Origin of the sequence: Bacteroides sp. NSJ-39 (genome assembly GCF_014287315.1) — a bacterium.
GTDB lineage: Bacteria > Bacteroidota > Bacteroidia > Bacteroidales > Bacteroidaceae > Bacteroides > Bacteroides finegoldii.
On record NZ_JACOOB010000005.1, the window covers coordinates 115,344 to 173,014 of the forward strand.

Annotated in this window: 49 protein-coding genes and 4 pseudogenes (2 of these 53 cut by a window edge); 29 read left to right on the forward strand and 24 right to left on the reverse strand. The window is 46.6% G+C overall.

Annotated features, from left to right (window positions below; all coding sequences use genetic code 11):
- The 4 genes and pseudogenes from H8S63_RS07735 to H8S63_RS20025 all read right to left on the reverse strand — a co-directional run.
- A protein-coding gene (locus H8S63_RS07735; protein ID WP_224202417.1) for a hypothetical protein crosses the window boundary here: on the reverse strand, positions 1–196 show its 5' portion. It extends 11 nt beyond the left edge of the window; 196 of the gene's 207 nt are visible here — the first part of the coding sequence; its start codon is at positions 194–196; the stop codon falls past the left edge of the window.
- Positions 197–292: 96 nt separating this feature from the next.
- Complete coding sequence (locus H8S63_RS07740; RefSeq protein WP_004308143.1) at positions 293–1,498, reverse strand: hypothetical protein; 1,206 nt, start codon at positions 1,496–1,498, stop codon at positions 293–295.
- 346 nt (positions 1,499–1,844) lie between these two features.
- Entirely contained in the window at positions 1,845–2,969 is a 1,125-nt protein-coding gene (locus H8S63_RS07745; RefSeq protein WP_004318663.1) for a helix-turn-helix transcriptional regulator, read from the reverse strand.
- 207 nt (positions 2,970–3,176) lie between these two features.
- A pseudogene (locus H8S63_RS20025) lies at positions 3,177–3,626 on the reverse strand (DNA methylase); the annotation flags it as partial.
- Position 3,627: 1 nt separating this feature from the next.
- On the opposite strand from H8S63_RS20025, the gene H8S63_RS07755 reads away from it, so the two are divergent.
- Positions 3,628–3,798, forward strand: a complete 171-nt coding sequence (locus H8S63_RS07755; RefSeq protein ID WP_004308139.1) for a hypothetical protein — start codon at positions 3,628–3,630, stop codon at positions 3,796–3,798.
- Positions 3,799–4,072: 274 nt separating this feature from the next.
- On the opposite strand, the pseudogene H8S63_RS20315 reads toward H8S63_RS07755, so the two are convergent.
- From H8S63_RS20315 to H8S63_RS07770, 3 genes and pseudogenes are all read right to left on the reverse strand, one after another.
- Positions 4,073–5,659, reverse strand: a pseudogene (locus H8S63_RS20315) (IS66 family transposase).
- Positions 5,660–5,741: 82 nt separating this feature from the next.
- Positions 5,742–6,086, reverse strand: coding sequence for an IS66 family insertion sequence element accessory protein TnpB (gene tnpB, locus H8S63_RS07765; RefSeq protein WP_074759520.1), 345 nt, complete (start codon positions 6,084–6,086; stop codon positions 5,742–5,744).
- A 4-nt stretch (positions 6,087–6,090) separates the two neighbouring features.
- The gene (locus H8S63_RS07770) at positions 6,091–6,525 is read right to left on the reverse strand and encodes a hypothetical protein (protein WP_004308135.1); all 435 of its coding nucleotides are present in this window, start codon (positions 6,523–6,525) and stop codon (positions 6,091–6,093) included.
- 536 nt (positions 6,526–7,061) lie between these two features.
- Between H8S63_RS07770 and H8S63_RS07775 the strand changes: the two genes are divergently transcribed.
- The gene (locus H8S63_RS07775) at positions 7,062–7,232 is read left to right on the forward strand and encodes a hypothetical protein (RefSeq protein ID WP_008643590.1); all 171 of its coding nucleotides are present in this window, start codon (positions 7,062–7,064) and stop codon (positions 7,230–7,232) included.
- A gap of 195 nt (positions 7,233–7,427) precedes the next feature.
- Positions 7,428–11,393, forward strand: a complete 3,966-nt coding sequence (locus tag H8S63_RS07780) for an ATP-binding protein (protein ID WP_004308134.1) — start codon at positions 7,428–7,430, stop codon at positions 11,391–11,393.
- Positions 11,394–11,490: 97 nt separating this feature from the next.
- Here H8S63_RS07780 and H8S63_RS07785 read toward each other — a convergent pair whose 3' ends face one another.
- From H8S63_RS07785 to H8S63_RS07840, 12 genes are all read right to left on the reverse strand, one after another.
- A complete protein-coding gene (locus tag H8S63_RS07785; protein ID WP_004312651.1) occupies positions 11,491–11,877 on the reverse strand; it encodes a fimbrillin family protein in 387 nt (128 codons plus the stop codon).
- 85 nt (positions 11,878–11,962) lie between these two features.
- On the reverse strand, positions 11,963–12,454 hold the full coding sequence (locus H8S63_RS07790) for a hypothetical protein (RefSeq protein ID WP_004318655.1): 492 nt from the start codon (positions 12,452–12,454) through the stop codon (positions 11,963–11,965).
- Positions 12,455–12,456: 2 nt separating this feature from the next.
- Entirely contained in the window at positions 12,457–12,909 is a 453-nt protein-coding gene (locus H8S63_RS07795; RefSeq protein WP_004312652.1) for a hypothetical protein, read from the reverse strand.
- 81 nt (positions 12,910–12,990) lie between these two features.
- The gene (locus H8S63_RS07800; RefSeq protein ID WP_004308132.1) at positions 12,991–14,271 is read right to left on the reverse strand and encodes a fimbrillin family protein; all 1,281 of its coding nucleotides are present in this window, start codon (positions 14,269–14,271) and stop codon (positions 12,991–12,993) included.
- Between the two features lie 336 nt (positions 14,272–14,607).
- Complete coding sequence (locus H8S63_RS07805) at positions 14,608–14,898, reverse strand: helix-turn-helix domain-containing protein (protein WP_008771115.1); 291 nt, start codon at positions 14,896–14,898, stop codon at positions 14,608–14,610.
- Between the two features lie 120 nt (positions 14,899–15,018).
- Positions 15,019–15,216, reverse strand: coding sequence for a reverse transcriptase domain-containing protein (locus tag H8S63_RS07810; protein WP_008775183.1), 198 nt, complete (start codon positions 15,214–15,216; stop codon positions 15,019–15,021).
- On the reverse strand, positions 15,194–15,544 hold the full coding sequence (locus H8S63_RS07815) for a reverse transcriptase N-terminal domain-containing protein (RefSeq protein WP_004308130.1): 351 nt from the start codon (positions 15,542–15,544) through the stop codon (positions 15,194–15,196). Before H8S63_RS07815 ends, H8S63_RS07810 begins: the two co-directional genes overlap by 23 nt.
- A gap of 971 nt (positions 15,545–16,515) precedes the next feature.
- The gene (locus tag H8S63_RS07820; protein WP_004308129.1) at positions 16,516–17,277 is read right to left on the reverse strand and encodes a glycerophosphodiester phosphodiesterase family protein; all 762 of its coding nucleotides are present in this window, start codon (positions 17,275–17,277) and stop codon (positions 16,516–16,518) included.
- Between the two features lie 43 nt (positions 17,278–17,320).
- On the reverse strand, positions 17,321–19,213 hold the full coding sequence (locus H8S63_RS07825; RefSeq protein ID WP_004318653.1) for a RagB/SusD family nutrient uptake outer membrane protein: 1,893 nt from the start codon (positions 19,211–19,213) through the stop codon (positions 17,321–17,323).
- 18 nt (positions 19,214–19,231) lie between these two features.
- A complete protein-coding gene (locus tag H8S63_RS07830; protein WP_004318652.1) occupies positions 19,232–22,390 on the reverse strand; it encodes a TonB-dependent receptor in 3,159 nt (1,052 codons plus the stop codon).
- A 391-nt stretch (positions 22,391–22,781) separates the two neighbouring features.
- Positions 22,782–26,750 (reverse strand): two-component regulator propeller domain-containing protein, encoded by a 3,969-nt coding sequence (locus H8S63_RS07835; protein ID WP_004318650.1) that lies wholly within the window; start codon positions 26,748–26,750, stop codon positions 22,782–22,784.
- Between the two features lie 72 nt (positions 26,751–26,822).
- Complete coding sequence (locus H8S63_RS07840; protein WP_004318649.1) at positions 26,823–28,871, reverse strand: hypothetical protein; 2,049 nt, start codon at positions 28,869–28,871, stop codon at positions 26,823–26,825.
- A 230-nt stretch (positions 28,872–29,101) separates the two neighbouring features.
- Between H8S63_RS07840 and H8S63_RS07845 the strand changes: the two genes are divergently transcribed.
- Complete coding sequence (locus H8S63_RS07845) at positions 29,102–29,344, forward strand: transposase (protein WP_004318648.1); 243 nt, start codon at positions 29,102–29,104, stop codon at positions 29,342–29,344.
- Positions 29,345–29,500: 156 nt separating this feature from the next.
- Here H8S63_RS07845 and H8S63_RS07850 read toward each other — a convergent pair whose 3' ends face one another.
- Positions 29,501–30,628 carry an AraC family transcriptional regulator gene (locus H8S63_RS07850; protein WP_004312658.1) on the reverse strand — a complete coding sequence of 376 codons (1,128 nt, stop codon included), beginning with the start codon at positions 30,626–30,628 and terminating at the stop codon, positions 29,501–29,503.
- Positions 30,629–30,805: 177 nt separating this feature from the next.
- Between H8S63_RS07850 and H8S63_RS07855 the strand changes: the two genes are divergently transcribed.
- The 23 genes and pseudogenes from H8S63_RS07855 to H8S63_RS07975 all read left to right on the forward strand — a co-directional run bounded on the left by H8S63_RS07855 (position 30,806) and on the right by H8S63_RS07975 (position 54,182).
- On the forward strand, positions 30,806–32,092 hold the full coding sequence (locus H8S63_RS07855; RefSeq protein WP_004318647.1) for an IS1380-like element ISBfi1 family transposase: 1,287 nt from the start codon (positions 30,806–30,808) through the stop codon (positions 32,090–32,092).
- A 770-nt stretch (positions 32,093–32,862) separates the two neighbouring features.
- Positions 32,863–33,042 (forward strand): hypothetical protein, encoded by a 180-nt coding sequence (locus H8S63_RS07860; RefSeq protein ID WP_007750775.1) that lies wholly within the window; start codon positions 32,863–32,865, stop codon positions 33,040–33,042.
- Positions 33,043–33,223: 181 nt separating this feature from the next.
- Positions 33,224–33,679: a ferritin-like domain-containing protein gene (locus H8S63_RS07865; RefSeq protein ID WP_004318646.1), complete on the forward strand. Its 456-nt coding sequence runs from the start codon at positions 33,224–33,226 to the stop codon at positions 33,677–33,679.
- Positions 33,680–33,759: 80 nt separating this feature from the next.
- A complete protein-coding gene (locus H8S63_RS07870; protein WP_004308119.1) occupies positions 33,760–34,407 on the forward strand; it encodes a MarC family protein in 648 nt (215 codons plus the stop codon).
- Positions 34,408–34,453: 46 nt separating this feature from the next.
- Entirely contained in the window at positions 34,454–34,936 is a 483-nt protein-coding gene (locus H8S63_RS07875) for a ferritin (RefSeq protein ID WP_004308118.1), read from the forward strand.
- 23 nt (positions 34,937–34,959) lie between these two features.
- The gene (locus tag H8S63_RS07880; RefSeq protein ID WP_004308117.1) at positions 34,960–36,012 is read left to right on the forward strand and encodes a class I fructose-bisphosphate aldolase; all 1,053 of its coding nucleotides are present in this window, start codon (positions 34,960–34,962) and stop codon (positions 36,010–36,012) included.
- A gap of 12 nt (positions 36,013–36,024) precedes the next feature.
- Entirely contained in the window at positions 36,025–36,774 is a 750-nt protein-coding gene (gene gpmA, locus H8S63_RS07885) for a 2,3-diphosphoglycerate-dependent phosphoglycerate mutase (RefSeq protein ID WP_004308116.1), read from the forward strand.
- Between the two features lie 76 nt (positions 36,775–36,850).
- The gene (locus tag H8S63_RS07890) at positions 36,851–37,279 is read left to right on the forward strand and encodes an Hsp20/alpha crystallin family protein (protein WP_004308115.1); all 429 of its coding nucleotides are present in this window, start codon (positions 36,851–36,853) and stop codon (positions 37,277–37,279) included.
- Positions 37,280–37,379: 100 nt separating this feature from the next.
- On the forward strand, positions 37,380–37,877 hold the full coding sequence (locus tag H8S63_RS07895; protein WP_004308114.1) for an RNA polymerase sigma factor: 498 nt from the start codon (positions 37,380–37,382) through the stop codon (positions 37,875–37,877).
- A 22-nt stretch (positions 37,878–37,899) separates the two neighbouring features.
- The gene (pfkA, locus tag H8S63_RS07900; RefSeq protein ID WP_004308113.1) at positions 37,900–38,886 is read left to right on the forward strand and encodes a 6-phosphofructokinase; all 987 of its coding nucleotides are present in this window, start codon (positions 37,900–37,902) and stop codon (positions 38,884–38,886) included.
- Positions 38,887–38,898: 12 nt separating this feature from the next.
- Positions 38,899–40,674, forward strand: a complete 1,776-nt coding sequence (locus H8S63_RS07905) for a cation:proton antiporter (RefSeq protein ID WP_004308112.1) — start codon at positions 38,899–38,901, stop codon at positions 40,672–40,674.
- A 6-nt stretch (positions 40,675–40,680) separates the two neighbouring features.
- Complete coding sequence (glgP, locus tag H8S63_RS07910; RefSeq protein WP_004313433.1) at positions 40,681–43,239, forward strand: alpha-glucan family phosphorylase; 2,559 nt, start codon at positions 40,681–40,683, stop codon at positions 43,237–43,239.
- Between the two features lie 6 nt (positions 43,240–43,245).
- On the forward strand, positions 43,246–44,064 hold the full coding sequence (locus tag H8S63_RS07915) for an arginase family protein (RefSeq protein WP_004308109.1): 819 nt from the start codon (positions 43,246–43,248) through the stop codon (positions 44,062–44,064).
- A 54-nt stretch (positions 44,065–44,118) separates the two neighbouring features.
- Positions 44,119–44,655 carry a methylglyoxal synthase gene (locus tag H8S63_RS07920; RefSeq protein ID WP_008775197.1) on the forward strand — a complete coding sequence of 179 codons (537 nt, stop codon included), beginning with the start codon at positions 44,119–44,121 and terminating at the stop codon, positions 44,653–44,655.
- A 234-nt stretch (positions 44,656–44,889) separates the two neighbouring features.
- Positions 44,890–47,295: an ATP-binding protein gene (locus tag H8S63_RS07925; protein WP_032839385.1), complete on the forward strand. Its 2,406-nt coding sequence runs from the start codon at positions 44,890–44,892 to the stop codon at positions 47,293–47,295.
- Positions 47,273–48,559: a sigma-54 dependent transcriptional regulator gene (locus tag H8S63_RS07930; protein WP_004308106.1), complete on the forward strand. Its 1,287-nt coding sequence runs from the start codon at positions 47,273–47,275 to the stop codon at positions 48,557–48,559. Before H8S63_RS07925 ends, H8S63_RS07930 begins: the two co-directional genes overlap by 23 nt.
- 214 nt (positions 48,560–48,773) lie before the next feature.
- Entirely contained in the window at positions 48,774–49,391 is a 618-nt protein-coding gene (locus H8S63_RS07935; protein WP_004308105.1) for an RteC domain-containing protein, read from the forward strand.
- Between the two features lie 242 nt (positions 49,392–49,633).
- Entirely contained in the window at positions 49,634–49,978 is a 345-nt protein-coding gene (mobA, locus tag H8S63_RS07940; RefSeq protein ID WP_224202605.1) for a conjugal transfer protein MobA, read from the forward strand.
- 89 nt (positions 49,979–50,067) lie between these two features.
- Positions 50,068–50,754, forward strand: a complete 687-nt coding sequence (locus H8S63_RS07945) for a relaxase/mobilization nuclease domain-containing protein (RefSeq protein WP_004308102.1) — start codon at positions 50,068–50,070, stop codon at positions 50,752–50,754.
- A 138-nt stretch (positions 50,755–50,892) separates the two neighbouring features.
- The gene (locus H8S63_RS07950) at positions 50,893–51,192 is read left to right on the forward strand and encodes a hypothetical protein (RefSeq protein WP_004308101.1); all 300 of its coding nucleotides are present in this window, start codon (positions 50,893–50,895) and stop codon (positions 51,190–51,192) included.
- A gap of 33 nt (positions 51,193–51,225) precedes the next feature.
- Positions 51,226–53,238: pseudogene (mobC, locus tag H8S63_RS07960) on the forward strand (conjugal transfer protein MobC).
- 38 nt (positions 53,239–53,276) lie between these two features.
- Positions 53,277–54,020: pseudogene (locus H8S63_RS07970) on the forward strand (DNA adenine methylase).
- A complete protein-coding gene (locus H8S63_RS07975) occupies positions 54,021–54,182 on the forward strand; it encodes a hypothetical protein (protein WP_004308096.1) in 162 nt (53 codons plus the stop codon).
- 126 nt (positions 54,183–54,308) lie between these two features.
- Here H8S63_RS07975 and H8S63_RS07980 read toward each other — a convergent pair whose 3' ends face one another.
- Genes H8S63_RS07980 through H8S63_RS20045 form a run of 4 tightly spaced genes read right to left on the reverse strand, consistent with a single transcriptional unit; the run spans position 54,309 to position 55,884 of the window.
- The gene (locus H8S63_RS07980; protein WP_004318633.1) at positions 54,309–55,055 is read right to left on the reverse strand and encodes a toprim domain-containing protein; all 747 of its coding nucleotides are present in this window, start codon (positions 55,053–55,055) and stop codon (positions 54,309–54,311) included.
- 45 nt (positions 55,056–55,100) lie between these two features.
- On the reverse strand, positions 55,101–55,259 hold the full coding sequence (locus H8S63_RS07985) for a hypothetical protein (protein ID WP_004311895.1): 159 nt from the start codon (positions 55,257–55,259) through the stop codon (positions 55,101–55,103).
- A 16-nt stretch (positions 55,260–55,275) separates the two neighbouring features.
- Positions 55,276–55,728 (reverse strand): M23 family metallopeptidase, encoded by a 453-nt coding sequence (locus tag H8S63_RS07990; RefSeq protein ID WP_008771124.1) that lies wholly within the window; start codon positions 55,726–55,728, stop codon positions 55,276–55,278.
- A gap of 24 nt (positions 55,729–55,752) precedes the next feature.
- Positions 55,753–55,884: a hypothetical protein gene (locus H8S63_RS20045; RefSeq protein ID WP_004311894.1), complete on the reverse strand. Its 132-nt coding sequence runs from the start codon at positions 55,882–55,884 to the stop codon at positions 55,753–55,755.
- Positions 55,885–55,958: 74 nt separating this feature from the next.
- Between H8S63_RS20045 and H8S63_RS07995 the strand changes: the two genes are divergently transcribed.
- Positions 55,959–57,098: a DUF4099 domain-containing protein gene (locus tag H8S63_RS07995; RefSeq protein ID WP_004318630.1), complete on the forward strand. Its 1,140-nt coding sequence runs from the start codon at positions 55,959–55,961 to the stop codon at positions 57,096–57,098.
- A 5-nt stretch (positions 57,099–57,103) separates the two neighbouring features.
- Positions 57,104–57,671: the beginning of a DUF6047 family protein gene (locus tag H8S63_RS08000; RefSeq protein ID WP_004311892.1), read on the forward strand. 857 nt of this gene lie beyond the right edge of the window; only the first 568 of its 1,425 coding nucleotides appear in the window; its start codon is at positions 57,104–57,106; the stop codon falls past the right edge of the window.

Below are 57,671 nucleotides of genomic sequence, written 5' to 3' on the forward strand. Positions count from 1 at the left end.
TCAGATCGACAGTCGGCAAGTTAAAAACTTTTTCGATGCCAATCCAGCTTTCTGCCGCATCATCAAATAGCGTTTCATATTGATCATGGAATCCAAAAAGGTCACTAAAGAAATATGTTTTCAGTGTTGGATACATGCTTACTTTCCATTCGTTGTCAGCTCCATCAGGTACAGAAATAATAAAATCTGTGGACAAGCTACAAGTGGTTATCCCGGCCTTAGCACCTCCATTGACAGCACTCGACGCGTAACAAAACATATTAAAATGTGAAGAAGGTTCGCGTAAATTAAACTACCACCTAAGCTGTGGGCTTCCTTGGGCCGGATTGGTTCTATTGATAACTTCAATATCATTTATTGTTTCCGTATGGCTATTGGAAATGCTTATTCCTCCTGAAATCTCTGGTCCAGTGACACTGACACTTCCTCCTAACTCGAAAGAGACACTGCTGGTATAAGAGCTCTGGCGTTCCGTAGTTTGCGGGGAATGTGCATGAATAATGGCACCATTCGGGTGAACCGGAGCGAATTCCAAATTTACGTCAGTCAGGCAAAAGCCATACCCTTTCATTTTCAGAGTACTGACCTTGGTATGCCATTCTCCATAAAAAGAAGGTTCTACATAGGCTATAAAACCCAGATTTACCAAATAAAAATGTTCTTTCCGGTCTTTGCTATAAGCGGTCCATATCTTAGCTTCTACTTGAAAATTATCGGTTGTCCCTTTACCTTCATGTCCATGAACAGGAGGTGCGGTATAGCTATTTTGACCGATAACGATATAGGCAGATATCAAGTTTTTCAAATCCGACGAACCGTTTGACGGAGCTTTCGGTTCCAGGGCTCTTTGTAAACTTTGACTTGTCATGTCGCAATGAAATCCCTGCCCGTATTCATTAATCGTCTGTACAGATTCTTTGCCATCAGCTCCGGTAGCAGTACTGAGCGCATTGAGCTTGGAATAGAATCCGCTCGCCGACGGAAGCGGTCCAGAAAATACCCACAGCGGCAGTTCGTCCGAATAAGACTCATCTTCCTTCGCATAAGGATTATAGCAATCCAGCAACGTGCAGACGGTATTAAAATCCTCGTTCGTTCCTCCCTCCATCATCATCACGATGCTCCGCTTATGGAACATATCCTTGATGTCAGCCAGCAAATCGGTATCCGACTGAATCCGGTCAATGTCCTGCCGGGTAAAGAAGAACGCGTCGCCAACCTCCATCTTCTTTCCCGGAGCATAAGGAACCGCCTCCTTGTAACGGTTTATCATGTTCTCGGATATCATATGGTCTTCTTTGCTCCAGAACGAAAGGTAATAAAGCGTGTTGTTGTGTGTTACGCCTAACTGGTCGGTAGTAGGCAAAGGATCAGTTAGTTTCTCGGGATCATTTACATTGTCGGGGGCGTAGTCATCCTCGTCATCGCCGCACGATGTAGCTACCGCAAGAACCATGTAGCACAACAATAAGTAATGAAGTAAATGAATCTTTTTCATGACTTTTTAAAGGAGAATCCTATTGTTTGTATTATTCAAATTCAAGCTGTAGAACTCATTTGCCGCTTGAAATAGAGTTGTCTTTATTTGAAGTTATTTGGGTAGCATTTTCTTTTACACACGTTAAAATCACCCATAAAACCCTGTTTTACTCTTTTTGGAGATGACGCAGGCTCAACCGACAAGTGCAAAATAAGCGAAAAGATTTAAATTCAGCCCGATTCTTGCCTATAAAAATTGTCTCAATTGTCAGAATCGCACATCTTTGTGGTTTAGAACATTTTAGTTTTGTAGTTTAGGCTATTTTTTGTCGTTTGGGCTATTCCTCCATCCATAACACACCGTATTATTCCGCCTCTGTTTTCCTCCATTTAGGGGTACAGCCCGCATTTTCCTTGAACAGCCTTATAAAATGGCTTGGTGACAAAAAACCGGATTTCTCGGAGATGTCGGCAACCGTCAACCTCGGATATCGCGCAAGCAGACGTTTCGCATATTCTATACGAAGTCCGATAATCCAATCGCGGAACGACATGTCATACGTAGTTTTGATGTACCCGGACAGGTAGGTACGGTTGGTATGAAGCACATCTGAAAGCTCCTTTATGGTAAGGCCGGGCCGGATATAACCGTCCGCATCGATACAACCTTTGATTTTTTTCGCTATTTCGGCATGGAAAAAAGGAGTATCCTGCCTCTGTGCCTGTTCCCGGTTTGTGGTGTCACACAGGTCTTCCTCTTCAGAAGTCATGCCATCTTCCATCGCGTTTTCCACCTGTTCGTAAAACAGCAGATAGTTCAGATAGCAAAGGAAGAGATAAATGTAAAACGGTACCGATGACAGAATCCAGATATAGACGTATTCATCAGGCAGGAATGTCAGCAGTCCGCATCCCACCCCGAATGTGACAGCCCAGTAGGTGAAAATGGAAAGCCATTTGATATAGGCACCGATGTCGTCCGCACGGGTGTCATCGAAAATGCGGATGACCCTGTGATAGGCCCGGAGAAGCCTACGGGTCAAGAACAGCCCATAGATAACCAACCATGCGGCCAAGGCAAACATCACCGTTGTCTGTAAACCACCTTTTGGTAACAACAGCAGAACGATGCCGGAAAGGATGGAAAACAGTATCCATAGACAGATATGCGTCCGTAACCGACGTTTGGTGATATAAAAGCGGTCAAGCAGAGTGGTGAGGGCCGAACTGAACAACCAGTAGCACAAAAAATAGGTGGACAGGTTCATCAGGATGGCGGCATCGGTATTCTTGAACCTGATTCCAAAAAAGAAATGTACCGAATAGTTGGCGGCAAGTAACAGTATGGCTACCCCCATAATTCGCCGGGAACGCAGATAATTATTGAAAATGGCTTTTTCCGAGGTTGGAGCCAACAAAAAATAAAAGCCGAAGAACAACATCAACGGTAGCGCAATACAAAGTGAATAACTGTATATAGATGGTTCCATTTTATTATGCCTAACTATTTTGAATGCAAAATTAGCGAAAATACTGAATATATGGCGGATTTGCCATGACGATTTACTTTCAACACCCTATTTTGATATAATCGAGGGCTTGTTGTATGGTATCCTTGCCATTATGTCATATTGATGGAAAAAGCAGGAAAAGGAATGGTATGTTCCCAATCCTGCCATATATATCCGCACACTCGTTCACATTTTTATACCTTTCGGTTTGCACTCGTCACGGACGTTGAATCCCGGCCGCCCGATGATGATGTGGTCGGCAATAAAATTGCCAGACGGACTGCGTTCATTCACCGAGCTGCGTATCTGCGGCACATCTTCGGTGTGTTGTGGAGATACGTTTCGTACACCTTCCGCATCCGGTTTGACCTCCTGTCCGTCATTCTCCTTTTCGGCGACTTCGGGCGTAGGCGGCTCAAGCTCCAACTGTATCTTTCGGTCGAGTGCTGCAAGTTCGGACTTCAACTGTTTCAGTTCGTCCTCCTTCTTCCATACCTTCCCGGCTATCTCCTACAACTGTGAGACCTCCTTTTCCTGCACCTCGTTCTTCGCCTTGTACTGGTCAATGATGGACGGAATCCTCTCCAATGCGTTCAGGAAATTGCGTGCGGCGGCTACCGGGTCAGCCATCGCCAGCATGCAGCCTATGTCATACAAGGATACTGATACTACGGGAGAACCTGTCGAGCATGTGACAGAACCGGACAAGCAAATTGCGCATTCGGCTCTCGGTGACTACGGACCATTCAGTGTGAAATATGCCACGAAGGACTTTCTCAGCTACGGGAACAAAAAGTTCCGCATATAGATTCTGATTTTGCTTGTTACAGATGGAAGCAACGGCAATATGCCAGAGGAGGCCGGGCTATACAAAAAATAAGGGGCTGTACACATGCGTCAGCTCCTTGTTTTTAAGGGGTAAGCGACTGCTCAACTACATCTTGTGCATTCAATTTTTCAGTGGGATGCACTCCATTGTAAGTGCATCTCAATTTCCATATACCAACTTATCTCAGGGTTGTCATTGAGTGTCAGTCTCGCTTTTTCCCGTTTTTTCCTGCATTTTCCCGGAACTGTCCTGATTATTTTCTCCATACATCCGGTAGCAGTTCCTTCAGGTCTCTGTCTGATTTGGGAGCCAGATAATAGGGGAGTTTACTGATCACATCATTCAGCCACTCTCTGGGGTTGACACCACGTTCCTTACATGAGCCAAGCAAGGAACAGATTATAGCCGTATTCTCAGCCGCTTCGTGGTTTCCGCAGAACAGCATGTTCTTTCTTGATATGACCAGTGGCCTCAGGGCATTCTCACAGCGATTGTTGTCAATGAAAATTCTTCCGTCATGGAGATACGGTTTCATTCTTGGCAGCAGGGAGTAGGCATAGGCTATGGCTTTTCCCATAAGACTTCGTTTTAGAACTTTAGGGTATGTGTTTTTAAGCCAGAGTTCAAAGCTGTCAAGCATCGGCTTGGATAGACGTTGGCGTAATTCAGCACGTCCTTCATACGGGAGTTCCTGTTTATCCGCCATGTTATTCCACATTATACATATCCTGGATAAATTTGAGTCCCTGCATGGCATATTCCAGATTTTCTTCCTTGCACAGCTCTATATGTCTGCGGATATGCGCGAGACACCCACACAGACATACGTCCTCCCCATCCTCAAAGGCGTCATAAATGGGATGGCCGTCACTTTGGAGATATCCTTTGAAGTTTTTCAAAAGCCTGACCGCAACTTTTTGTGAACGCGATCCGTTGTCGTAATGGAAGAAGGCAGACGCGGCACAGCCGCTCGGACTATCCAGATGTATTCTTTTACGGCTTTATGCCTGTCGTGGTTTATAACCGGAAGCGTGGTCTCGTCAACCTGGAAGTAATCTGCGGCCAGTACTTTCTTCCTGAGTTCCAGATAAAGTGGCCTGAGAAGCTCGCAGACCGGTCTGAACCAGCCGTCCAATGTGTTTTTGGACAGTTTCACACCCAGATGTTCCAGCTGTTTCACTTGTCGGTAGAACGGGACATGATATTCGTATTTCTGTAAAAGGACCTCAGCGAGCATGGAAGCCCCTGGCATACCTTTATATATGGGCATCAGTGGCATGGGAGCGGTTATTACAGCCTTTTCTCCGTTATCAACGGCCTCCATTTCATTTTTCAGGGCGTATGTGGGACGTACCGTGTCTTTCACATAGAGGTAGCCGGGTTTCATCTCAAGGGTCCTGGTATGTTCCTCGCCTATCTTGACGTATCTGCTTAAATCGACATTCTCCGGTTCGATGACGACTGTTACAACCGGAAGGTTATCCATGACGACCCGGTTACGGCGCGGCGTTTTATTGGCGGCCCGGGACTTGGGGACGGTAATCTGTTCAGCCGCCCTGCTCCGGGCATCTTCGATTTCCGCCTCTATCTGTTCCAGGTCGCCATAGTCAAAAGGGAGCTTCGGGTCTCCGTTATCGACAGGCTTGCATTTCTCACTCATCTTTCCGAACACCTTCCTCTTCAGCCATGCCAGGGAGGCGTTCAACTCAACTATCGTACCCCGGAGTTCTTCTATGGTCCTTGCCTGGGCTGAGATGATCTCACTCTGTTTACGGTTGATATCCAGCAGCTGCTCCATTGAGGGTTCCACAGCTTGTCCGGTTGCATCTTCTTTTGCCATTCAATATCTTTTTTTTGATGATATAAAGATAGTCAAAAACAACAAGAAAAACAAGCCTTCAAGCTGTTTGTTTACAACTGTTTTACCAATGCTTTTTCAAATTGGAAAGCCGTCTTTGCCTGCCTTTGCTGACATCTTCATTGATGCCTTCCACCATAACGACCAGGTCACTCCAGGTCATGGGGTAAGAACGGGTGGCAGGATTATAGGCGGGTATCTTGAAGGTGCCTTCTTCAAGCAGTTTCTCATAAAGGACCAGACCGCCCGGTTCGGCATGGAGCAATTTTATCTTGGTCCGGAAACGGTTGTAGAAAATGAATACCTCCCCACTTCTGATGTCGCCTCCCATCCTCTCATGCACAAGGCCGCAAAGAGTGAACATACCTTTCCTCATGTCCGTATAACCGGGGCACAGGAAATATCTCATGCTGTCATTTAGGCAGAACATTGGCATTATATATTTTAGAGATCAGATTCAGGGCAGCTTCACAGCCGGAAGACCCTTTAAACTTCAACTTCAATCCGTTGGGTAATTCCAAGGATATTTCAGAGCTGTCCTTTCCTTTCAAGGGAAAGGGGACGCTAGGCTGGGGAGATGGCAGGGGAGCCTCGTGAGATATACCGGGGGATGGCGTGTCGCCATTGATTACTATGGGGACAAAGCTGTCTTTAACCCCTAAGCGGGAGGCTTCTGCCAATAACTCCCGCTCCGTTATACCGTATTTTTGTTTCCAAAGATAGAATCTACTACGGCTATAACCTTCATTCTCACAAAAATCAGCAATGGACAAACCACTCTGCTGCTGACGGAAAAGAACGGAGATAAATTTTTCTCTGCTCATCATGTGTTTACGTCGCTGCATCATAGGATATTATTTTTTTTGCAGCAAAAGTAAGGAGGGAAAATGAACTGTAGAAGATGTACTTACTCAGGCGCTTACTTTAAGGGGATATTCGACTTTTAGCCCCCAAAAAGATCAATATTGTTATGTACAACCGTCCAACCTGCGGGTAAAGTGCGCAACTCGGATCTGGACAGCAAGCTGAAAAGAGGCACAAGTATGTAGGCAACCCTGTTATAGCACCGGAATCTGCTGTGTCGCATGAATCAACCGTAGTCCCCGTGAAAGGCATGGCTATACCGCCAAGGGCTGTGGATGAAGTCGCAATGCGGAAAGCCGTCCTTTCCCAGGCAGTTCTCAGGAAGTCTTAAGAAAGAGGGGATAAACATCTGATACGGACAACTCGCAATACGATACGCAACGATGAAAGTGGTGAACAAATCTGGCACTAACGGATGCGCCTCTTTTATATGATTATAATATTAACAAGAAATGCCCGCCATTGTTCTTAAATGCGAATTATAACTTCTTACTGTTGGAAGATTATCTATAAATCGGGCATGAGGGTAAGAGTGCTTACAAACAATTCGGCCCGCTTTATTGGGGGCTGCCAAACCTCGACCGGCACCTGTACCACCCGCGGATATAAATTCGGACCGGAGGTATGGATGGTATTCCGCACACCGGACCAACGTACCCTTGCGGACAGTCCCGAGCCCGGCAAGCCATAATTCCGTCGGGTCAATTGAACAACCGCCTCTCGGAATATGTTCATATCATGGGCCGGTCCCGTATGCAGCTATTTTCCGGGGTACATGACATTGAGGACATACCGCCTGATGCCGACATCCGAGGTTATGTTTAAATTTGTATATTAATTTATATTTTTATATATTTGCAACAGTTGTTGTCTAATTTACATCAGAATGACACGTGTTCGGAATATGGGAAGAATACTGTCCGCATTCCTCATGCTGGGAATTTCCTCCATGTGCGGAGCCCAGATATATAAATACTTGGGAATAGAGGACGGATTGAGTAACCGGAGGATTTACCGTATCCAAAAAGACGGGAGGGGATACATGTGGTTCCTCACCCAGGAGGGGATGGACCGTTATGACGGCAAGCGGATCAGGCATTACACTGTTCTTGACGGCAATCTGAAGGTGGCCCCGCAAGTCAATCTGAACTGGCTCTACACCGACACGGAGAACACGCTGTGGGTTGTGGGAAGGAAAGGCCGTATTTTCCATTACGACACCCTCCATGACCGTTTCCGGATGGTATACAGGATACCCGGTCTTCAGGATGACTTCGCCACGGGCATGCTCTGTTACGCCTATATGGACCGTGGGGACCGCATATGGCTCTGTCAGGGTGACCATATCATCCGCTATGACACCCGCACAGGCATTGCGCAGCGGCTGGTCTCCCGTTTAAGAGGTGATATAACCGCTATCAGCGAGACGGACGGTACAAACCTTTTCATCGGTACCGTGAACGGACTTTTTCCGGTACGGGAAAGGGACGGTGTCCTTGAGGCGCTTGCGGACACGGACAGCATCCGGACGCCGGTCAGCGAACTCTACTACCACCCCGGTTCGAAGAAACTGTTCGTGGGAACCTTCAGGAAGGGCATACTTGTATACGGAGTGTCCGCAGGCAGTACGCTGCGGAATGTGGCCGTCAACCGGATCACCCCTCTCAATGACCGGGAGCTGCTGATAGCCACGGGCGGAAGGGGGGTATACAGGATGGATATGGACTCGCTAGTGCCCAAACCCTATATAACCGCCGACTACGCCAGCCACAACGGCATGAACGGAGACAATATCAATGACATTTATGTGGATGGCGGGGACCGTATCTGGCTTGCCAACTACCCCGCCGGAGTCACAATCCGGAATAACCGCTACCAGAGCTATGAATGGTTCCGGCACTCACCGGGCAACAGCCGGTCGCTGGTTAACGATCAGGTGCATGATGTCATCGAAGACAGCGAAGGCGACTTGTGGTTCGCCACCAGCAACGGGATCAGCCTGCTGCAGCCTGCGGTAGGACGGTGGCGCTCCTTTCTCAGCCGGTCCGATGGGATACAGGATGGCGGGAACCATATCTTCCTGACGCTCTGCGAGGTCTCGCCGGGTGTCATCTGCGCCGGCGGGTACGCTTCGGGCCTGTACAGGATCGAAAAGAAAACCGGGAGGGTGGAATACTTTCCCCCCTCCTTTGCAGCAGAGGGGCGTCCAGACCAGTATATCAATGACATCGGAAAAGATTCCGGAGGATGTATATGGACAGGGGGCTGCCACAATCTCAAACGTTTCGATCCCCATGACGGCACAGTACGCCTGTACCCGGTCCCGGGCCCCATCACCGCCATACTGGAGAAGGCTCCGGAATGGATGTGGATCGGTACCGGCATGGGGTTGTACCTGCTTGACGGGCACGGGGGGACCTGCAGACATATCGCCTTTCCAGTCGAGGCGGTTCATGTCTATGCACTGTACCAGGCACCGGACGGGCTCCTGTATATCGGCACCGGCGGGGCGGGACTTCTCGTCTATGACAGCGTGGAGGACAGGTTCGTCCGCCAATACCAGACCGAGAACTGCGCCCTGATATCCAATAACATCCATACCATTGTCCCCCGTGCGGACGGCACCCTGCTACTGGGGACCGAAAACAGCGTGGCCCTGTTCCGGCGTGAGAGCGGCACTTTCAGAAACTGGACGGCAGAACAAGGGCTGGCAAGCGTATGCCTCAATGCCGGGGTATCCACTTTCCGGCACGGGGAAAGCTTCGTGTTCGGGAGTAACACCGGAGCCGTCATGTTCCCCTCCGACATGAGGATACCCGCCCCGCATTTTTCTCGGATGCTCCTGCGGGATTTCATGATCTCCTACCGCCCCGTCTATCCCGGGGACAAGGGATCCCCCTTGAGGGAGGATATTGACAATACCGTCAGGCTGGAACTTGCATATGACCAGAATACCTTCTCCCTGGAAGCTGTCTCCATCAACTACGACTATCCCTCGAACATCCTATATTCATGGAAATTGGAGGGGCTCTACGAGGGCTGGAGCCATCCGGTCCAGAGCGGGCGGATACAGTTCACGAGCCTGCCCCCAGGCAACTACACCCTGCGTATCCGTGCCGTCTCCAATGAGGAGAAATACAAGGTGTATGAGGAAAGAAGCCTCGGTCTGAGTGTCGCCCGGCCGCTGTGGGCGGGTACATGGGCCATTGCCGGATATGCGTCATTGTGTGTGTTGGCTGGGGTGGTGTCTTTTCGCGTTGCCATGTTGCGCAGGCAGAAAAGGATATCAGACGAAAAGACGTGCTTCTTCATACATACTGCCCATGATGTCCGTACTCCGCTTACGCTGATCAAGGCTCCGCTGGAAGAGGTGGTGGAGAAAGACATGGTGAAGGCGGAGGGGATGGACAATGTACGGATGGCCCTGAAAAGCGTGGACGGACTTCTGGGATTGGTCACCAGCCTGATAGATTTCGAGAGTACGGACAACTACACCTTGAGACTTCATGTCTCGGAATATGAGCTCAACAGTTATCTGGAGACGACCTGTGAGGCATTCCGCACATATGCCTCCATCAGGGACATCGATATCACCCGTGAGAGCGGCTTCCCTTACCTGAATGTCCGGTTTGACAAGGACAAAATGGACTCTATATTGAAGAATATACTGTCCAACGCACTGAAGTACACTCCACGGGGCGGGAGTATCCAGGTCCGTGCCTTCGCGGACCGGCATGTATGGGGTGTGGAAGTGGAAGACACGGGGATTGGCATTCCACCTGAGGAACGGAAGAAACTGTTCAGGAACCATTTCAGGGGCAGTAATGCCGTCAATCTGCAAGTGGCGGGAAACGGTGTCGGACTGATGATGGTACATAGGCTGGTAAGGCTGCACGGAGGCAGGGTCCGCGTTACCAGTACCGAGGGGAAGGGGACCATGGTATGTGTTATTTTTCCCCTGAGGAGCAGACGCCTTGACAAGGCATGCCCCGTTGCTTCGCCCAGGAAACAGGATACCGGGGAAACCCGCATGGGACCGGATTGCGGCCCCATGCGTGAGATCCTTCCAACAATGACCGGCGGGGACCGGCAGCGTATTCTTATTGTGGAGGACAATGACGATTTGCGGACCTACCTTGAGGGGCTGCTGAAAGAGGAATACCTGGTCCAAACCTGTTCCAACGGACGGGACGCGCTGCTTGTGGCGAGAGAATACAATCCGGACCTGATACTTTCGGACGTTATGATGCCTGAAATGGGAGGGGACGAACTTTGCGCGTCCGTCAAATCCGATATTGAGACATCCCATATCCCGGTCATGCTGCTGACCGCCTTGGGAGATGAGAAGGACATGCTGGAGGGGCTGGAAAACGGAGCTGACGCCTATATCACCAAACCGTTTAGCATAAACGTGCTCAGGGCGAATATCAGGAACATACTGGCAAACCGGGCACTGCTCAAACGGGCATACGCCGGTCTTGAGGACGGAGTCGGACAGGTTCCGCCGGACTGCCACAATACCCGGGACTGGAAATTCATGGCCTCCGTAAGGGAATGCGTCATGAAGAATATCGACAACCCCGGTTTCTGTGTGGACATGCTCTGTGGCATGCAGAACATGAGCCGCACCGGATTTTTCAACAAGTTGAAGGCGCTCACCGGCCATGCCCCGGCTGACTATATCCGCTCCATGCGGCTGCAATATGCGGCACAACTGCTCAGGGAAAAAGACTGTTCGATAACGGAAATCTCGGATGACTCGGGGTTCTCCGATGTCAGATATTTCAGGGAGGTGTTCAGGAAGTACTATGGAATGAGCCCGAGTGAGTACAGGAATTCGATGAGAGGATAACATCACGGGCAGACAGACTCCAGGATATGGCAGGTCTTATTGTCGGAGATGGTGTATGTTTCGCTCCGCACCGACAAGCCGGGCACGGTTAACTCGTTCACCGTAATGATGAAGGCGAACAGCCGCCCTGCCCCAGTATTGAGGCTCGTGCCTGATAGGGATAGTAGAAATAATAGTGTTCGTCCAACAGCCCGCCTGTGAGCGGTGTCGGACTTTCAGTTTTCCATACGAGACCGCCCGTGTCGGCATCCCTCTCGGCTGTCAGTTTCACGTTGGAATAGACTGTTTGAGTGCCCCGCACCACGTATAGGCCGCAGGCCCCGCCTTCGGAAAACTTGGTTTGGCAGCCATTCTCCACAGTACGGGTGGTTTTGCGAACAGCCGACGTATATCCACCATCGGTAACGGAGAAAGTAAGTTGCTGCGCCTTGTCTTGGTTGCCCGGGAGCTCTTCTTGCGTACAGGCGGCAAGCGATAGGAGCACCGCCGCCGGAATCGAATGTAGAATGCTTTGCTACAGTTTCTTTCTTTAATGTGATTAAAAAGCGCACACGGCCAGAAACCTAACTTTATAAGTACTTATCATTACTTTCCAGAGTGGCATCTGGAAAGTGTATGGCATATGCATTGTTAGGGCTATAATATGCCTCCGTAGACGACCAGTAAGAGGTGGTATAAATTGGCGTCGGACCGCCGGCAGCGACGAGGGATGGGTTGACTATATAATTCCAAATTTCGGCATTCGGAAAATCTTTCATCATAATCTTATCATCAGTAAGTCGGGCTGGGGTTAGTCTGCCTGTGGGGTCAGTGTCTTTCGGTATACAGAAGACGACACCGGCGACCGTCTTGCCCGCTACGGATTGCGGCTTCGGGTCTGCGATGACCTGAGCTTTCCCATTGGGATAGCGTTTGCGCAGTCCGCCGTCCGAAGTGCTCCTGCCCGAATAGATGTAGTCCCCAGCCTTCACTTCATCGGCAGTGTAGTGTATTGTTTTGGCTACCGCCACATTCTCCTCGCCGCCATCAATCCAGGTGTTGCCCGGCACCGTCTGCACCACGTCTATTTCATTCGTTTTTCCTCCGTGACACCTTCGCCCGCCATGAGCGTGAACTCTACTTTTGCCATGCGGTGGTTGAAACGGAGGCTGACGGCTTGGTCATAACCTCCCACTACGGTGACGTATAGAAGGCCGAAGCCGGCATACCCGCCACTTTGGTCGATATCGGCATTCGGAGTCCGTGCCGTGACACATGTCTCGGTAGTGCTCTTCCGGTAAATGGTGTTTTCAGCATCCTTTGGGACAGTATTGCCCGAGGCGTCCATTACGTACCTTTGGAGGCTGAGCATGCCATCCAGCATCACTCCTATCTCCTTGCCGCCGGCACGGGGGTGCGGTTGCGCCACCTCCGCTGTCAGTCGCAATGGGTACTTGCCATCGGGTAAACGTGTAGTAGATTCTCCCGTTTCCATCTTGCCGCAAGAGACGAGTAGCCCGCCCGCGAGCATCAACATCGGCTACCAGCCGCTGATGCGCATCCATCGTCCGGAATATCCTGTTCCTTTCACATCGTTATTTTTCTTTGTTTTATGTGGTTAGAAAGCGCACACGGCACGCACATTGAGTGCGCCGTCCTTTTCGCTGAGCTGTGCGAAGGCATTGTAGAAATACACGCTAAAAGCGCCATTCTTATTACTGGGGCTCTCCGAAGAAGACCAGAAACGTTTATGGTTATTGCGCGGTGACAATGCGTCACCGCCAACGGCGGAGATGGAGACTTCGACTATATCCCTCGTCTCTGTGTTGTCCCGTGTGTACGCAATATTATCGACATCCTTATAACATAGCATGTGCAGTTCCTTTACCGACGGCAAGAACCATCCGGTGCTGTTTGCCGGGGCTGGATTATTTGCGATAAATGTTTTCAGGACCTCAGCAGGATTGACCAAGGCATCGGTTTTGCCGTTTGTCTTGCAATATCCGTTATACGCCCACAGCACTTTCGTGTTCTGGTAACCGAGTATCCTGTTTATGTTGCCGGTCGCATCGAAACCAGTGGCAATGTTTACGTACTCATCCTTATCGACAGGATTGAAATCTGTTCCTCTTTGAAAATCCGCCACCCAGTCGTTAACGTTTTGCCACGAGACGTTGCCCGGAGCATCTTTAATCGACACGGCAAGGCCATGGGTGCAATTGGGATGTTCTTTCACCATAATCTTGTCGAAATCCAGAGACGCCGGCGTGATCCGTCCTTCAGGATTGGTCTCTGCCGGTGTCCAGAAGACGATGGCCGCCACGCTTGCCTTCTGCTCCTCGGTCAGGGTAGTACCCTTAGGCAGCAGGTTGCCGTCGGCGAGCAGGTAATCTCCCCGTTGCATCGTGTAGTCCTTTACAGTTGTCACCGCGCCGTCCACCTTGTATCTCTTGTAACTGCCGGTAGAAAGGCCGGACGGGGTTATGGTGAACTCCTTGCTTCCCTCGTCATAATGTCCTTCGATAGTCGGTGCGGGAGTCGCGTGATTCACCAAGTAGCGGTATGTACCATCGTTCACGCGCAGCGGCTGGGCAATGCCAGAGAATGTAGTGGCGGGTGACACGGCGTAATCAGGAATCCTCTCGTCGGTAAACTTGTATTTAACGGTATTCGGCATCTCGATGACGGCCAATGCCATACGATGGTTCATGGTGAAAGAGAGGTGGAGGGTGTTGTCTTCCCCTGTCGTTGCGGAGCCTTCGGCAGTCATCAAGTCGGAGGCGGTATATGCCGCATGAGTACTTTGGTCGTCCTGAGGCTGCCAAGCGGAAACCAACGGGGCGAAGAATTCCGTGTCGGTCAAGGCTGAGCCTGTGGGAGTGGCAGTCTTTCCGCTCATATCCGTTTAGTAGGGATAGTAGAGGTAGTAGTGCTCATCCGACAATCCCCCCACAAGTGTCGTGTTGTCCTTGGACTTCCACACGAGGTCGCCCGTGGCGGCATCCCTCTCTGCGGTCAGTTTCACGTTGGAATAGAGGGTTTGAGTGCCGTGCGTCACGTATCGCCGTCAGGCATGTTTTTCCTGCCGCTATGAACAACGGCGGGGGTATATGGTTATCCGGATGTTGCCGATGGAAAAAATCGGCTGGAAGAAGAAATAAATTTCTCGCAACGTTTCACAACAGCTTTGACCTGATGCTTTTCAACACACGCCACACCGTCATGCCTGAGAGCTTTATTCTCTTCCTAAGCAGATAGTTGGCAATCCGTTGCGCTCCCCATCTTCTTGTCTCACGCACAGATTAAGGATAATGGTTTCAATTTCAGGTGTTATCTTCATATTGGCAAGTCTTGATGAACGTTTAGACTTATCGGACAATTCCGACTTGCCTTGTTCTTTCTCGCAATTTATCCAACGGTATAACGTGGAACGGGTAATCCCGCACCGAAGGGCAGTTTTTGTCACAGAACCCGTTTCGACGTATAGCTCAAGCCATTTTTGGCGCATCCGTATATCTTCTTTCATGCAACGAAGATACGGATTAAGATTTGCCAACGAAAAGAAAAAGTGTAGCGTATCTATTGATACTTTGCAATTAAATACTACTCCGCTTTTCAGCCATCTCCTTAATACCAGCCTGTCAATCTACACATTGTTGAGAAGCCATTCATGATTAATATGATCAAAACAACCCTTAATGTCACCTTCCAGTATCCATTGTGGTAAACAGTCTCTACTCAACCATCTATGAAGTGCGTCTATTGCATCCGCAGTACTTCTAAACTTTCTGAACCCATATGAGTTCGCATCCGCTTCACTTTCAGTTATAAGTTCTAAAGCCATAAGATATATCCTGCACGGCTCTGTCCTTCATGGTTGGTATTCCCAAAGATCTTGTCTTGCCATTTGCTTTGGCTATGTTGACCTTCCTCAGCGGGAAGGCCTTATATCCTCTCCTTTTCAATAAACATATAGCTTCTATTTTCTTGGCATCAGTGTCCCACTTCATATGGTCAACCCCTGCCGTACGTTTACCTTTATTGGAAGTTACTTTCCTTATCGCCAATGCCTTGGCTTCGTAGGAAGTGGCAAGTAGGTACCGTAAGGCCTTTACCTTGTTGTACCTCTTTTCTTTGTGGGCCTTTGCTATTCGGACCTGCAGTTTTCTCACTTTACGCTCATATTTGGAAGAATCGATATCTTTTCATGTCGTGTTTCGTACGGTTAAAGATGCACACTCGGCTTTTGCCTTGCTCATTTGCAGTTTCTTCATTTTATTAAAGTTCTACAATCGTTTCACAAAGAATTACCCTGCGGAAGTCTGCCTGATTTCGCATGGGGTGATGTTTAAACCTCTATCCTCCGCATTACACAGAATCATTCACTTTCTCCGCAATCCTTTACCCGCACCACATTCGGCTTTTCTTGCAATTGGCTTACCTGCCTGACATAGACAGGAGAAATACGGGTTTACCAAGTTCCGTACAAGTAACTGACGCCCGACTTAGAGCCCGCCCCTCCACCGCCAGTATGATGTCCGTGTAGCCTTACATTCCCAAAAGACTATCCTGACTACCCACCTTTTGGCTATAGCTTATAAATATCCGTAAGCTATTTCTTTATTACGATGGTGTAGCGATTCACATATGTTACTCATATCAGTCAGCCTAACAGCCTATACATTGGATATTTCTGTAAAGGACTGCATTGTCAAGAGGGCTTCGCACTAAACCATGACTGGTAAAGCACGCCTCTTTAGACTACTATTGACAGAACAATAGGTTCAGGCACAGTGCTGAACAATTACTTGTACGACTTCTTGTCGCACGGAATACCTAAAGATACAAAAAGGCCAACTAATTCGCAATAATTTGGCTATGAATTAGTTGGCTAATTTTATATTATTTAATAAATACCCCTATTCAGTTCGATTAATGGAGCTGAACTATAAATTTGGACGTTTGCCTTCTTATACAAGATTGACATTCATTGTTTCCGCTATTGTTTTGTTTTCAATCAGCATTCAACTGTATCAACATGAACAGTCGTTTGAAAACTTGAAACTCATTTTCCAAAAACATAAATAATCAACAGATTATTAAAGGTAATCAGTTGGACTATACATTATCTCAGAAAATATATCTATTTGACCTTCATTATATCTTTCAACAGTCCCAACGGCTCATCTGTAGTGATAAAGTCGACTTTATCCCAAAAGTATTGCATGTCCTCTTTTTTATTAACCGTCCATACATTCACTTTTAGCCCCAAGGCATGGCAACTTTCAATCCAATCGGTATAACGGTAAAATTCAGAGAAGTGATAATCCGGTCCGGCACTACCCAATTCTTTCAGTTGTTGTGGAGATAAGTCCCCTTTCAGATAATATACAGGAGTGCTTGTGGGAGCCTGACGGATCAGTTCCTTTAATGCGTGAGACGAAAAGGTGATATATATCATCCGGGGTTCGAGTCCCATCTTCTTTATCATCGAAACGATCTCTTCAACAGCTTTTATCTCCCGTTCGGGTTTACTATGAGCTTTCAACTCCAGCACCAGCTTCAAAGATGTTTTCCGCTTAGCTGTTTCCAGAAGCTCTTTTAAGGAGGGTACGCATTCTCCATTCGCTAACCATAACCCGGTTAATTCCTTCAGAGTGGACTCTTCAACCTTATGCCCTTGAATAATCCCATCATGGCTAACCACCAAACCATTATCTTTTGTCAGCCAGACATCAAACTCCGAACCATAACATCCTATAGAATCCGCTTTCAACAAAGATGTAATGCTATTCTGTGCTGATCCTTGGGTTTTCCAGAAACCACGATGGGCAATCACCCGTGTTTGTGCCGAAGTATTGGCAATCATAAACATAATTGCCAATAAACACATTACCTTTTTCATTTTGTCCTTTCCTCTAATTGTTAGTTATATAAGAGCTGATTCTCTAGTATCCCGGATTCTGCACTAGATTGGGATTTACTTCTATCTGATCTTGTGGAATAGCAAGCCAATAGTTCTTGGGAGCGGTAAAATTACGAACGCCGGTTTCTTTCATGTCCGTAAGTTTATAAAAACTATCAGCGGTTTTTCCGGATAATGTCCAGGATTTCTGATAACGCATCATTTCAGTATGGGCAATTTTCCAACGGCGCATATCATGGAAACGTCTGCCTTCCATAGCCAATTCAATGGAGCGTTCATCATGTAATATTTCGCGCAACTTCTCTCCTGAAGGAATACCACCGGCTTTTGCCCATGAATCTGCAAAGGTAGGTAATCCGCAACGTTCACGTACTTTATTCAAATAGGACAGACTGGCAGTACTCAGTGTGCCGCTATATTCGAAATCCGCTTCTGCATAACTCAGATAGAGTTCGGCCAGACGCATATAAGGAAAGCACCAACGGTTGTAGGTTATTTGATCGGTAGTCCTATTATAGGTATCATATTTAGACACCCATTTCTGACAATAATAACCGTTGTCCGTTTGATACTCATCCTTGGCATTGCCATTATTCTGCTGCATTTCACCACGTCTGCATTTGAGCACTATTGTCTTTCCCTGCACGTCATAATTTCCACGATCAAAGCCAATAGAGGCATAAAAGCGCGGATCACGATTCCTGTGAAAACGTACCGTACTATCACCTGGTGCAATGGAATACGGATCAAGCTTCTTAGTCTCGGGGTCATCTGCCCAAGGTAGACCGTTCTTGGTATAATACCTACTCACACAATCCCACGTCGGGAATAAGGACCCTCTAAAACCTTTGGTCGAATAACTTGTAAATTCAACACGAGGAGCCATATTCTTGATACAGTAGGAAATAGTTCCCTGTTCAGCAAAGCCAAACAGGACTTCATTCCAGTTAAATCCGCTACCACTGATCCCATCACCGACAAAGGCTTCATGATAGTTTTTCTTCCCTTGCTCCAAGTCATTGGTCGAATTTCCATAAAGTTTGTAACCGTTCTCTTCGCAAAGGTCTATGGCCTCTTTGGCAGCATCCATCGCTCTCTTCCACTTTTCCCGGTCATAAGTCTGGTTAATCAGAAAAGTGCCGTCGGGGTTTTTAAAGTCGGAATAAAACTCACTATTCCCATTGACTAACGGCGAGGCGGCATAAAGCAACAGCCGAGCCTTGAAAGCCAAGGCAGCAGAAGAGGTAGCCCTGTTTCTCTTACTTGAATCCCATACGCCAGGAAGTAATCTAGCTGCTTCCGAATATTTATTGGCAATGAAATCGACACATGTATCATAAGGAGAACGGGAGGTCATCATCTCGGCCGGAGAACTTTCCATTGGTATTTCCTTGTCAATAATAACTATCGGTCCATAGTACTCCAGCATGATCTGATGATAATACCCGATCAAAAACAGCGCTTCACCTTTCCACCAGCTCAGGTTTTCGGGGGTAATGTCCGATACCCTATCCAGATTATTAAGCACATTATAGCAATTGCGGATACTTTCCCATACTGCTTTCTTCACAGCACCCTGCGGATAAGATTTTGCTGTATTGCTCCATAATGAGTAATAAGTCGTTGTTGGGGATTCTTCCCCATAAACCAGACTGCGGAAATGAAACCAGCGCGTTGTTCCTCCTTTGCTCGTTATGATTTCGTTTCCTCCGGTAAAATCAGGAAATTGTTGGGGATGGAAATAGTTAGGGATATTCGCGTAGCAAGACAGTACCATTCCTTCAGCCTGATATTGTGTCCGGTAGATATCATCCACGGTAGCAGTACCTTGCGGAACCACATCAAGAAAATCACATGATGCCATCATTAAACAGCCGATTGCCGACAGGCATAACTTTGTATATATATTTTTCATAACTTATTCTGTTCTTAATTAATAATGAAACTGAATCCCGATCTTGGCCGTGCGCTGTAGCGGATATTTCAAACCATTCCCACTTCCCATTTCAGGATCCCAGGTACTGAACGGAGAGAATGTCAGCAAATTAGTACCTGCTGCATACACACGCAGCCACGGGAAGAAGGAATAGCCCAGTTCGGCATTCTTCAGGCGCAGGAAAGCTGCGTTACGTAGGTAATAAGTGCTGGTTTGCGCATTGTTCGTGATAAATTCGGGTGATAATCGGGGATAGGCGGCACCGGCTACATTATTGCTTTCCGACCAGTGGTCATCAACGATATACTGTGCAATGTTATATCCTTTATGGCCCGCTTCGCTGAACGGATGAATATCGCTCATCATTAAACTGACTTTGGCCACTCCCTGGAAAAACAGAGACAAATCCCACTTTTTATACTTCAACGTTCCTCCAAAACCATAGATAATCTCCGGAATTTCAGGATTGCCGATAATCGTCCTGTCATAACCATTCACCACGTTATCACCATTCAGATCTTTATATTTAATATCTCCCACCGTATAATTTCCGAACGACTGTTTGGGAGATCTGTCTATTTCCTCCTGAGAAGTAAACAATCCGTCAGACACATATCCCATAATACTGTTTATCGGGTGTCCGATTCTTGAAGAATAGGGTTCTACATTCACCGGTTCGTCTATCTCCGTAATCTCATTATGTGCATAGGTCAGACTACCGTTCAGGCGGAGCACCCAATCTTTGCCAATTACTTTGCTGTATGCTACACTCATATCCACACCCTTATTCTTTACCGAGCCAATGTTGGCATAAGGCAGCATACCTGTCACTCCCATTGTTGAAGGGACGGACGAACGTTGCATAAAAATTCCACTACGGTCTTCCTTGAAATAATCAATGGTTATATCCATAGATTCAAGAAGGGTCATATCGACACCTAAATTCAGCTTTTTCGATTTCTCCCATGTAGCGTTCGCATTACCATAAATATTTACAAGCGGCCCATTCACGCGGGTACCGCTACCAGTCCACCAATCCAAATTATTATTCATACTGACTTCTGTTACATAGGGAAAGCGAGTGGCAAGCGCATCATTTCCGGTCAATCCATAAGTAGCTCGGATTTTCAGAGTGGAAACTGTTTTTTTTAACGGTTGGAAAAACTTTTCATTAGAAATAGTCCATCCTAGGGCAATCGCAGGGAAGAATCCGAAACGATGCCCGCTTCTGAAATTCTCCGAGCCATTATAACCAAAGGTAGCCTCAAGCAGGTAACGCTGACCAAAACTGTAGGTCAGACGTCCGGCCATCCCTTGCTCACGGTAAGGAAGAAGATCTTTTTCAGCTCCGCCGTCCTTCACTTTCTTGGTTTCTTTCATGTGGTAAACAAGGGTAGCTCCCACATCATGTCCACCAAACTGGCGTGAGTAGTCCAGCGCTCCCTGTAAAGACCAGACACTCTCTGTCGGATCACGCCCGGAATTGCTCTTCAGATAAGGTTCTCCCGGCTCACCGATAGTCGAAGTCTTATAAAGGTAGTTTCCCTGATCATCCATCGTATAGTCATCAGATACTTTATAGTAGAAAGGTACAATCCAATGATCCAGCCAGTTAAAACTGTAATTATAGAAAGATGCCAGTCCGGTGAGTTTTAACCCTGGTGTGACAAACTTCAAGTCCTGTTCGAGATTGAAAGCGGTCGTCATATAGACATAATTTCGTTCCGTATAACCTTCACTCAATTTGGCGTAAGGATTCGGCTCTGATTTTCCCACATCCCACGGATCATTGCTACCGTAGCGGATGTATGTATCCCCTGGTTCAGCAGGAAGTGTAGCAGGAAAACGTACGGGATTCCCATGCATGGAATAGGCGAACAAATTCCGGGTACTTGTTTTGGGGGCATGGTGGTAGAACAACTGCGTATTCATATTTAGCCCCACTTTCGTCGTAGAGGTAACACGGGCTGTCACATTACTCTGAAACAGGTATTTCTTGTTGCGCATACCCACATCAAGCTTATCTTCCTTGGGTTGCCGGATGATACCATTTTCATAGAAGATTCCAGCATTCAGGAAGTAATCCACATTTTTGCTTCCGCCCTTGATGGAGATATTCAAATTCTGATTAACGGCGAAGTCTTTGAACAACATACTGTACCAGTCATTGTTTGGGAACAGGTAGGGATTTGCATTGGCACGTGTTTTATCTATCTTATCCCGGCTATAGAAAGGCTCATACTCTTGGTTATTGGCAATAGCCTGATTATAAACGGCTTCATTATACATATCCATGTAAGTCGGGCCATCTGCCATTTTCTGCACATAGGTAGGCATGGAGAAAGTATTATCAAAGCGGATATCTACAGACATTTTCTCGGAAAGCTGTCCTTGCTTGGTAGTAACGATGATAACTCCGTTAGCCCCCCGTGAGCCGTATAGGGACGTTGCCGTAGCATCTTTCAGCACAGAAAACGACGCGATAGATTCTGGAGGAATATTGTTCATCATCGTAGCGTTGATTTCCACACCGTCAAGTATGATCAGCGGTGAGGTATTCGAACCAAAAGTTGATATACCACGTATATAGAATTTCGCCTCATCAGAGCCTGGTTCACCCTGTGTTTGTACGGCGATGATACCTGGAACGTTCCCGGCAAATGAAGTACTAAGATTACTGGATGTCATCTTCAGGTCTTCCGGCTTCACTGCCTGCACAGCTCCCACGAGGGATTCTTTCTTTTGTTTGCCAAAACCGACCACGACCACTTCATCCAGCATCATACTCCTGTCCGGAGTCAAATTAACGGAAATGAACTTCTTATCTTTTACCACTACCGTTTTCTTCTGGTACCCAACATATGAAATGGTCAATGATGCGTTCTTTGCCAACTGTATAGTGAATATACCGTCCACATCTGTTATAACCCCGTTCTGCGTTCCACTTTCCAATACGGTAGCTCCAATAACAGGCTCTCCGTTTTCGTCTCCCACATATCCTTTCATTTCTGCTTTTACTTCTTTTTGCTGGCTCTCGTCGATCTTTCTATTATCTGCCGCCGTTACAACGGAAACGGGAAATAATGTGAAGGCTAACCATAACAGGATGCAACAGCTTTCGCTGGTAAGGCATCCTTGTTTTACTTTACAGTTCATATATCAATAGATTTTTTGATTAGTAGTGTAGATTTTTCTCTGAAATACAGGGAGGTGTGTCGTAATGCACGATGTACCCTCTTTTTTATTCATTACTATACAACTCTGTTCATTTTCTTTTCTATTATTCATTGTGTGTGCAATTTATTTTATAATTATTTCTTTGACTTTATATAAATTACAGTACAAATTCTCAAACTAAGAATCGTTTATATATACGATAGGAAAACAACTCTCTCTTCCGCCCGAAGGCTGGCTGGCAAAAAAAAGTAAATACCTTGTCATACATCAAATTTAGTTGTTAATATATTTGCAAAATTACCCGGAACAACTCGGATAAAATATCAGAAAATGACCTGATATTATAAAATTTAAAGCAAAATACATATTACTAGTGCGATATGAAATCTTTAGGCAGTACTCCGAACTGTTTTTTAAAACAGCTTGAAAAATAGGAGGGGGTACTGAACCCTACCATGTAAGAGACTTCCACCACTCCATAGGTTCCTTCTTTCAGTATGGAAGCTGCCTGCTTCAAACGGAAAAGGCGGAGATATTCGTTCGGACTCATATTTAGGATTCCTTTCAATTTCCGGTAAAAGTTGGAACGTCCCATATTCATTGCATCCGCTATATCATCAATTTGCAGGTCCGTATTATCAAGATGGCGTAATACATACTCATTTAACTTGCTAATAAACATCTCATCGGCCTTTGTCTGCGCCATTGCATCTGCTTTGATAAAAGGAAATTCAATAAAGTGACGGCGTAATCTTTCCCGATTACTCAACAGATTTGCTACATTGGCACGAAGATACTCCATAGAAAACGGCTTTTCAATATACGCATCCGCCCCTTCTTCAAGTCCTTCGATTCTTGATTCCAGATTAGTTTTAGCTGTCAATAATATTACAGGAATATGACTATAGTCCAGATTTTGTTTCAGATGCTTGCATAATTCAACCCCGTCCATCAGAGGCATCATAATGTCACTTATTATCAGATCCACAGATTTCTGTTCAAGAACGTCCAACGCCTCGACCCCATTTTCCGCAATCAGTACATGATACAATGAAGACAATTGCCTGAACACAAAAGCAAGCATATCCTTATTATCTTCTACAACCAATATGGAAGCAACCTCTCTTTTATCTTTATCAGAAACTTCACGATCTTCATCATCATACCCAGGTTTCTTATGTTGTTCTTCCGAATCATCCGGAAGTGTCTGGTGTAATATTGGAATGGAAAGAATGAAACGGTTACAATCTAGCTCCCGGTCCATCACCAGCATACCTTGATGCAACTCTGCCAAGTAACGAGCCATAGCTAATCCGATGCCTGTGCCCGAGACAATATCTTTCCCGTCCCGGTATTGGACAAAGGCTTTAAAAATATTTTCACGCATTTCGATAGGGACTATATTCCCATCATTACTCATAGAGATAGTGAACACCTCATTCTTCTCATCAACAGACAAATGGAGATAAACGTATGTCCGGGCATATTTCAATGCATTAGCAAACAGATTACTGAGAATTTTGGTCAAAGCCTCTTTGTCAACAGAAGCCAACAATTCTTCCTCTGGAACTTCTACTTCAAGTTTAATTCCCCTTTGCTTTGCCAAAGTGGTGAAATACTTATAAACAGAGTGGACGATAGTACCGATATTATATTCTTTCGGATTCAATTTAAAACCTTTATTTTCCGCTTTACGGAAATCAAGTAATTGGTTTATCAGGTTCAGTAACCTCTCCACGTTCTGATCCATAATTTCCAATTCCATCCTTACATTTTCGGAGAGTTCCCTATCAGCAAGTACATTCTCCAATGGGCACTTTATCAGTGTTAAAGGAGTACGGATTTCGTGTGCCACATTTGTAAAGAAATCTATCTTAGTGGTGTAGAGTTCCTGCTCCTTTTCCTGTTCGAACTTCTCCATCTCTTTACGCTGCTTTTCAATAGTACGCTTCCTTAAATAAAAGAAGAGGGCGAAAAATGTACCGAGTATCAATAGGATATAAATCAGGTATGCCCATACGGATAAATAAAACGGGGGCAATATCCTGATCCCCAATGTGCGTACATCTGGATTCCATACACCATCACTATTCGCACCTTTCACGCGTAACATGTATGTCCCATAAGGTAAATTGGAATACGTAATAGGGCCCTTACCCGCTGTATGCCATTCGGAATCATACCCTTCCAGTCTATATAGCAGTGTATTCATGCTCGGTGACTGATAACTTATCGCAGCTATCCTGAAGGAGAACGAATTCTGATTTGACTGAAGTTCGATATGGTTTGACAAAGTGATACTTTGTTTCAATGGAGAGCCTTTTTCTCCGACTACCACCTTTTTATTAAAGAGCATAAAATCGGTAATCAAAACAGAGGGTAAAAAATCATTATCAATAAAGGAGGAGGGGGCAAAGGAGATGAAACCGTTAATACAGCCAAAATAAATCCGTCCATTCTTATCCTTATAGCTGGACTGGTAATTAAACTGGTTACTCAGCAACCCATTAGCAACTGTATACACTTTAAAACTGGAATTCTTCGGGTTAAAATGCACCAGCCCTTTATTGGTTGAAACCCAGAACAATCCCTTTTCATCTTCTTCAATCCGATAAATGACGTTGCTTGGCAGACCGATACCGTCATAACGGACAAAGGTGTTGGCGGAAGGCACAAAGCGGCAGAAGCCACCTCCTTGTGTGGTAAACCATAGCTGATTTTGACTGTCTTCAAAAATACTCAGCACCTTATTGGATGGAAGGGTGGACGAGTCTGCTTCCTCATGTACGAAATGTTCCCAACCACCTGTACGGACATTCTTTTTATAGACGCCATCGGCATAAGTTGCCAGCCATAAATTCCCCTGCTTATCCTCCTTTATATAATAAACAAACGTCCACCCAAGTTCGGGGACGCGTTTAAAACGTTCCGTATCTGGGTTGTACCGAAACAATCCTATTGTTGTTCCAAGATACAGATCGCCCGCAGTTATCCGGCAGATAGAAAAGATATCACTTGCAATATTATCATAGTGCTTTACAGCGTATGTCCTCAAATCAATACGCTTCAATCCTTTTGCAAAATTCCCAACCCACAGATAATCTCCGTCCAAATACAATCCGTGAACATTATGATAAATATCCGGATGAATGAACGGTTCGATTTTTCCAGTACTAGGATAATAATGGAAAAGCCCCTTATCTTCTGTACCTATCCAGAGTGTGCCGTCATGGGCGGCACAAAACTCCCGCACCCTTTTTCCCATTTTGTTTGATTCTTTCTGGGGATAGACTTTATCAAAGTAGGTATATTGCCGGGGGTAATAATTCACACCCCCAAAATAAGTCCCTATCCACATTCCGCCTTCACGGTCTTTGAGAATCGAATAGATGGCATTGTCAGAGATTGAATAGGGATCACCGTTGACGTTCTGCAAGTGGATGATTTTTGCCGTGTGCAGATTATAGATATAAAGTCCCGATTCGGTTCCTATCCATAATTCGTCATCTGAATAAAATGCAAGTTCCCTGATATAAATATCACCTCCCAATTCATCCTTGGAAAGAAGGGTACGGATAGTCTTATTAGTTAGGTTCACTTCTTTCAGTCCGAATACAGTTCCCACATACATGCAATTATAGGGTCCGGGGAGCAATTTATAGATGTATTCATCTCTGAAAGACACTTTTGAATCTTCTGGAAAAATCGGAGTTAAAGTTTTAAGCTTGTCTTTTGAATAATACAGATTTCCATCACGTATGTCCAACCAGCAGACATCGTCCGAATCAAAATAGAGTTGGCCGGAAGTTTTAAGGTTCAGAGTACCGGACCCGTCCGACTGATAATTAACCAACTGGCTATCCTGGGGATTGTAATAGAAGATTCCCCGCGTCTGAGTTACAACCCAGATACCTCCTTTCTGGTCCCCAGTTATCAGATTGACCGTACAGTCTATATCTATGTTTGAATTACTTATCAGAGTAAAATGCCTGACCTTTTCCATTTGTGGGCAATAGACATATAGGCCTACGTCTGTCCCAATCCATATTTGCCCAAGATTGTCTTCATACAAAGAAGTGATGAAATTATTGCCCAAGGTTCCGGATTCTTTCATGAAAGTCCGAAAAGAGATACCATCATACCGGTCAAGACCATCCTTCGTCCCAAACCACATAAATCCTTGTTTATCCTGAAGGATGGCATGGACCGTATTCTGGGATAATCCATTATTGATATCAAGTGAACGGAATGCATATTGTCCTTCATTCAGAACGGCAAGGGAATAAAGAGGCATCAAAGAAAGAAGTATTAATATAACTAAAATACGTAGTCTCTGCATTGTCTTAATTGTTAGTTTCATTAATTAACATACAACAGGATATAAGAATATCCTGAAAAGTGGATATCAGAGCTATTTCAACAGTATATTCTCAGTACGTCCCGGTGTCAGCAATTCCCAAAGGGATGCTACCGTCCAACCGGGAGCAAACATGTCATTATAATATCCTTTTCCATTCCTTCCATAATCCCAGTTGGTGTGCTGGATCACTTCCGGATAATAACCAACTTTTATCACTCCACACATATGTCCTTTATAAGGAAGTAACTGGCACATGGAAGTAGAAATGACTTCAGCAAAATCAGAGAAACGAGGTTCATTATACTCTTTGGAAAGCCAACGGAGCACATCGGCAAATTCAAAAATAAATACATCAATATGATTATTCTCCACCGAGACATTTCCCCAGCCGCGAGTTTTCAGACCGATATCACCCAACATCTGCCCGGGAGCAAACGGAACGTCCCAGACGTAATACCAGGACAAGGCAAAATAAGCCGCTTTTCGTGTCAGAGAGGCATAGTGGTTATGTTCCGTACCATTTGTTATCAATGATAAATAGTAAGTTGCCGTAGCGGTATAGAGGGAAGCTTCCTTATCCTCACAGTTTGCATCCAGCGTAGAGGAGAAATAGTCAGCCTTTGATATAAGCTCTTTTTCCAGATATTCCGCAGTACGCCGGGCAGCGGACAGATAGCGTTTGTCCTTAAAATATTTATATCCCATAACCAGAGGTAATGTAGCGGATGGAGTACTTCCTCCACTTCCGTCAACAACTGTAAAGTCATCATGGAATTTACGTGGAAAACTTCCATCTGGATTTTGCAGTTGCAAGAACATATCGAGCATTTTCTTTAAGCGTTGTTCCCAATCAGGATGGTGACGTTTATACTTCTGTTCATAATTCAGATAATGAAACATGGCATAAATTCCTTCCGACTGACGACGTATGCTATGCACTGGGCGTTCTTCTTTCACATCACTATCATTTTCCAGATTTACCCATTCACGCAAATAACCGGTTTCCGTAAAGCCATTTTCTAAGTAACTATCAAATATCTTTTTACTGCTAGCTGCAAGGTCATCACGTCCATTCTCATTGCCAAACTCCCATGCATTGAAAGCGTTTAGAAGTACGCGACCGACAAAACCTATCTCTGCTACATTCATGTTGGCACAGGCTGCCACTTTCATTTCAGGGCTGGAGTAATAGGCAAGAGCTTTGTCCCCAACAAAACTTTCCACAAAATAATTGCTCAGCACTCCTTTTATCTCTTCTGGAGAAAAAGGTATTTTCACAGGTTGGGGACGGTATGTATCATAACAATATTCCCAAGTATGGCAAATAAAATCTGAGTAGTCTGTAGCCTGCCCCTCGATAAATTCCCAGGTCAGGAGTACTGTTTCTCCTTTTTTTAGATATTGGAAAGATGTAACCTCCGGAGCCAGCGTCAACTTACGAATATAGGTTTTAGGAGCTTCTCGGTAAGGAAATCCAAAAGATAGTGTTGATGTTCCGTCATGGCTCTCAAAGCCGGTGAACCCTAGGGACGTTTTGCCCGAGAGGATGATTTCGCCTGTTTGGTGGGTAGCAAGGGCATCCCATTGAAAATCGTCCTTGCGTGCCACAGTCATATAACGTCCATCTTTCTGATTGAAGATACCGGTAAGGGGTGAGCTCAGACGATCCTCACGTACCAGCCAACTCTCTGATATATGAAATGAAGGAGCACCTTTAGGAGAACGTAAATTGCGACTATACCAGAATCCTGGTAGATAAAACATACAGTCATTATGTCGGAAGCCTGTTTTCAACTGTTGTTGATAATTAAAGTACACGTCTTCCAATGCCGTAATACTTACTACCATTACACATTTAACATTGTCACGTTCTATTCTCTCTGTAATGATTAATGGTATTTTTTCTTCAGACTCTAACAGATAGATTCCCTTATCATCAACGGCTCCTTGAAAAGCAAGGGAATAGTTTCGTGATTGATTACCGGGAACCTTCAAGGAGACTTGTGCAGATATTCTTTTATATATATCATTAACAGTCCTAGCATCAATAGTAATAGTACAGATCATCAGGCAACAAAGCATACATCTTAATTTTGTCATATAAATCAGATAATTTAGTTTATTAATATTCTTTTAATTTGCGTTCCAAAATTAGGATATTACGTATACAAAGAATGTGATTTTTTGAGCAATTATTATAAGATTTCAGTAGAATTCATAAGAAACAGCCCATTAAGTATTTATTTTTTAATCCTCTATTAAGATCCCATTACAATATACACTTATATTTTTATTGGGATATTTAATACTACAAATGTAAATGTGTCAGAATGCGGGCACAACCTCAGGTCCCTAGCCTTTGTATTGACGAGACTTCTTTAAGCTGCGGAGAATTATATACTGTTGTCACTAATCGTGCGGGACGTGGTGGCAGAGGTACACTTGTGACCATGATACGTGGCACGAAGTCTGAAGACGTCATAAAGGTGCTTGAAATGATTCATGTCTCCAAGCGCAAGACAGCCAAAGAGGTCACTTTAGATCTTTTGCCGACCATGATGCGGATCGTCTGAACGGCTTTTCCCAATGCCACTATGACAGGTTATCGGTTTCATGTACCTTAATTCCGCAATACTATTGTAAATTAAATCTTTTAAGTAGAGGTTGTGTCAAAACGCTGACACACCTCTTTTAAATGCTATTTAATGCGAAATTACAAAAATACGCATTTAGATGGAGGCAAACTGTTTGCGCCATTGGCTAGGTGACATGCCCGTTTTTTGTTTGAATATACGATAAATCCATGTGTGGGATGAGAAACCGCACTCTGTGGAAATAGCGTCAATGCTATATTCGGGGTTGGCTTTCATCATGCGAACAGCCTCATTAAAACGAATGTCGCTAAGCCAGGTTCTAAAATTGGTGTATTCTGACTGATTGAAGTATTCTGTCAGTTCGTTTTTCTTGTATCCCAACTTGGTAGCTAGCGAATAGATGTTAACTTCATAGTCCTTATAAAATCCCTCTTCACACCATTTCTTGAGGGCTAATTCTATTTCCATCTTTCTATTAGCTGTCAAGATATTTGTGCCATGAGTGTTCTTGCCGTCTTTCATGTCTTCTGCTTCCGTGACTTTTGCTTCTGCGTCATTTTCCTCAGGAATGACTTCTTTGGGTGTGATGTAATAGCCCATAGCAATGAAAGTGTGGACGAAAAAGATGACAGAGAGTAATATCAAGGGACCTATTATATATAATAAGGTATTGAAGAGGATTGCTACAGGAAGGAGTCCAGCAGCAAAGTATAGCAAAATGATGCTGGCTTGCGAATAGCGCACGTATGGAATCAAGTCGATTCCGAAATTCTCCATGAGCTTCTGCTTTCGGGCTTTTGTTTCTTTGCGAATGATAAGAATAAAATATGCCATGCTAGCCACAAAAAGACCGAGCATCACATAGAGCATATTGCCAATGTGTAAACTTTGACTTTTGAACATGCCAATGACGAAAACTATGGCGATGAGTATGTATGCCATCATACCACGTAAACAATACCGTCGCACTTTGTTGCCTGTGCTCTCTATGTTGATTATGGAGAGAGTGATGGCAAATGCCACTGGAGTATAGAACAATATGTTGAATGCTGCGCCCACATCGGTACCTTGTGCACGGAGTCCATGAATCATCTGTAAGAGGTAGTGGACGGAGAAGAATAGCATGGATGCAACGAGAATCCATCTTGATATTTCGTAGCGCCACACCTTCCATCTCACCTGCAAACTTGCCATGGCTAATTGCAATGCTAGCATGGCTGTAATGACGCAACATACAAGTTGTAATATGAATAACGATTTCATAGTATTGTTATTACCTTAATTCCGCAACACTATAAATTTTAACTTTTATAATATCCTGAACAACAAAAAGTTCTTGGACAAGCCAAGCGGCAAAGCCGAGCGGCTCAGGATTTTGTCATGTCAAAGGATTCACTTAACTTAGTGTTGCAAAAATAGTCAAACAAAACCTCATCAAGCATGGTAAAAGTACAAATAAAATCCGAGAAACTCACATCTTTTGGTGGTATATTTCCAATTATGGAGAAATTCGACAGGATGTTGTCTTGTACAATAGACTCTACTTTAGGTTTGCGTAGCAAAGTGTATGGCTATCAATATAGCGAGATAATACGTTCTCTGATGTGCGTATATTTCTGTGGAGGGTCATGTGTCGAAGACGTGACCTCACACCTTATGGAAGCACTTTGCTTGCATCCACCCCTCCGTACATGCAGCGCAGACACAATACTTAGGGCCATTCGTGAATTGACCACACCGAATCTGACCTACAGGTCTGATTCGGGCAAAAGCTACGACTTCAACGTGGCTTCCGACCTTAACAATCTGCTTGTCAATGCATTGCTGGCAACTGGACAGTTGCTGCCAGACAATGAATATGACTTTGATTTTGACCACCAGTTCATTGAGACGGAGAAATTTGACGCAAAAATGACCTACAAGAAGTTTACCGGTTACAGTCCAGGAATAGCAACGGTCGGCGATGTCATCGTCGGGATAGAGAACCGCGACGGCAATACCAATGTCCGTTTCCATCAGGAAGACACTCTAAAACGTATTTTTGAGCGTTTGGAGAATGCCAGAATACATATAAACCGTGCGAGGATGGATTGTGGCTCATGCTCTGAGGCTATGGTGGAAATGGTGGAGAAGCACAGTCGGCATTTTTATATCCGCGCAAACAGGTGTGTATCGTTGTATGACGATATCTTTGCCTTGCGCGGATGGAAGACCGAATACATAAACGGTCACGAGTTTGAGATATGCTCCATCATTGCAGAGAAATGGGTCGGCAAAGCGTACCGCCTTGTCATACAGCGGCAAAGAAGCATCAACAAGGAACTCGACCTGTGGGAAGGGGAATATACATACAGATGCATACTGACAAATGACTATACTTCGACAGACCGTGACATCGTGGAGTATTACAACAAGCGTGGCGGTGCTGAGCGTGTATTGGACGACATGAACAACGGCTTTGGCTGGAAACGGCTGCCAAAATCGTTCATGGCGGAAAACACGGTGTTCCTGCTTCTGACCGCTTTAATACGAAACTTTTACAGACACCTCATATCTGACGCAAACATGAAGAGCTTTGGACTTAAACGCACAAGCAGAATCAAAACTTTTGTATTCAAGTATGTTTCTGTCCCTGCAAAATGGATTAAGACTGCAAGACAGCACATACTGAACATATACACAAGCAATGATGCATACATGATGGCCTTCAAATTTGATTTTGGGTAGCCTCAAATCTTCGTGGCCTTTTGCGTATTGCCTCAAGTCGCATCATGGGGTAAGGGGATTTTGTCTCTTGCGACTGCACCATTAGGGTTCTTTACGAAAACGAGTCGTTTTAGAGAGGTATCTGCAACCCCAGATATCAAAAATATTACAGGTTGCGGATTTTAGGATGTACAAAAGCTCTTTTATGAGGCAATTGATGAACTCAGGATTACTTATCGCTGAAGGGCACGGGATTTGGAGAGCGGAGAGCGATGAAATTCAGTGGCGCAGAGAGTAAAATAATAAAAAAGTTGGATTTTTATTGACGCGAATCAATTCTTTTAGTATTTTTGCCTTGTCTTTTACCAAAAAAGATTAATAACAGTAAGCGTTAGGCATTATCCATGTTCAGGAAATCCCCAATTTCAAGACAACAATTGGATAATACATCAGGTGTCCCTATGCACTATTATATCTTGTTAGCATATATAGGCGTGGGGCTTTGTGTATTATATGTTGTTGAGTATGGGGATACTTCTGAACGGTAATACCAAAGTTCCCACGCTTAACTTTATATAAACACAACTTCAGGGAACAGAGTTGTCATATAATCGCATTATGAAAGCAATTTGTTTCAAAACCGGACAGGTCCTGCCTTCCGTTTTCATTCCTCTGTCTGTTACTGTCTTTAGTGGAATTCTCTGCCTTTTTGTTTCCATTCCTGCCCCTTTTCGGGACTTGCGGCTATTATTACACAAATTACATGCCAAACAGTTTCTCTGAATCCATTTATGGCATTCAATAATCCCCCTGGACATACAGAAGAGGAACTTTGGCAACAAATACTCTCCCTGTCAAGGGAATTGCAGGAATGCAGGGCCTACCTGCACTATCATAATACGCTGGATTACATATACGACAAGATCAACATGATAGAGAAAGAACTGGATATCTTGTTGAGAATGTTGTAGGGATCTTGTGACAAAAAGGCATGATAATTATACATTTTTATGACTATTTGTCTCGCAAGCATTAAAATTCATTTTACAACTCCATAAGAGTCCGATTTACAGATGCTATCACATAAATTCATGATTATTGCAGGATATGAATTACGATTTATTTTGTCTAATTTCAAATATCAGAACAGCCATGGATAAACGAATTGAATATGCGATGAACACATTGATCAATACAGAAATCTGGTCAACTAACCTGTACCTGTCATTGCAGGTCTATTTTGAGGGGCAGCAACTTCTGATATTGGCCTCATGGCTAAGTGCACAGGCACAGGACAATATGGGCAAGGTCTATCAGATGATGAACCGCATCTATCATGAAGGAGGTGCTGTAACCATCCATGAAATCAGGCGCGACATCCGGCAATGGCCGACACCGCTGGCTGCCTTGAACACCCTGCTTGAACATGAACAATATATATCCCGTCAGATATCCGAACTTCACGTACTATGCCAGAATACGGATTCATCCATCCATTCTTTCATCAAGGGGCTGTACACAAAACGGATATATGTAAGTACGGCGTTTATGGAATTGTTGCGTATCCTGGCCATGGAATATGAACGCAGGCTGCCCTGCTTCATATGATGTGTCAAATCGTGTAACCTGACCGGAGTTTATTGTTCACAGAGAAAATAATGGTCTAAAAATAAAACAAGTATCATCCTATGGATATATTCGCATACTCAATGTTGTGTTTCACTTCGTTGTTCACATTGATGGACCCCCTCGGAGTGATGCCGGTTTTCCTGCAGATGACCGAGGGCATGAGTGCCGGAGAACGCCGGAGCATCGCCTTAAAATCCTGCGCCCTCACGTTCGTCATACTGGTACTTTTCACCTTGTGCGGCAGGTTCCTGTTCCATTTTTTCGGGATCTCGACCAATGGTTTCCGGATTGCGGGAGGTATCATCATCTTTAAAATCGGATATGACATGCTGCAGGCACACTTCACCCATGTGAAACTGAACGAGAACGAGAAAAAAGAATATTCCAGGAACATCACCGTCACGCCTCTTGCCGTTCCGATGCTGTGCGGTCCGGGTGTAATTTCAAGCGGCATAACACTGATGGAAGATGCCCCTGAGCATATTTTCAAAATTGCACTGGTTTGCGTGATCGCCCTAGTCTGTCTCCTCTCTTTCATTATCCTTTGCGTGTCAACGCGGCTTTTGAAAATTCTTGGAGAAACCGGAAATAATGTGATGATGAGACTGATGGGGCTTATTCTGATGGTCATCGCCGTGGAATGTTTCATAAACGGGATGCAACCTGTCCTGACAGATATTTTGAGACAAGCACACGCTTGCCCCTGAATATGAAAAATAAAAAATAGTACCAACATTAAAAATTAGATTCATTATGACCGAGAATTTACAAAAGGCCCTGAACGGGCAGATTACTGCGGAATTATGGTCCGCCAACCTGTATCTTTCAATGTCCTTCTATCTGGAAAAGGAAGGTTTTTCCGGCATGGCCCGCTGGATGCGCAAGCAATCGGCGGAAGAGACAGGACACGCATGTGCCATCGCCGAATATATGGCCAAACGTGAGGCGGAGGCAAAAGTGGACAAGGTCGATGTGGTTCCACAGGGTTGGGGCAGTCCCACCGAAGTCTTTGAACATGCCTTGGAACACGAGAGACATGTTTCCAGATTGATTGACGAACTGGTACATCTGGCTTCCGAGGAGAAAGACAATGCCACCCGTGATTTTCTTTGGGGATTTGTCAGGGAGCAGGTGGAGGAAGAGGCGAATTTCCTGAACATCGTAAACCTGATGAAGAAAGCCGGAGAGAGCGGCATCCTTTTCATGGATGCAAAACTGGGGGAACGCCAGTCCTGATTTGGAATAAAAAAACGACTGACATGAGCACGATTATTGATTTGTTGGGAACGCAGGCAGGATACTACCTGGACCATGTATGCAAGACAATAGACAAGAAACTCATCCATATCCCCGAGCCGAATATGATAGACAAGGCATGGGTGGATTCCGACAGGAATATACGCACCTTGGAGAGCCTGCAAGCCCTGTACGGGCACGGGCGTCTGGCCAATACCGGGTATGTCTCCATCCTGCCGGTGGATCAGGGGATAGAACATTCTGCCGGAGCATCCTTTGCACCCAATCCTCTTTACTTCGATCCCGGGAACATTGTGAAACTCGCTATCGAGGGAGGATGCAACGCCGTGGCATCCACATTCGGAGTTCTGGGAGCTGTGGCACGTAAGTACGCCCATAAGATTCCTTTCATCGTGAAGTTGAACCATAACGAGCTGCTGACTTATCCGAACAGTTATGACCAGGTCATGTTCGGTACAGTGAAGGAGGCATGGAACATGGGTGCCGTTGCCGTGGGGGCAACTATCTATTTCGGTTCGGAACAAAGCCGCCGCCAGATTGTGGAGGTCTCACAGGCGTTTGAATATGCCCATGAGTTGGGGATGGCCACGGTATTGTGGTGTTATCTGAGAAACAGCAGTTTTAAGAAAGACGGGATTGACTATCATGCGGCAGCAGATCTGACAGGGCAGGCCAACCATATCGGGGTCACCATCAAGGCTGATATCGTGAAGCAGAAGCTGCCGTCCAACAATGGAGGTTTTAAAGCCATCGGATTCGGTAAGACCGACGGGCGTATGTATACGGAACTGGTCTCCGACCATCCGATAGACCTCTGCCGCTACCAGGTGGCCAACGGGTATATGGGAAGGGTTGGCCTGATCAATTCGGGGGGCGAGTCCCATGGGACATCTGACCTGCATGATGCCGTCGTAACCGCAGTGGTGAACAAACGTGCCGGAGGTATGGGACTTATCTGTGGGAGAAAAGCCTTCCAGAAGACGATGAAAGACGGGGTCTCGCTTCTGAACACCATTCAGGATGTCTATCTGGATCCTTCGATAACCGTTGCATAAAAACTATATGGCATGAAAAGGATCGTATTGTTGAGACATGGCGAGAGCCTATGGAACAAGGAAAACCGCTTTACCGGTTGGACCGATGTAGACCTGAGTGATAAGGGGATCGCAGAAGCCTGTAAAGCCGGTGATATGCTGAAAGAAGCGGGATTCTCTTTTGAGGCGGCTTACACATCCTATCTGAAACGGGCTGTGAAAACGTTGAATTGTGTTCTGGACCGTCTCAATGAAGACTGGATCCCGGTGGAGAAAAGCTGGAGGTTGAACGAGAAACACTACGGCATACTTCAGGGACTTAACAAAAGGGAGACAGCAGACAAATATGGCGAGGAACAAGTCCATATCTGGCGGAGAAGTTACGGCGTGTCGCCCGAGCCGGTGAAGGAAGACGATCCCCGCTATCCGGGGAACGACACCCGTTACGCCGGTGTTCCCGAAATGGAACTGCCACGGACTGAATCCCTGAAGGATGCCGTCATGCGTGTCATGCCCTATTGGGAATGTGTCATCCTACCCACATTGATGCATAGGGACAACCTGCTTGTCGTTGCCCATGGAAACAGTCTGCGCGGGATAGTCAAGCATCTCAAGAATATTTCCGATACGGACATATCCCTCTTGAACCTGCCCACGGCAGTACCTTATGTATTCGAATTTGATGAACGGCCGGTGCTTGTCAGGGACTATTTCCTCGGAGACCAGGAGGAGATACGGAGACGGACGGAGGCTGTAGCCGAACAAGGTATGATCAGACGATAAGAGTCAGTCAATCAGACTGATTTGTATTGTCTTTTTGAATATTTTATTTATTAACAATTTAAAAAAGGAGGTAAAAATGGTACCTGTAAAAACAAATTCAAACTGGTTGCCGAGTATTTTTAACGATTTCTTCGAGAATGAGTGGCTGGCAAAAACGGGAGTTACGGCTCCTGCCATCAATGTCATTGAGAATGACAAGGACTACAAGGTTGAAATGGCGGCTCCCGGAATGACGAAGGATGATTTCAAGGTGAATGTTGACGAAAACAACAACCTGACAATCTGCATGGAAAAGAAAGAAGAGAAGAAGGAGGAGAAGAAAGACAAGAAGTATCTCCGCCGCGAATTCTCTTATTCCAAGTTCCAGCAGACCATCCTGCTACCTGAAAACGTGGAGAAGGATAAGATTTCCGCAAAAGTCGAACACGGGATCCTGTCCATTGAAATCCCGAAAGTGAAGGAGGAAGAAAAACAAAAAACTTCCAAGGCTATCGAGGTTAAATAATTCCATATCTGGAATGGTGTAAGGCCGGACAGGCTTTTCCTGTCCGGAGAGCCGTCCGGCCTTTAACAGGCACTTCCGGAACAGGGAACCGGCACAACCGATGAAGGAATTCAATTTTGAAAAAGAGCTGCTTAGCGTACAGGACGAACTGTTCCGTTTCGCGTACAAACTGACAGCGGACAGGGAGAAGGCGGAAGATCTGCTGCAGGATACCCTGCTCAAGGCAATGCTTCACAAAGAAAGTTACAACAAGAACACAAATTTCAAAGGGTGGCTGTTTATCATCATGCGTAACACGTTTATCAACGGTTACCGGGCGGAGGTCGGTCATACCCGTCTGTACATATCCTCCGATCCTGCATATTATTCGCGGATCATGGACGAGTCCCGTACAGAGGAGGTGGACAGGAACTATGACCTGGAAAAGATACGTAATGCCATCAAAAGTATACCGGAGTCGCATTTCATACCTTTTGAGATGTACCTGTCAGGGTTCAAATACCGTGAGATAGCGGAAAGAACCGGTGTGAGTTTGGGAACCATAAAGAGCCGTATTTTTCACTGCCGGAAAAAACTGAAAGCTATATTGGCAGAATGAAACAAAACAAGAACTGAGATAGATGAAAAAAGATGAATATATAGGAATCCTTACTTCCGGAGGGGACGCTTCCGGAATGAATGCGGCAATCCGTGCCGTGACCCGTACCGCCATTTTCAACGGCTTCAAAGTCAAAGGAATTTACAGAGGGTACGAAGGCCTGATAGCGGGCGAGTCCAGGGAACTTACGACCGAGGATGTGAGCAGCATCATCCAGCGTGGGGGAACCATCCTGAAAACGGCACGTTCCGAAGCGTTCACCACCCCGGAAGGACGCAGAGAGGCATACGATACCATGAGGAAAGAAAAAATCGGGGCGCTGGTAGTCATCGGGGGCGACGGCTCACTGACTGGAGCCCGCATATTTGCCGAGGAATACCCTGTCACGTGCATAGGACTGCCCGGTACCATCGACAATGACCTGTACGGTACCGATTTTACAATCGGATATGATACGGCCCTGAACACCATTGTGGAGTGTGTGGACAAAATCCGGGATACAGCCACCTCGCACGACCGAATTTTCTTTGTCGAGGTGATGGGACGCGACGCCGGTTTCCTCGCCCAGAACAGCGCAATAGCCTCGGGAGCCGAGGCCGCCATTATTCCGGAAGACCGGACGGATGCGGATCAGCTGGAGACTTTTATCGGACGCGGATTCCGGAAGACCAAGAACAGCAGCATCGTCATCGTGACGGAAAGCCCGGGCAATAAGAATGGCGGAGCCATGCACTATGCCGACCGGGTAAAAAGGGAATACCCCGGATATGATGTCAGGGTCTCTATCCTGGGACATCTACAACGGGGAGGAGCGCCAAGTGCCAACGACCGCATATTGGCCAGCCGGCTGGGTGAGGCCGCCATACAGGCCCTGATGGAGGACCAGCACAATATCATGGTAGGCATACATAACAATGAGATTGTCTATGTTCCTTTTGACCAGGCTATCAAGAACGACAAGCCCATTGACAAAAACCTGATCCGTGTCCTTAACGAGTTGTCCATATAAAATGTTACTCCTATGTCGGAAGTTGCCCCTTTAATATCAGACCTTGCCACTATCTTGATTATAGCCGGTATCATAACCGTCATTTTCAAATGGCTGGGACAGCCGGTCATAGTGGGATATATTGTGGCCGGTATTATGGCAGGTCCTTCCATTTCCCTATTCCCGACTGTTTCCGACCAGGCCAATATCAAGATATGGGCGGATATCGGTGTTATTTTCCTCCTGTTCGCCATAGGACTGGATTTCTCGTTCAGAAAGCTGATAAGTGTGGGAGCCTCGGCCATATTCTCCACTGTTATCATCGTCTGCGGCATGATGTTCCTGGGATATACGGCAGGCAATGCGATGGGCTTCTCACACACGAGCTGTATCTTTCTGGGCGGAATGCTGTCCATGTCCTCCACCGCCATCGTATTCAAAGCATTCAGTGACATGGGGCTTCTCGATCAGAAATTTACCGGTATTGTCCTGGGGATACTAATCATTGAGGACGTGGTGGCGGTAATCATGATGGTGGTCCTCTCCACATTGGCTGTAGGCAAGCATTTTGAAGGCTTCGAAATGCTGGAGAGCATATTGAAACTTGCGGCCTTTCTTATTTTCTGGTCAGCATTGGGAATCTATCTGATTCCTACCCTTCTGAAAAGATTGAACCGCTTTATTAGCAATGAAATACTGTTGACAACCTCCCTGGGACTATGCCTGGGAATGGTGATGATAGCGACAAAGGCGGGATTCTCCGCCGCGCTGGGTGCGTTCGTCATGGGATCCCTGCTGGCAGAAACAGATAAAGCGGAAGAAATCGCACATATCGTGCAACCGGTAAAGGACCTGTTCGCCTCCGTTTTCTTCGTATCAGTGGGAATGATGATCGACCCTGCCATGATATGGGAATATGCCGTTCCTGTTTTTATCCTGACGGCACTGGTCCTATGCGGGCAGGTCCTGTTCGGGAGTTTCGGCGTGTTGCTTTCCGGACAACCGCTAAAGATTGCGATACAAGCCGGCTTTTCCCTGGCACAAGTGGGTGAGTTTGCGTTCATCATCGCTTCGTTAGGAATCAGTCTGAATGTAATGGACAAATACCTTTATCCGGTCATAGTGGCAGTATCGGTCATCACCACTTTCCTTACTCCTTATATGATAAGACTGTCGGATCCCGTCTACTGTTTTGCAGACAGGCACTTGCCACAATTCCTGAAAGATTACCTGACGCATTATTCTTCTGGAACAATGACCACAAGACATCAAGGCTCCTGGCACAAGCTCATCAGGTCCATGTTGGTATCCGTCACCCTTTATCTGGTGGTATGCCTGTTTTTCATAGCGCTGTTCTTCTCCTATGCGTATCCTCTGGTAATGGGACGTATTCCGGGGATGAAAGGAAGCCTGCTGAGCTTCGTTCTTGTCCTCCTTATCATATCCCCGTTTTTGTGCGCCATCATCATGAAGAAAAACAATTCCGTCGAATTCCGCAAACTTTGGGCGGACAACAGGTTCAACAGGGGGCTGCTGGTATCAATGATAGTGATCAAGGTGTTGATCTGTATCATTATCGTAATGGGTATCATCATCCGTCTTTTCAATGTCGCTTTGGGGTCAGGACTGATATTATCTTTCCTGATCATTGTCGTTATCTATTTTTCCAAGCGGATACGGAAACGATCGCTAAGTATGGAAAAACAGTTCCTCGAGAATTTCCAGGGTACAGCCGGGACATTTCCACAGGAAGAACCGGAAACAGGAGAAACCTCCACAGAAAAAAATCATGAACTATCAAATAAGTAAAATGTTATGGAATATTCAAGTTATCATGTAAACGTCCCACAATGGAGGGAGATTACAGTCGGTTCACACCTTCCGGCAGAATTGCGGAGATTTGCGGAGATGGCACATAATCTTTGGTGGACCTGGAACGAGGATGCGAAGAGTTTATATAGTGGTTTGAACCCGGAACTATGGGAAGAGGCGGAACAGAATCCGGTACTGTTTCTGGAACGGATGGATTATGAAGAGCTGGAGGCACTGACACATGACGGAAACTTCATGCGTAAGATGGAAAACGTATATTCCACTTTTAAGGCGTATCTTGATGTGGAGCCGGACCACAGCCGTCCGTCAGTTGCCTATTTCAGCATGGAATATGGTCTGGACAGGGTTCTTAAAATCTATTCCGGCGGTCTGGGCATATTGGCAGGTGACTATCTGAAGGAAGCTTCGGACAGTAACGTAGACCTCTGCGCTGTAGGGCTTTTATATCGTTATGGCTATTTTGACCAGGCTCTGGCGATGGACGGGCAGCAACAGGTTCATTATGACCCACAGAATTTCGGGCAGCTTCCGATAGAGAAAGTGATGCAGCCTGACGGGCGACAACTGGTAATCCATGTTCCCTATGCCGACAGTTTCACGGTCCATGCCAATGTATGGAAGGCCAATGTGGGACGTGTTTCCCTCTACCTGCTGGATACGGACAATGAACTGAACAGCGAGTTCGACCGTCCGATTACCCATCACCTGTATGGCGGTGACTGGGAAAACCGGCTCAAGCAGGAAATACTGCTCGGCATCGGAGGAATGATGACATTAAAAGTATTGGGCATCGAGAAAGATGTATATCACTGCAACGAGGGGCATGCCGCACTGATCAATATCCAGCGGTTATGCGACTATATATCCGAAGGCCTGGACTTCGGACAAGCCATGGAACTGGTTAGGGCTTCCTCGCTTTACACTGTGCATACACCTGTGCCTGCCGGCCATGACTATTTCGATGAGGGGCTTTTCAATAAATATATGAAAGGATATCCTGATAAGCTGGGCATTACGTGGGACGAGTTGATGAACCTCGGACGGCAAACTCCGGGCAACAAGGGAGAACGTTTCTGCATGTCGGTATTCGCCTGCAAAACCAGCCAGGCGGTAAACGGTGTCAGCAAGCTGCACAAGTCCGTTTCACAGCAGATGTTCGCGCCTCTCTGGAAAGGCTATTTCCCGGAAGAGAACCATGTGGGCTATGTGACGAATGGCGTACACTTTCCCACTTGGTGTACGGCGGAGTGGAAAAAGCTGTTTAAGGACAATTTCGATGAGAATTTCATGAACGACCAGTCCAATCAGGAAATATGGAAAGGCGTTTATAATATACCCGATGAAGAGATATGGAACATGCGGAAAAGGTTGAAAACCAAACTGATATCCTACATCAAGTGGAAATGCGGCCGGGACTGGCTCAAAAGCCAGGTTGACCCGGCATTGGGTGTCTCCATTTTCGAGAAGTTTAATCCGAATGCTCTTCTTGTCGGCTTCGGAAGGCGCTTTGCAACTTACAAAAGAGCTCATCTTTTGTTTACCGATTTGGATCGTCTGGCGCGGATTGTGAACAATCAGGAACATCCCATACAGTTTGTCTTTGCAGGAAAAGCCCATCCAAACGACACTGCCGGGCAAGGGCTCATCAAGCAGATTGTGGAGATATCCCGCCGTCCTGAATTCTTGGGTAAAATCATCTTCCTTGAGAATTATGACATGGACCTGGCACGGCATCTTATTTCTGGGGTTGACATCTGGATGAATACTCCCACCCGTCTTGCGGAGGCTTCCGGAACTTCCGGTGAGAAGGCTCTGATGAACGGCGTACTCAACTTCTCCGTGCTGGACGGTTGGTGGTACGAAGGCTACCGCAAGGAGGCGGGATGGGCCATCACCGACAAGGCCACCTATCAGGATGAACAGTACCAGAACCAACTGGATGCGGAAACAATTTATTTCCTGCTGGAACATAATATCCTGCCGTTATATTATGAACGGAAAGAAAAAGACTATCCGGAAACCTGGGTCAAGTACATCAAGAACTCGGTTGCGCAAATAGCTCCCCGCTTCACGATGAAAAGACAGCTGGATGACTACTATGACGGATTTTACAACAAGTTGTCGGAACACTTTCATGTTTTGGCGGCGGACAATTATGCAAAGGCGAAAACGCTTGCCGGCTGGAAGGCAGCTGTCGACAGCAGATGGAATGCCGTGGAAATCGTTTCCGTGAATGCGGGAAAAGGATTGGACGCCACGGTGGAGGCTGGTAAGGAATACGAGATGACGGTCGTCATTGACGAGAAAGGGCTGGACAACGCGATCGGATTGGAATCGGTCATTATACGGCATGAGGAGAATGAGGATCGCATCCATGAGGTCATTCCTTTTTCTTTGACATCCAAAGACGGAAACCTATACACTTTCAAGGCAATAACCAGAATGTTCAGCGCTGGAAGCTTCAAACAGGCATTCAGAATGTATCCCAACCATCCCCTGTTACCTCACCGGCAAGATTTTTGTTATGTACGATGGTTCTGAACGGACATGAATAAGCAAGAGTTACTGACAAATGGACGGTGTAAGAAGAAGGCGGACCGAGAAACCGTCTGGCCGGTTGTCATCATGAACTTCACCGGTGTGTATGCCCATGAGGTATTTGCACGGAACAATCAGTTCATTTGGCTAGACTGCCGTCACCTTTCTGGAACGAGAGGTTACTGTGACAAGGAGGGGATACGAAAATTGAAGCGGGTGATTGCCGGTTATCCAGCGGAAGGTATCCATTTCATTGATTCGGGCAATTATCATTACCTGACCAAATTATGGACAGACAAACTTCGAGTTCCGTTCTCTCTGATTGTATTCGACCATCACCCCGACATGCAGCCTCCCTTGTTCAAGGGCATGCTTTCTTGTGGGAGCTGGGTAAAAGACATGTTAGACTGGAATATGCTTTGCAAGAAAGTGGTGATAGTCGGTGCATCGGACAAACTGATACGCACCGTACCGGAAGAATACGGACAACGAGTCAGTTTTTATAGCGAAGCGACGTTAGCTCACGAGAAGGGCTGGCGCAATTTCTCCTCTGCGTATATTGAAGGACCGGTTTACTTGTCCATAGACAAGGATGTCCTGAACCCGGCATCCGCAGTAACAGACTGGGATCAAGGGTCTTTCAGCCTGCAGGAACTGGAGGAATTACTGGCAATTGTCCTTCGAAAGGAACGTGTAGTCGGCATTGATATCTGCGGGGAATGCTCCGCAACGCTTACTTTGTTTGAGGAGAGGCGGGAAGCCACCGTGGACAGCCGGGCGAACAAGGAGCTGCTCAAACTCATACAGTCATTCTCCTGTTTTTTATAAAGCTGTTGGATATTGTTAATTATATTATCACATAAACCATATTTTATTATTATGATGAAAACAATTGTTCGTAAAATCGGTCTGGTTGCACACGATGCAATGAAAAAGGACATGATAGAATGGGTTCTTTGGAACTCGGAACGTCTGATAGGGCATAAGTTCTATTGTACGGGAACCACCGGTACACTCATTAAAAAAGCGCTCGAAGAGAAACATCCTGAAACAGAATGGGATATCACGATTCTGAAATCCGGTCCTTTAGGTGGTGACCAGCAAATGGGCTCACGTATTGTGGAAGGAGAGATTGATTATTTGTTCTTTTTCACGGATCCGATGACATTGCAGCCACATGACACGGATGTAAAGGCACTGACCCGGCTGGCGGGAGTTGAAAATATAGTTTTCTGTTGTAACCGTTCGACAGCGGACCATATTATTTCCAGTCCTTTGTTTCTTGACCCGACCTACAAACGGATTCATCCAGACTATACCAATTATACACAACGCTTTGAAAACAAAGAAATTGTATCGGAAGCAGTAGAACGGGTGAAGAAACGGATGAGCCGAAATGAAAACAATATGATCGAATGAGAATGTAATGTCCAATAAAGGGGATGTGATATGTTTCAGTCATAAAAAGCAGGTTCCTATCCTTTCTGTGAGTATAAAAAAAGATTAAAAGATCAACTGTGTGATAGCAAACTTGCGAGGTATCCTCAAATGGTTTGAAACAGTAATAAACTTTTATCATAAGTTTCTATTATTCCCTTTTATATGAGCGAACACGCCTTTTTGTAGGATTCCAATATAAGAATGAAGACTTCCATGTGGTTGAAACTTAAAATCCTTTTAGGATATGTCATACTGCTTCTCCTGCTCGTCCTGACCATTCATATCTTCCGCAAGGAACAGACGAGGCGGAACAGCCTGCGACAGGATGAGCATGAACTGGCCTGTATCCGGCATCTGGCCGGAGAAACATACGCGGGCTTGCTGGGACTGGCCACTTACGGTGAAACAGTCAGCGTCTGGGATGAAAGCGACCTTGGACTCTACCACACAAAAAAAGACAGTGTCTGTAACATGTTGCAGACACTGAAAAGGTATGTGAAGTCTCCCGAACAACAGTCGCGCATAGATTCGTTATGCCTGCTGCTGGAAAGAAAGGAACTGTTGTTAGACACGGTCATGGACACGTTCGGGCGTCTGCGCAAGACCGGCGAGATCGTGAACAGCAAGATTCCGGCAATCGTGTCCCATATCCAGCAGGCGGATGTCCTTCCTGCCGAGAAAAAGAAGGAGGAGGAAACTCCGAAGAAGGGTTTCTGGTCATTCATCAGGCCCGGGAGGAAAAAATCGGCCTATCTGCAGCAGAAGGAACAGCTGGAACGCCAGCGACAGTCCATTGGTAAACATCAGGGTACCACATCTGTCACGAGCATGCTGCACTCCCTTGACAGGGAGGTGACCGACATGCAGAAAGCCGAACGGGAAAGGCTGCTGGAACAGATGGACCTCCTGTACAGTAACAACACGGACCTGAACCACAGGCTACACCGGATTGTCAGGGACTTTGAGGCGGATGCTGGAATACGGCTTGATGAGCGTTACAGGCAATTCATTTCCACACGCGACCGCTCGTTCCATACGGTCTCTCTGCTGGCTGTCCTCATCTCGTTGCTGACCGTCCTCCTGTATCTTATCATCCACCGGGATCTGAACAGGATAAACCAGTATCAGCGTCAGCTGGAAGCCTCCAATCGTGAGAACACGGAGCTCCTACAATCCAGAAAACGCATGATGCTCACCATCGCTCATGACCTTCGTGCGCCACTGGCTACTATCAAAGGATGCGCCGAACTGCTCCCCGGGGAAGAAAAGAAGAGCCGCAAGGACGAGTATGCGGAAAATATACTCCATTCTTCCGATTACATGATCGGGCTGGTCAATACGCTGATCGGATTCTACCTGCTGGATACCGGCAGGAACAAACCCATCCTTTCGATTTTCCGGCTGGAGACCCTTTTCAGCGAAACAGCCCGGAACTACGGTTCGCTGGCCAAAAAGAAAAAGCTGCGGCTGACAACCGCCTTTTCCGGTCTGGATGTGGTAGTAAGCGGTGACCGTTCCCAGCTCCAGCAAATCCTGAACAATCTGCTTTCCAACGCCATTAAATTCACCCGGCAAGGTGAAATCCGCCTGCAAGCGGAATACCGGAATAAAGAATTGCATTTCTCGGTACAGGACACCGGTACCGGGATGACGGAGGAAGAAACAACCCGGATATTCACAGCTTTTGAACGGTTGGACAATGCCCGTAATGTTCCCGGTTTCGGATTGGGGCTGGCCATTGCAAGCAGGCTGGTCTCCGGGATGCAGGGAAGCCTTACCGTAAAAAGCAAACCGGGTGAAGGCAGCACGTTTACCGCATTCCTGCCACTCCTTGAGGCGGATGAATCCACCCAGATGGATGAGACACGCATCGCTACTGATTATCATCTGGATGGAATCAACGTACTGGTCATTGATGACGACCGGATGCAACTGAACATTACCAAAGAGATGTTTAACCGTAACGGAGTGCGGTGCGACTGCTGCCAGACCAGCCGTGAACTGGTTACCCGGCTACGGTCACAAAGATATGACCTGCTGCTGACGGATATACAGATGCCTGAAACGGACGGCTACGGAATACTTGAACTGCTCCGGGCATCCAATATGGAGAACGCAAAGACAATCCCCGTCATAGCGGTAACGGCACGGGTGGATGATGACAACGAGTATCTGTCGGGCGGCTTTTCGGGCTGCATCCATAAACCATTCTCTATGGAAGAACTGATAAATACAGTGGCACAAGTGATAGGAGAAAAAGACAGAAAGGAGTATGCTCCCGATTTCTCACTCATCCTTTCAGGAGAGGACAACAGGGAGGAAATGCTCGCCCTGTTTATCGAAGAGAGCCGGAAAGACCTTGCCGCATTAACCGCTGCCTTAGACCGACAAGACAAGGAGGCCGCCGCCTCCATCCTGCATAAGAACCTGCCCCTATGGGAAACCGTCCGTCTGGATTTCCCCTTGTCTCATTTACGGGAACTGGTGACAGAACCTGCGACAGAGTGGACCAATAGACAATCCATGGAAATGCGGGACATCATCCGGGCAGTGGAAAAACTGATAGTATACGCTGAAAAATACGGGAGGAAAGCCTATGAAAACAATCCTGATTATTGAAGATGATATTGTGTTCAGCCGTAGCATCAGCAACTGGCTGGTGAAAAAAGGGATGAAAACCGAATGCGTGGCAACCCTTGCGAATGCCCGTAAAGCCATCGGGCAAAAGGAGTTCGACCTAATACTGGCAGACCTGCGCCTGCCGGACGGAAATAGCACCTCGCTCCTGAAATGGATGAATGAGAAGTACTACTCTATCCCTTTTCTGATCATGACCAACTACGGACAGGTGGAGAATGCGGTGACAACCATGCAACTGGGAGCCATCAACTACCTGTGTAAGCCTGTGCAGCCAGACAATCTCCTGGCTCTGATAACGGAGATACTGGATAAAAACGATAACGAACAGGAGTTCTACCGAGGTGAAAGCCCCAAAGCCCATGAGATGTACCGTCTGATAGAGATGATTGCCTGTGCCGACATCTCCGTTCTGCTCCGTGGGGCTTCCGGCACCGGGAAGGAGCACATTGCAGCCGAGATACATGCCCGGAGCCATCGGAAGAACAAGCCGTATCTGGCTATCGACTGCGGGGCCATTTCCGATGAGCTTGCCGCCTCCGAGTTTTTCGGTCATCAGAAGGGAGCCTTTACCGGTGCGGAAAGCGACAAGGTCGGATTGTTCCGTGCCGTTAACGGAGGGACATTGTTTCTGGACGAGATAGGCAACCTTTCCTATAAGACACAGATGCTCCTGCTCAGGGCCTTGCAAGAGAAACGCTGCAAGCCGGTAGGTTCCACGAAAGAATACTCTTTTGATATCCGGCTGGTTGCCGCCACCAATGAGAATCTGGAAAAAGCCATCGGAGAAGGACGCTTCCGGGAAGACCTGTTCCACCGGCTCAATGAGTTCACTCTGCGGATTCCTACACTGGCAGAATGCCGGGAAGACATCCTTCCTCTGGCTTATTTTTTCTTGAAACTCACTTGCGCCAAGGCCCATAAATCGTTTCGTGGCTTTGACCGGCTGGCAGAGGCGGCACTGCTGGAATATCCCTGGCCGGGGAATATCCGTGAACTGAAGAATGTAATAGGTCGAGCCGTACTCATCTGCCAAGAGCAATGGATTTCCGTTTCAGACCTGAACCTTGAAATCTCCCTTCCTAAAGAAGAAGAAACGCAGTGGACGGAAGAAGAAAAAGAAAAGGCGTTGCTTCTCCAGACCCTTGAAAAGACGGGTGACAACCGTTCCAAGGCGGCCCGGTTGCTCAATGTCAGCCGGACTACCCTGTATGAGAAACTAAGGAAATACCATATCATCGACTGACCGGAGGATAACCCGAAGCAAATGAGGTTTACAAAAGTGTAAGCCGTCCTAACATTCTTGTCAAGGACGGCTTACACTTTTTATTTACACCCGTTTCTATATGAAATTTGTTTATTGTTGATTGTCAGTATTTTAAAAAGGTATAGAGCTTTAAACGATAGCAGAGGCATTTCATTTGGCTTACTCCGGTATAAACAAATCAAATGTATGCCGTATGAAACCATTTACAGAATGCCGTATATTCAATTATTTATCTCTGGCTTCAAGCCCAAAACAGACAGTTTCCGATGAAGAATTCTCTTCCTCCTATACCGAATATGAACAATACCTTTACGACCTCGCCATCGAATCGGTTTCCGTATCGGAAAGGCTGCGCCATCTGCTTCACAGCAAGGTAGAACTGATTTCCCTAAAGAAGTTATTCACCCGAACAGGACATTTCCACACGGCAGTAGCCGAATTCTATCTGGACAAATGCCTCCTGCTGGTGGAGGCGGAAATAGAGCTGGTCAATTTTGGTGTACAGTACCCCGGAACCATCACGACACCTTCCTCGTTTCTTTCATCGCTCCATTGGAAAGGTTCGCTGGTCAACCTGATGGAACTGATCTCCTCGCTGGATTACAGCGGGCTGATTACGGACGAAAGCGGCAAACGCCTCTCTTTCGCCGGTATCGTTTCCGCTTTTGAGAAACTCTTCAATGTTGCCATTCCCAAACCATATGACCTGCGTGCCGACCTTGCCCGGCGCAAAAAGAACTATTCCGTCCTGCTGCCCAAACTAAAGGAAACCTTTGAAAAGAACATCGCGGCTTGCGGAAACGGGAAGTGAACAGGGGTATTTTTACCCCCTGTCACAAATAGTCATCTCTTGTCATTTGTAGTCACTTTCCGATTTTAGGTTCGTATCAAAATTATCACTTATTTTGCTGCCGGATAAATAAAACCTGAAAAGATATGGCTAAAATCAATAGTACACGCAAACCCGGACGGGCTGACACTTCGAGCAAATGAAGAGGCGGACGGAATCCCAAAGAGGAATCAGAACTTCATTCTTATTATTACGGATTCCGTCTGGACGAACTCCAGAACATCGAGTTTGAGAGGCTCTTTGAGAATTCGGGAGCTAATAATAAATCCCAGTTCATCCTTGCCGCCCTTTTCGACAAACCGATGAAAGTCGTGAAAATAGATAAGGCGGCAACGGACTACTACATCAAGCTGACCAACCTGCAGAGCGAATACCGCCGGATCGGAGTAAACTATAACCAGGCAGTCAAAGCTCTGCATACCGGACTATCCGAAAAGAAGGCTCTTGCCATGCTCTATAAATTGGAGCAACTGACTATTGAACTAATATCTCTCAACCGGGAGATTATCCGTCTCACCCAAGAATTTGAACAATGGTTGCAAAAATAACATCAGGAGCCTCCGTTTACGGGGCATTATACTACAATCAAGAAAAAGTGGACAAGCAGCAGGCACGGCCACTGGCATGAAACCGGATCATGGAACCGGCAGACGGCCATCCGACCATCCAGCACTGCATCCGTTCCTTCGAACCGTATCTGGCGGCTAACCGCCGGACTGAGAAGCCCGTTATCCACATTTCATTAAATCCACACCCGGACGATGTGCTGACCGATGAACAGTTGACCGCTATCGGCCAGGAATACATGGAAAAAATGGGATATGGCAACCAACCCTATATCATCTACCGGCATGAGGATATCGGCAGGCCCCACATCCATATCGTCTCCCTGCGTATTGACGAGCAGGGAAAGAAAATTAAAGATTACAAAGAATGGCAACGCTCGACCGCTGTTTGCCGGGAGCTGGAGAGGAAATACCATCTGTTACCCGCCGAGAAGATGGAGCGACGGGAATCCCTGCCGCTGACTGCCGTCGATTACCGGAAGGGGGATATCAAGCATCAGATAGCCAATGTGGTCAAGCCCGTCATGCAGGGATACAAGTTCCAATCCGTCAAGGAGTTTAAAGCCCTGCTTGGCCTTTTCCATGTAACGGTGGAAGAGGCCCACAAGACGATAAAGGGAAAGACCTATCATGGACTGGTCTATGCGGCTACCGATGAAAAAGGAGAACGGACCGGCGTAGCCATCAAATCCAGCAAGATCGGTAAAAGCGTAGGCTACGAGGCACTCCAAAAGAAATTTGTGAAAAGCAAACAATGAATTGCCCGACATCCCGTACCCGTACAGACGAAGGAAGCTATCGCTACCGCCCTGCAAGGACAGCCCACCCGTCAGGGATTCCTGCAGGAACTTTCTGGAAAAGGCATTGCCGCCATACTCTGGCAGAACGATTCCGGTGTGATCTATGGCGTGACCTACATCGACCATAACTCAAAGACCGTATTCAAGGGCTCGCTTCTGGGCAAAGAATATTCGGCATCGGTTATAAACCGGAAGTACGGCACGATCCCACCGGAAAAGACTGAAGAAGCCCCTGTTATCCATCCGTCCGAACCGGAAATGAAAGAGACGGAGCTGGTGGAAGGACTGCTTGATATATTCTCTTTGGAATCCTATCCGTATCCGGCAGACGACCTGACGCAAAGCCCTTACGGGAAAAAGAAAAAGAGAAAACGCAGAGGTCCGCATCTGGGCTAATAAAATGTATCACCATTAATTATCATACCGCTTATGTCACAAGACGAAACCAGAGGGCTCAATAAGAACCTTGACTTCATGAGGGCCATCAGCATCCTATTTTTAGTGATGAATGTCTATTATTTCTGCTATCCCTATTTTCTTTCCATGAACCTGAACATCGGTGTCGTGGACAAGATACTGCTCAATTTCCAGCGGGATACCGGGCTGTTTTCCCATTCGCTGGTGAGCAAGTCCTTCAGTCTGCTCTTCCTTTTCTTCTCCTGCATGGGAGCGAAAGGACGGAAGGACGTGGAGATGTCATGAAGGAGTATCGGCTGTTACCTTATAGCCGGGATGCTGCTCTTTTTTGGTAGCGAGCTCTTACTGACGGCACGCTTCCCCGTCGCGCTTCTAACCTTATTATATGTAGCTACCGTAGCTGCCGGATATATCAGCCTGCTTACCGCCGGAACCTGGATCAGCCGCCTGTTGAAGAACCAACTCATGGATGACGTCTTTAACGACGAGAACGAGAGCTTCATGCAGGAGCGCAGGTTGATTGCCAATGAATACTCGGTAAACCTGCCCACCCGTTTCCGTTACCAACGAAAGACCTATTCAGGCTGGATAAACGTGATTAATCCCTTCCGCGCCTCATTGATATTAGGCACGCCGGGATCAGGAAAGAGTTATGCCATCATCAATAACTATATCCGCCAGCAGATAGAGAAAGGATTCGCCGCCTATATCTATGATTTTAAGTATCCGGATTTAAGCATAATTGCTTATAACCAGCTGCTTAAAAACAAGGATAAGTATGCCAAGCCGGTCGGATTTTATGTGATTAATTTCGATGATCCCAGATACAGCCACCGGTGCAATCCCCTCAATCCTTCGTTTCTATCCGATATCGCGGATGCATACGAATCAGCGTATGTAATCATGTTAAATTTGAACAAGAGTTGGATTCAAAAGCAGGGAGATTTCTTTGTAGAAAGCCCGATTGTGCTATTTGCGGCGGTGATCTGGTATCTTAAAATCTATGAAAACGGGAAATTCTGCACCTTCCCACATGCCATAGAGCTATTGAATAAACCGTATTCCGACCTGTTCACCATACTGACCTCTTACCGGGAGCTGGAGAATTACCTGTCACCTTTTATGGATGCATGGAAAGGTGGTGCGATGGAGCAGCTCCAAGGGCAGATAGCTTCCGCCAAAATTCCGCTATCAAGGCTGATCTCACCTGCCTTATATTGGATTATGACCGGAGATGACTTCACGCTGGATATCAATAATCCGGAGGAACCCAAAGTTTTGTGCGTCGGCAATAACCCTGACAGACAGAATATTTACTCATGTGCGTTAGGATTGTATAATGCCCGTATCGTTAAAATGGTCAACCGAAAAGGCAGGCTCAAATGCTCTATTCTAGTGGATGAGGTTCCCACACTTTACTTTAAAGGACTTGACACCCTGATCGCTACCGCCCGTAGCAACAAAGTGGCAGTATGTCTGGGAGCACAGGATTTCAGCCAGTTAATACGTGACTACGGTGATAAGGAGGCGCGGGTGATCCAGAACACAATTGGAAATATCTTTTCCGGGCAAGTGGTCGGAGAAACAGCGAAAAACCTTTCTGAAAGGTTTGGGAAAGTGCTCCAACAGCGCAAATCCATTAATATGACCCGTGAAGACACCTCAACCAATATCAGTACCCAGCTCGACTCGCTGATACCTGCCTCCAAAATCTCCAACCTCTCGCAAGGAGAGTTTGTCGGCAGTGTCTGCGACAACTTCGGGGAGAAGATAGAACAGAAGATATTCCATTGCGAGATCGTGGTGGACAATGAACGGGTAGCCGCCGAAACAAAAGCCTACAAGCCTATCCCCGTCATAACCGACTTTACCGGTGCGGATGGTAAGGACCACATGCAAGAGGAAATCGAAAGGAACTACTATCAAATCAAGGAAGACGTGACGCAAATCATCGAAAAAGAGCTGCTTCGCATCCAAAATGATCCCAACTTGAAACACCTGCTGGAAACGGCAGACGATGAATAATCCCTATTTAATTTATTAATCATTTAAATGTTGTAAACATGGAAAAAAAGAAAAGTTCTCCGGCCAACCTGCCGGGAAAACCCTGCTTCCCCTGGGTGGGAGGTAAAAGAAGACTGCTTCCCGTACTTATCGAATCCCTTCCGAAAGACTTCGGACAGATGGATACCTATGTAGAACCGTTTGTCGGTGGCGGCGCCCTCTTCTTCTGAATAAGACAAGCCTATCCGGAAATCCGTTGCGTCATCAACGACTCCAACGAGGCTCTGATCAATGTCTACCGCGTCATCAAGGAATCCCCGGAGCAGCTTATTAAAGTGCTTGCCCGGATACAGGACGAATACATCGCGCTGGAGGAACATACCCGAAGAAGGGTCTACTTCATGGAGAAACGTACCTACTACAATGAAGGAAACCCGAATAACATCACCCGTGCCGCCCTGTTTATCTTCTTCATGCGTACCTGTTATAACGGCATCTACTCCGTGAACCATAGCGGAAAGCTGTCCGTCACTTTTGGTGCCGGGGGACGGGTAAAACTGTTGGAAGAGGAACTGATCCGCTTTAACCACAAGCTGCTGCAAGATGTTGTGATTCTGGACGGTGACTACCGGCAGACCGCAGAATACACCGGAGCCAACTCCCTATTTTATTTTGACCCGCCTTATAAGCCGGTCAATGAGGGTAACTCCTGCACCTCCTACATGCCACAGGACTTCGGAGATGAAGAGCAGATCAACCTGGCAAATTTCTGCAAGGGAATAGGTGAAACCGGTGCCAAATGAATGCTTTCCAACTCCGATCCCCGGCAAAAGAACCCTGAGAACACCTTCTTCGACGACCTCTATGCCGGTTTCCATATCCAGCGAATCAGCATCTTCCGTTCCATCTGTTCCATAGCCGAGAAAAGAGAAGCGGTCAATGAATTGCTGATCAGAAATTATTAAGAATAAATATCCGGTGGTAGCCGGGTAGCAATAAAAAGAGAGCCAAATTCCCTCCAGCAGGGATTTGACTCTCTTTTTTATTGCCTGCCTTTCATGCATCAGACAAGGACCAGTATTTTATAATTTTCAACCGGACTGTTTCTTTGCAGGCTTTTCAATCAGCTTCGGGGCTGTTTCGTGCTGATGATCCGTCTTGTTCTCCTGCGCCATCTTCCTGCCCAACAGGTAATCGTTCAAATCGTTATACTCCCGGTAGCAGTCGGACTTGTCCCTGACCGGGCATCCGGCTTGCGCCATCTGCTGAAAAGCCTGCCTTCCGGCGGAATCGTTATCCAGTAGGCAGAGGGCACTCTTATACTCTTTCAAGACAGGGATAGCCTTGCCTACATTGCTGACCGAATTTAAAACGATATAGTCCGGACCGTTTCCTTTAGGCTGTCCGTTACCGGGATGCGTAGCCTTGAGCGTGAGGTATGAGAGATAATCCATAAAGCCTTCAACCACTATGCAACGGTCGCTGCCATTTTTGATATGGGTAATCTCTTTGGGCGATATGCTGCCTTTTAGGTATTTGTTACGGATCTCGTACCCGCCGCTCCGGTTGGCAAAGCCTACGGCAAAATACCATTTTCCCTTGTTCTGAAAATGCACTTCCTTGCATGCTTCCCTTGCGATTTCAGGCAAGATGCCTCTTTCTTTGAGATATCCCAGCAAGACCGGGTTCGTCAGCGGATCAATGCGTACCTGCCGGTAGCCGGTAGCCTGCGGTTCCGCCTGCCGGGGAGAGGCTGCTACCGGACGGAAAGCAGCCGGAAAATGTCCCTCTATCGTTTTAAGCGCATAAGAGATATCCTTCGTCTTTTGAAGCTCCATCGCCAGGGTGATGATGTCCCCTCCCTGTCCGATGCCGAAATCGTATCATAGGTTGCGGGATGCGCTCACCTTGAAAGAAGGTGTCTTCTCCTCACGGAAAGGGGAACAATACCAGATACTGTCCCCTTGTTGTTTTACCGGGTTGAACCCCATACGCCGGAGATAATCCTCCAACTGAATGCTCTTGGCTTCTTCAATGTTCATTGTGTAACGGATTAAATTAATGACTCTTTTTAGAACGGGAATCCTTTAGTATCACCCACTGCAACGGATTCTGCGGCTTCCCGTTTTTTCTCAGTTCAAAATGCAGATGGTTGCCGGTCGCTATGCCGGTATGACCGACATTGCCGATATGCCGACCTATGCGTACATCGCTCCCTTTCCTCACATGCAATTTGCTCAAGTGTGCATACAACGTGGAAAAGCCGCCCGCGTGCCGGATTTCGATGTACCAGCCGTAACTGCTGCTATACCTGGCTTCAACGACTTTCCCGCTTCCTGAAGCATAGACCGGCGTGCCATAGGGTGCGGCAAGATCCACTCCGGCATGGAGTATCCTTTTCTTTTTCACCGGATGCATCCTTATACCGAAACCGGAAGAAACGGCATACCTCCTCCGACTTTCATTCAATGGATACAGAATAGGATAATCGGCCAGTACGGTAACCGGCAACCGGCTGTCTCATATGAAAGACTTTCACTGCCGGGCAGAGTGGATACGGTAGATGACAGCACTGAGTCCGGCTTTATATCCCTTTGACGGGGACTGTGCAAAAGCCGGACATGACAATAAGTGACAGAACATGACAATTAATGACAACTTCCTCATAATCAAACTATTTAATGACAAAGATAGTAATTTTACCCTCGTAAATGATTCATTAATCTTTAAAATTAACGTATATGAACGATGTGAATTTAGCTCCTGAAAACAAGGAAGCAACCCCGGAACACGGGTATTTGATGGCGTATGACAAGAAAGAGCAGAAAGCCAAAGGTGTAAAAGGAATCGCAGCGAACGGAGAGCTGGAAACGCTCGAAGCTAACGAGGCGAACAGGGACCAGTTTATCAAAGTGGACCAACGTGGAAACTTCTTCACCAACTTCGGGAAGAATTTTCTCTACCAGTACAATAATCCCGGTCGTTACTCCCTCTACAACATGCCGAAGGAAACGCTCGTAGAGCAGGCCAAAGAAAAGATCGAAGCGGCGCAGGAACCACAGAACGAAGCAGTCAGAAGGGAACTGGCTTCGACCAGGGTGTATAATAACCATCGCTTCAACGAGCGGGAAGTGAATTGGGAACAGGCCGCCAAATACGGCATTACCCCGGACGGACTGAAGAACGCAAAGGACAGCCTCGAAAGAATGTTGCAGGGAAAGACTTCCGCTATCGCTTTCCGTGTGGCAAAAAATTCCGAGCTGGGGCGTGAAAACGGGGATGCCAAACTCTCCCTGTTCCGCGACGAGAACGGAGCTGTCAAGTTCGACATCCACTACATCCGTCAGGCTCCCAAGATCGGGGAAGACTACAGGGGACATGTCCTGACGGAAGAAGACCTCAAGGCCCTGAACCAGACCGGCAATCTCGGCAAGGCGGTGGATGTAGTCATTGACTACCGTACCAAAGAAACCAAATCCTGCTACCTTTCCAAAGACCCGGTGACCAATGAATTGTTCCATATGCCCGTAGAGCAGGCACGCATTCCGCGTAAGGTGAAAGATTATACGCTTTCTCCGAAAGAATACGATGCTGCCGTGCGCGGTGAGGAAGTACCGATCCGTTTCAAGTCTGATAATGGAAAATTTTATGCCACCTCCATCCAGATGAGTGCCGCCGAGCGAGGGGTGGAATTCCTCTGGGAAAGAAGCACCAAGAAGTTGGAAGAGGCACAGAAACAAGGTCAGGAACAAGACGGAAGCCAGCAGCAGCCCCATGCACCGGTACAAGTAGCCGGAAAACCCCGGAAAAAAGAGGAAGCCTCACAGCAAGCGGAAAAGAAACCGCGTACCCGTAAACCGTCCATCACACCTAAAATGTAAGAAAAATGGCAACCTATATTTCTGATGATCCCAAACTATTGGACGAGCTTTTCAGGAAAGACGGTGAAGGCCAGCTCCTTGTCGGTTATGAAACCGGCAAGGAGAAACCCCATGCAGAATCCTCCTATATGCTTTATCCTGCCAATCCCGACAGGCAAGACCCTGTCTATACGTTTATGGCCTTGTTCAGCCAACAATCGATAAAAGCCAAATACTCCGCCTTCGTACCGAATACCCGTCTGGAAATCTATTCATTCCCGAAGATGACGGATGTACCGGCTATCTCCGGAGATATTTCCAAAAAGGAATATATCAATCAGGTATTACTACCCTATATCCGGGAAAAGGGACTGGCTCCTCTAATAAGTACCAATCTGAGAAATGTCCTGTTTGCGCAGTCACGCAGCGATATCCTCATGATATCGGGAGAACTTCCGAAACTGACCACACAGCAGTTGGACGAGCTGGTCCATTTTCATCAGAAGCAGGATGAGCTGGCTGCCAGGTATGATTATAATCCGGTTTACAAATTACCGCTGCATGCTGTGGAAACGTCCAAAGGAATCTTGTTTT

Bases quoted from the DNA above. Each gene is read 5' to 3' on its own strand.
- gpmA (WP_004308116.1), top strand. From the start codon at position 36,025: ATGAAAAGGATCGTATTGTTGAGACATGGCGAGAGCCTATGGAACAAG.
- H8S63_RS07985 (WP_004311895.1), bottom strand. From the start codon at position 55,259: ATGAACATTGAAGAAGCCAAGAGCATTCAGTTGGAGGATTATCTCCGG.
- H8S63_RS07805 (WP_008771115.1), bottom strand. From the start codon at position 14,898: ATGAAAGAAGATATACGGATGCGCCAAAAATGGCTTGAGCTATACGTC.
- H8S63_RS07895 (WP_004308114.1), top strand. From the start codon at position 37,380: ATGAAGGAATTCAATTTTGAAAAAGAGCTGCTTAGCGTACAGGACGAA.
- H8S63_RS07865 (WP_004318646.1), top strand. From the start codon at position 33,224: ATGGATAAACGAATTGAATATGCGATGAACACATTGATCAATACAGAA.
- pfkA (WP_004308113.1), top strand. From the start codon at position 37,900: ATGAAAAAAGATGAATATATAGGAATCCTTACTTCCGGAGGGGACGCT.
- H8S63_RS07925 (WP_032839385.1), top strand. From the start codon at position 44,890: ATGTGGTTGAAACTTAAAATCCTTTTAGGATATGTCATACTGCTTCTC.
- H8S63_RS07740 (WP_004308143.1), bottom strand. From the start codon at position 1,498: ATGAAAAAGATTCATTTACTTCATTACTTATTGTTGTGCTACATGGTT.
- H8S63_RS07995 (WP_004318630.1), top strand. From the start codon at position 55,959: ATGAACGATGTGAATTTAGCTCCTGAAAACAAGGAAGCAACCCCGGAA.
- H8S63_RS07905 (WP_004308112.1), top strand. From the start codon at position 38,899: ATGTCGGAAGTTGCCCCTTTAATATCAGACCTTGCCACTATCTTGATT.
- H8S63_RS07770 (WP_004308135.1), bottom strand. From the start codon at position 6,525: ATGATGCAGCGACGTAAACACATGATGAGCAGAGAAAAATTTATCTCC.
- H8S63_RS07875 (WP_004308118.1), top strand. From the start codon at position 34,454: ATGACCGAGAATTTACAAAAGGCCCTGAACGGGCAGATTACTGCGGAA.
- H8S63_RS07980 (WP_004318633.1), bottom strand. From the start codon at position 55,055: ATGGAGCTTCAAAAGACGAAGGATATCTCTTATGCGCTTAAAACGATA.
- H8S63_RS07820 (WP_004308129.1), bottom strand. From the start codon at position 17,277: ATGAAAAAGGTAATGTGTTTATTGGCAATTATGTTTATGATTGCCAAT.
- H8S63_RS07945 (WP_004308102.1), top strand. From the start codon at position 50,068: ATGGAACCGGCAGACGGCCATCCGACCATCCAGCACTGCATCCGTTCC.
- H8S63_RS20045 (WP_004311894.1), bottom strand. From the start codon at position 55,884: ATGAGGAAGTTGTCATTAATTGTCATGTTCTGTCACTTATTGTCATGT.
- H8S63_RS07780 (WP_004308134.1), top strand. From the start codon at position 7,428: ATGACACGTGTTCGGAATATGGGAAGAATACTGTCCGCATTCCTCATG.
- H8S63_RS07855 (WP_004318647.1), top strand. From the start codon at position 30,806: ATGGTAAAAGTACAAATAAAATCCGAGAAACTCACATCTTTTGGTGGT.
- H8S63_RS07830 (WP_004318652.1), bottom strand. From the start codon at position 22,390: ATGAACTGTAAAGTAAAACAAGGATGCCTTACCAGCGAAAGCTGTTGC.
- H8S63_RS07920 (WP_008775197.1), top strand. From the start codon at position 44,119: ATGAAAACAATTGTTCGTAAAATCGGTCTGGTTGCACACGATGCAATG.
- H8S63_RS07825 (WP_004318653.1), bottom strand. From the start codon at position 19,213: ATGAAAAATATATATACAAAGTTATGCCTGTCGGCAATCGGCTGTTTA.
- H8S63_RS07935 (WP_004308105.1), top strand. From the start codon at position 48,774: ATGAAACCATTTACAGAATGCCGTATATTCAATTATTTATCTCTGGCT.
- H8S63_RS07845 (WP_004318648.1), top strand. From the start codon at position 29,102: ATGCGGGCACAACCTCAGGTCCCTAGCCTTTGTATTGACGAGACTTCT.
- tnpB (WP_074759520.1), bottom strand. From the start codon at position 6,086: ATGAGATATTTCCTGTGCCCCGGTTATACGGACATGAGGAAAGGTATG.
- H8S63_RS07850 (WP_004312658.1), bottom strand. From the start codon at position 30,628: ATGAAATCGTTATTCATATTACAACTTGTATGTTGCGTCATTACAGCC.
- H8S63_RS07810 (WP_008775183.1), bottom strand. From the start codon at position 15,216: ATGGCTTTAGAACTTATAACTGAAAGTGAAGCGGATGCGAACTCATAT.
- H8S63_RS07890 (WP_004308115.1), top strand. From the start codon at position 36,851: ATGGTACCTGTAAAAACAAATTCAAACTGGTTGCCGAGTATTTTTAAC.
- H8S63_RS07870 (WP_004308119.1), top strand. From the start codon at position 33,760: ATGGATATATTCGCATACTCAATGTTGTGTTTCACTTCGTTGTTCACA.
- H8S63_RS07880 (WP_004308117.1), top strand. From the start codon at position 34,960: ATGAGCACGATTATTGATTTGTTGGGAACGCAGGCAGGATACTACCTG.
- H8S63_RS07835 (WP_004318650.1), bottom strand. From the start codon at position 26,750: ATGCAGAGACTACGTATTTTAGTTATATTAATACTTCTTTCTTTGATG.
- H8S63_RS07860 (WP_007750775.1), top strand. From the start codon at position 32,863: ATGGCATTCAATAATCCCCCTGGACATACAGAAGAGGAACTTTGGCAA.
- H8S63_RS07915 (WP_004308109.1), top strand. From the start codon at position 43,246: ATGAATAAGCAAGAGTTACTGACAAATGGACGGTGTAAGAAGAAGGCG.
- H8S63_RS07840 (WP_004318649.1), bottom strand. From the start codon at position 28,871: ATGACAAAATTAAGATGTATGCTTTGTTGCCTGATGATCTGTACTATT.
- H8S63_RS07755 (WP_004308139.1), top strand. From the start codon at position 3,628: ATGCAGCCTATGTCATACAAGGATACTGATACTACGGGAGAACCTGTC.
- H8S63_RS07800 (WP_004308132.1), bottom strand. From the start codon at position 14,271: ATGAGCGGAAAGACTGCCACTCCCACAGGCTCAGCCTTGACCGACACG.
- H8S63_RS07930 (WP_004308106.1), top strand. From the start codon at position 47,273: ATGAAAACAATCCTGATTATTGAAGATGATATTGTGTTCAGCCGTAGC.
- H8S63_RS07795 (WP_004312652.1), bottom strand. From the start codon at position 12,909: ATGTTGATGCTCGCGGGCGGGCTACTCGTCTCTTGCGGCAAGATGGAA.
- H8S63_RS07775 (WP_008643590.1), top strand. From the start codon at position 7,062: ATGAGGGTAAGAGTGCTTACAAACAATTCGGCCCGCTTTATTGGGGGC.
- H8S63_RS07745 (WP_004318663.1), bottom strand. From the start codon at position 2,969: ATGGAACCATCTATATACAGTTATTCACTTTGTATTGCGCTACCGTTG.
- H8S63_RS07975 (WP_004308096.1), top strand. From the start codon at position 54,021: ATGCTTTCCAACTCCGATCCCCGGCAAAAGAACCCTGAGAACACCTTC.
- glgP (WP_004313433.1), top strand. From the start codon at position 40,681: ATGGAATATTCAAGTTATCATGTAAACGTCCCACAATGGAGGGAGATT.